Below are 55,340 nucleotides of genomic sequence, written 5' to 3'. Positions count from 1 at the left end.
GCCGACCTGGGCCTGCAGACCGGTGGCGGGGTCGCGCCGCACATGCACGCGCCAGTAGTGGCCGTCCACCCGCACGTTGTAGTGCTCGTCGTCACCCGCGAGTTGTGCGACGAAGGGCGTCGCCGGCGCGTCCTTGCCACGCTGCAGCACGCGGCCGTCGGGCGACACCAGCTGGTAGTAGATGCGCAGGCGCAACCCATCGCTGCGCGCGCCGGCCGCCGCCGTGGCGGGCTCGCGGCCCAGGCGCAGCACGAGCTGGGCGCTTTCCTCCAGCGCCTCGTCGAAGGTCTCGCTCACGCCATGCCAGGCCACCTGGATGACGATGGCCAGACTGACCAGCCAGACCACCACGCTGGCGGCCACGACGGTGGCCAGCAGGCGGCGGCGCAGGGACCAGGGGCGGTCCGCCCTCATGCGGGCGCCAGGCCGTAGCCCTGGTTGCGCACCGTCGTGATGAAGCCGCTGCCCAGCTTGCGCCGCAGGTTGTAGATGTGGACCTCGATGGCGTTGCTTTCCACCTCTTCGCCCCAGCCGTAGAGCGCCTCCTCGATCTGCGCGCGGCTGAGGATGTGGGTGGGTCGGCGCATCAGCGCTTCGAGCACGGCGAACTCGCGCGCCGTCAGCGACACGGGGGCGCCGTCCCGCGTCGCGCGCTTGGCGACCGGGTCGAGCGTGACGCCCCCATGCTGCAGCACTGGCGTGGGCTGCCGGGCTTCGCGCCGCAGCGCCGCGCGCACACGGGCGGAAAGTTCTTCGAGGTCGAAGGGCTTGACCAGGTAGTCGTCGGCGCCCAGGTCCAGGCCTTCGACGCGGTCGGCCAGGGTGTCGCGAGCGGTGATGAGCAGGACGGGCAATGTGGCGCCACGGGCGCGCAGGGCCTGCAGCACGCCGTCGCCATCGAGCCCGGGCAGGCCCCGGTCGAGCAGCACGCACTGGTAGTCGTGCGTGGCCAGCGCCGTCACGGCCTGGTCGCCGCGCAGCAGCCAGTCCACCGCGTGGCCATCCATCTGCAGCCACGACTGCACGGTGGCGCCCAGCGAGGCATCGTCTTCGACCAGCAGGATCCGCATGGAGGCAGCCTAGGGTCCGAGGATGAAGTGAATCTGAGGCCCGTCACGCCCCGTCGACGGCGAAGGCATCGTCCTGCCGCGCCGCCAGCGCCTGCAGCAGCGCGGTGACCGCGGCATCGGCGGGCCGGGCCGCGGGCGGCGACTCCAGCATGCGCGCCAGGGTGCCGGCGTGCGGCAGCATCGGGCCCAGGAAGTGCACGCCCTGCGGCCCCGCCAGCAGCAGCGTGGGAAAGGTCTCGACGTCGAATTCGTCGGCCAGGTCGGCATGGTCCTCCACGTCGACCCAGGCGAAGCGCAGCTGCGGATGCGTGCGCTGGGCCTCGGCGAACAGGGGGCGGTAGTCACGGCAGGTGCCGCACCATTCGGCGCACAGGCACACGGCCCAGGTGGAATCGGCTGCGGGGGCGTCGGTCACGGTGCGGGCGTCAGGGTCTTGGGAAGGGGCTTTGGCCACGGAAAAGGCCGTCGCTATTATGGGCAACGCCCTCCGAGGCGACAGGAGACTGCGATGAATCCCTCCCCCGCCGCCACGCGCACGCCGGCCGGTGCCGCCGTCGATCCGCGCCAGTTCTCGAGCTTTGCCGAGTTCTACCCCTTCTACCTGAGCGAGCATGCAGACCGCACCTGCCGGCGCCTGCATTTCATCGGCTCCACGCTTGCGCTGGCCAGCCTGGCGGTGCTGGTGGTCACGGCCAACCCGTGGTGGCTGCTGGGCGCGCTCTTCGCGGGCTATGGCTTCGCCTGGGTCGGCCACTTCGCCTTCGAGAAGAACAAGCCGGCCTCCTTCAAGCGGCCGCTCTACAGCTTCATGGGCGACTGGGTGATGTACCGGGACATCTGGGCGGGGCGCGTCAAGCTCTGATCGGGACAGCGCAGGGAAGCCGCCCGAACGCGGCCGCGGACACTCAGGTGCCCACACCACCCGCCAGCGGGATGCCTTCGGCAGAGCCCGGCGAGCGCTCCGACGCCAGCGCGTCGGCCAGCGTCAGGCGCGCCAGCGGGGCCCGCTCCCACATCGGCTCCAGCACCGGCTTGCGAGGCAGGAGCAGCGCCTCGACCATCGGCGCCAGCGGCGTGACGGACGGGTCGACCAGCAGCACGTAGCGCGGATCGCCGCTCGCCGGCTCCTCGGCCAGCGGCGCCACCCAGTCGAGCGATACCAGCGCCTCGATGACCGGGGCCAGCTGCAGCACGTCGGCCCGCAGACGCTTGGCCATCTCCTGCACCCCCATCCCGCGCGCGGGCCCCTTGCGGGCCTGGGCCAGCAGGCGAAGCGCCTCGATGCCGAGCTGCATGGGCCAGCCCGGCCGACCACCGCGCCGGGCCACGCCAGACAGCAGGATCGGCAAATAGGCCGCGATCACCGCACCCAGCAGCACGATCACCCAGGCGGTGTAGATCCAGATCAGCAGGATGGGCGCGGTGGCGAAGGCGCCATAGAGCACCGAGTACGTGGGCACGAAGCTCAGATACCAGGCCAGCACCCGCTTGGCCACCTCGATGGCCGCCGCGACGAACAGGCCACCCGCCCAGGCATGGGCCCAGCGCACCTGTGTGTTCGGCACATAGTGGTAGAGCGAGGCCATGCCCAGCGCCAGCAGCAGGAACTCCGCCCCATCGAACAGCCAGCGCAGGTTCAGCCCAGACTCGCCGATCAGCCCGCGCGAGGCACTGAACACGTAGGCCGTGGTCGACAGGCTCACCGCCAGCAGCAGCGGGCCCAGCGTGATCGAGGCCCAGTAGATCAGCACCCGCTGCGCCAGGGGCCGCGGCCGCTGCACCCGCCAGATGCCATTGAGCGTCTTGTCGATGGTCAGGATCAGCGCGATGGCCGTGATCAGCAGCACCCCGAGGCCCACGATGCCCAGCCCGCTGGCCGCACCGGCGAACTGCGTCAGGTAGCCCAGCACCTGGCGCGCGATGTTCTCGGGGATGAGGCTTTGCACCAGCCAGCGCTGCAGCCGGTCCTGCAGCGTGGCGAAGATGGGGAAGACGGTAAACAACGCCAGTGCCACCGTGAAGAAGGGCACCAGGGCGATGGTGGTGGTGAAGGTGAGGCTGCCGGCCGTCAGGGCCAGCCGATCGTCGCGGAACCGCTCGCCCAGCACCGCCGCGGTGCTGCGCCACGGAAAGCGCGTGAGATCCCTCCAGAGCCGATGGCGAATCATGCTGGGTATCATGCCACCGCCTTTCGACACCCCCGCCGCGCCCGTCTGCCGCGGCCTCTTTTCCTCCCCCCGGTTTGAACACGTCCTCCGCCCCTCCCTCGGCCTCCGTCGTCGCCACGCGCGTGCTGGCGGTGGGCTGCCTGCTGGGGCTCATCGGGCTGGGCCTGGCCTGGGAGCTCTGGCTGGCGCCGCTGCGCCCCGGCGGCAGCTGGCTGGCGCTCAAGGTGCTGCCCCTGCTGGTTCCGCTGGCGGGGCTGCTCAAGTGGCGCCTGTACACCTATCGCTGGCTGAGCCTGATGATCTGGCTCTATTTCACCGAAGGCGTGGTGCGCGCCTGGAGCGACACGCTGCCGACGAGCCGCGCCCTCGCGGGCATCGAGATCGCGCTGTGCCTGCTGCTCTTCGTGGCCTGCGCCTGGCATGTGCGCCTGCGGCTGCGGGCCGGCCAGCGGATGCGCGCTGCCGATCCATCGACTTCCTGAAACCATGACAACCCCTGCCCTGATCGAATCGCTGCGCGCCATCGTCGGCGCCGCCCATGTGCTGACCGACGGCGACCTCACCGCCTACGAACAGGACTGGCGCAAGCGGGCCCGCGGCAAGGCGTTGGCCGTCGTGCGCCCCGGCAGCACCGCCGAGGTGGCGGCCGTGGTCAAGGCCTGCGCCGCCGCCGGCACGGCCATCGTGCCCCAAGGCGGCAACACCGGCCTGGCGGTGGGCTCCATCCCCGACGAGAGCGGCAGCCAGGTGGTGCTGAGCCTGGCGCGCATGGCCGGCGTGCGCGAGATCGACGCGGCCAACCTCACCATCACCGTGGAGGCCGGCTGCGTGCTGCAGGTGCTGCAGGAAACGGCGGCCAAGGCCGGCTTCCTGTTCCCGCTGAGCCTGGCCGCCGAAGGCAGCTGCACCATCGGCGGCAACCTGGCGACCAACGCGGGCGGCACCCAGGTGCTGCGCTATGGCAATGCCCGCGAGCTGTGCCTCGGCCTGGAGGTGGTGACGGCCCAGGGCGAGGTGTGGGACGGCAGCAGCGGGCTACGCAAGGACAACACCGGCTACGACCTGCGCGACCTGATGGTCGGCAGCGAAGGCACGCTGGGCATCATCACGGCCGCCACGCTCAAACTCTTTCCGCAGCCGGCGGCGCGGCTCACGGCCTGGGCGGCGGTGGGCTCCTTCGAGGACGCCGTGCAGCTGCTGGGCCAGGCCCAGCGGCACCTGGGCGCAGGCCTGACGGGCTTCGAGGTGATGGGCCGCTTCGCCCTCAGCCTGGTGCGCCGGCACATGCCGCAGCTGCGCGTGCCCTTCGCCGACGAGGCGGGCGACGGCCATCCCTACTTCGTGCTGCTGGAGAACTCCGACAGCGAATCCGAGGAACACGCCCGCGCCCGCTTCGAATCGCTGCTCGAATCGGCCTTCGAATCCGGCTCCGTGGCCGATGCCGTGGTGGCCGAGAACCTGTCGCAGGCGCACGAGCTCTGGCACATCCGCGAGAGCATTCCGCTGGCCCAGGCCGAGGAGGGGCTCAACATCAAGCACGACATCTCATTGCCGGTGTCGCGCATCCCGGCCTTCTGCGCCGAGACCGACGCCCTGCTGGCGCGCGAGATTCCGGGTGTGCGGCTGGTCAACTTCGGCCACCTGGGGGATGGCAACCTGCACTACAACGTCCAGGCGCCCGCCGAAGGCGATGCCAAGGCTTTCCTGCGCGAACAGGAGAAGCGGGTGAACGAAATGGTCTACGCCCAGGTGCAGAAGTTCGGCGGCTCCTTCTCGGCCGAGCACGGCATCGGCAGCCTGAAGGTCCAGACGCTCGAACAGCACAAGTCGCCGGTGGCGCTGGGCATGATGCGTGCCATCAAGTCGGCGCTGGACCCACAGGGCCTGCTCAATCCGGGCCGGGTCCTGGCCGCCTGAACGCCTGCGCGACCCGGAGCCTGGGACACTCCTGCATGCCCCATGCCGTCGCCCGCCTGCGTGCGGACCGTCTCGCGCGCAGCACCAAGCCCTTCATGGCGCGCGGCGGCTTCAAGCGCGAGCGTTGTCCGGCCTGCCGCCTGGTGCCCAGCCACTGCATGTGCGCCCTGCGGCCGGCGCTGGCCGTGCGCGCGGGCGTGTGCCTGCTCATGGCCGACATCGAGCCGCTCAAGCCCACCAACACAGGCTGGCTGGTGGCCGACGTGGTGCCCGACACCTTCGCCTTCGGCTGGACGCGGACGCAGCCCGACCCGGGCCTGCTGGCGCTGCTGCGCGACCCGCAATGGCAGCCGCTGGTGGTGTTTCCCGGCCAGTACGCCGCGCCCGAGCGTGTGGTCGAAGCCGTGCCTCCGGCTGCGGCGGCGAACGGTGAGGACGGTCGGCGCCCGCTCTTCGTGCTGCTGGACGCCACATGGACCGAGGCGCGCAAGATGTTCAGACGCAGCCCGTACCTCGATGCCTTCCCGGTGCTGAGCCTGTCGCCGACCAAGTCGTCCCAGTACCGCCTGCGCCAGACCTGCCACGAGCACCACCTCTGCACCAGCGAGGTCGCAGCGCTGTGCCTCGAACTCGCCGACGAGCCGCTGGCGGCCTGCGTGCTCGACGCCTACCTGGACGTCTTCACCCATCACTACTTGCAGGCGAAGAACCAGCAACCGGTCGACCCGGACGGCAGCGCCCGGCAACGGCTGCGCGCACTGTCATCAGCGCCGACCACTGATCCCGGCGCGGGCGACGCGCGCCCGGAGGGCGCCTTCTAGAATCCGGCCTGCTTTTGCGACCGCCCCATGACCCGCGCCGACACCCACCCCATCCGCTCCCAGTACGAAGACTTCATGCGCCATGTGGACACGCATGGCGTCTTCAAGAGCGACCGCACCGGCACCGGCACCAAGAGCGTGTTCGGCCACCAGATGCGCTTCGACCTGCGCGAAGGCTTCCCGCTGGTGACCACCAAGAAGGTTCACCTCAAGTCCATCATCCACGAGCTGCTGTGGTTCCTGGCCGGTTCGTCCGACAACAACTGGCTGCGCGAGCGCGGCGTGACCATCTGGGACGAATGGGCGCGCGAGGACGGCGACCTCGGCCCGGTGTACGGCGTGCAGTGGCGCAGCTGGCCCACGCCCGATGGCGGTCACATCGACCAGATCGCCCAGGTGGTCGAACAGCTCAAGACCAACCCCGACTCGCGCCGCATCATCGTCAGTGCCTGGAACGTGGCCGAGCTCTCGAAGATGGCGCTGATGCCCTGCCACGCCTTCTTCCAGTTCTATGTGGCCGAGGGGCGCCTGTCGTGCCAGCTCTACCAGCGCAGCGCCGACATCTTCCTTGGCGTGCCCTTCAACATCGCCAGCTATGCGCTGCTGACCCACATGCTGGCGCAGCAGTGCGACCTGGAAGTCGGCGACTTCATCTGGACCGGCGGCGACTGTCACATCTACAGCAACCATGCCGAGCAGGTGGCGCTGCAGCTCTCGCGCGAGCCGCGGCCCTACCCGACGCTGCGCATCAAGCGCCGGCCGGCCAGCATCTTCGACTACCAGTTCGAGGACTTCGAATTCGAGGGCTACGACCCGCACCCGGCCATCAAGGCGCCGGTGGCGGTCTGATCCAGGCGCTGCCATGTCGAAGGGCCGCCTGAACCTGATCTACGCCCGCGCCGCCAACGGCGTCATCGGCCGGAACAACGCCCTGCCCTGGCACCTGCCCGAGGACATGGCGCACTTCCGCACGCAGACCCGCGGCTGCCCGGTCATCATGGGCCGCCGTACCTGGGATTCGCTGCCGCCGCGCTTCCGGCCGCTGCCGGGCCGCACCAACATCGTCGTCACGCGGCAGGCGGCCTGGCAGGCCGAGGGCGCCGTGCGCGCACACAGCCTGGCCGAGGCCATCGCCGCCGCCGGCGATGCGCCGGAACTGTGGGTGATCGGCGGGGCCCAGCTCTACGCCGAGGCCGCGCCCATGGCCCGGCGCGCCGTCGTCACGGAAATCGACCGCGACTACGAGGGCGACGCCTTCGCGCCGGTGCTCGATGCCGGCTGGAGCGAAACGGCGCGTGAATCACACGTCAGCTCCGCGCTCGAGGGGTTGCGCTTTGCCTTCGTGACCTACGAGCGGGGCTGAGCGGCCGCCCGGCGTCCGCTGCGTCCGCCGATGAAACTCAAGCACCTCGAGGTCTTCCACGCCGTCATGCTGACGGGCAGCGTGAGCGCCGCCGCGCGGCTGCTGCATGTGACGCAGCCAGCTGCCACGCAGACGCTGCAGCATGCCGAGCTCCAGCTGGGCTATGCCCTCTTCACGCGGCAACGCAACCGGCTGGTGCCGACGGCCGAGGCGCAGGCACTGTATGCGGAGGTGCAGCCGCTGATGGCACAGCTGGAGCGGGTGCGCCGCGTCGCGCTGGCGCTCGGACGCGACCAAGGTACGCCGCTACGGGTGCTGATCGTGCCCTCGCTCGCGGTGCGGGCGCTGCCCGATGCGCTGGCCGTCTTCAAGCGCCGCCATCCCGAGATGCCGGTCACCATCCGCACCCTGCATTCGCGCGAGATCGCGCAGGCCATGGCGCTGCACGAGGGCGACGTGGGCATCGTCTACGGCAGCGCGCCGCATCCGGCACTGCACGAGGAGGCCATCGCGAGCGGCCGGCTGGTGTGCGTCTCGCGGGTGGACCATGCCGGGGCCGACACCCGCGCCACCGTGGCGCTGGACGAGGTGCTGCGCAGCCCCATCATCCGCATCGACGAGCGCGACCCCATCGGCACCATGCTGGCCGAACAATGGTCGCGGCTGGGCGTGGCGCCCACGGGCGGCATCACGGTGCAGACGCACCACATCGCGCTGGTGCTGGCCGAACAGGGTTTCGGTCCGGCCATCGTCGACTCCTTCACCGCCCAGGCCCGGCGTGACGAGGCCCTGCATGTGCGCACGCTGCTGCCGGAGATCGCGGTGGAGGTGCGGGCGCTGCTGCCGCAAGGCGTGCGCTCGCCGCGGCCGGTGGCCGACTTCCTGAAGGCGCTGCGGGCCGTCACCGCCGAGCCTCGCTGAGCGGTCGGCTGTACCCACGCAGGGCCGGAAGGCCGGCAGGACCGGGCAGCGGCGGGCTCGTCGACGCGGGCGGGATCAGGCCGACGCCTTCTGCCGCACCGGTTCACCTGCGCGTTGTGCCAGCGCCCAGGCCACCGTGGCCCGCGCCAGGGCGGCCGTTGCATCGATGACCGGCAACCCGGCACGAGCGGCATCGAGCACCAGCGGAATCTCGGTGCAGCCCAGCACCAGGATGCGCGCGCCGCGGTCGGCCAGGGCCTGGGCGGCCTGACGCAGGCAGGTTTCGCCCTGTGCCAGATCGCCGGCCTTGATGGCCTGGATGCCTGGCACCACCCACCGTGCCAGTTCGTCCGGCGTCGGCATCTGCCAGTGGACGGAGGCGCCGGCGCGCCGGACGTACAGGCCCGACGCCAGCGTGGCCGGCGTGGCCAGCAGACCGAGCGCGGCCCCGGGCGGGGCCTGCCGCACAGCCTCGTCCAACGCGACATCCACCAGGTGGAGCATCGGCAGGCCGAGCGCGGCCTGCAGCGGCTCGAACCACAGGTGCGCCGTGTTGCACGGCATGACCAGCAGCCGAACGCCCGCATCCGCCAGCCGCCTGGCGCTGTCCACGAGCGCAGGCAGCGGCGACACGCCCTCGCCCAGGAAGGCGGCGGTCCGGTCGGGAATCTGGGGGATGGAGCTGACCAGCAGCGGCAGGTGATCCTGGTCGCAGCGGGCGGGCGTCGCGGCCAGCACCTTGTGCATGAAGTCCAGGGTCGCGAGCGGCCCCATGCCGCCCAGGATGCCGATGGGGGCCAGCGAGGGCGTGTCGCCGCCAGCCTCGGGCGCGGTCATCGTCGGCAAGGAGGCGGCAACAGGCATGGACCGATGCTAGGTGGCCGCCCGAGGCCGCGGCCATCGCGTCTGCGGCGGCAGCCATCAGCACGGCTTATGGTCTTCGTCATCCCCAAACGCACGTCGGACCGCGAAAATGCGCGCGATGAATGCAGACCCCCTGCGCCCGCGTGTCTACCTGGCGGGCCCGGACATCTTCCGGCCCGACCATCCGGCCGTGTTCCGCGAACTCAAGCGGCTGTGCAGCGCCTGCGGCCTGGAAGGCGTGGCGCCTTCCGATGCCCACATCGACCTGGCCGGTGCCGTGGGCGACGACGAGCAGGCCCGCCGCATCTACCAGGGCAACATCGACCTGATCCACAGCTGCAGCGGCGTGATCGCAAACCTGCAGTGCTTCCGCGGGCTGGAGCCCGATTCGGGCACGGTCTTCGAGGTCGGTTTCGCCATCGCGCTGGACAAGCCGGTGGTCGCCTACGGCGTGCCGGCGGGCAGCTATGCCGACCGGGTCCAGGCCGCACGGCCCTGCGGCACCGACAGCCACGGCGTGCTGCGCGAGCAGGCGGACGGCACCGAGGTCGAGGGCCGGGAACAGCGGCTGAACCTGATGCTCACGGGCGCCACGCCCTTGGCCGAGGACGCCGCCAGCGCGATCCGGATGCTCGCCCGTCTGCTGGGGGCCGGCGCCCCATGAGGCCCGGCGCCGCGGCAGGCGCACGCCACTGGCGCAGGCTGTGCCTCGGCGCGCTGCTGTGGCTGGGCCTGGCGGCCTGGGCCGTGGCGCAGGGCATCGTCCCCTCGCCGTCCGAGCGACTGGCGCCCGCGGCCATCGGCCGCCAGGCCGGCGGTCTGCCCCTGGCCTGGCACCTGCAGGTGCTGGACGACACCAGCCGCACGCTCACGCTCGACGAGGTGCGCCGGCCCGAGTGGCAGTCGCGTTTCATGTTGCCGGAGGATCCGCTGCGGGGCCGCGAGGCCGATCGGGTGCTGTGGTTCAAGTTCCAGCTGCGGCTGGCCGATCCGGCCGACGCGCCGCAGGAATGGCTGCTGCTGGTCCCTTCGGTCTCCACGCACGAGATGCGGTTCTACGGCCCCTTCGCGCCCGACGGCCATGCGCTGGCCGAGCCCGTGGTGACGGGCATGCGGCATCCCTGGCGCACGCGCCAGGCCTCGTCCGAACAGATGGCCTGGCGCTTCCACCTGCCCGACGCGCAGCCCTATACGGTCTATGTGCGGGCGGAATCCACCTTCGCCCGCGTCTACGACATGCGCGTCTGGCGCACCGCCGATTACCTGGAATCCACCCAGGACAAGCGCATGTTCGACGGCATCAGCTACGGCATCCTCATCGGCCTGCTGGTGTACGGCCTGGTGCTGCTGCTGGTCTTCGGCGAGGCCATCTACGTCTACTACCTGCTGTCCTGCCTGTGCGCGCTCGGTGCCATCGCCGGCTTCAACGGGCACCTGCTGCGCTACCCCTTCGCCAACTGGCCGGCAGCGGCGGGCGTCTCCTACACGCTCATGCCGGCGTTGTGGGCGATCTGCAAGCTGCAGTTCGGGCGACGGCTGCTCAACCTGCGGCAGTTTGCGCCGTGGCTCGACCGGCTGGTGGTCGCCCTGCTGGCTGCGCTGGGCGTGGCCGCCGTGTACGGCCTCTTCGGGCCGCATCCGCTGCTGACCTTCAACCTGGTGCAGGCGTCGGTGGTGCTCGCCTCGGCCGTCCTGCTCGCCGGCGCGATCGTGGCGGGGCGGCGCCGCTACTGGCCCGCAGTGCTGTACTGCGTGGGCGTGGCCCTGCTGCTGCTGACCGTGGGGGCCATCGTCTTCGCCAGCTGGGGATTGATCGACTGGAAGCCCGGTCACATGAACCTCACGCAAGGTGCGCTGGTGCTCGAACTGGTCGTGTTCGCCGTGGCAGCCGCTTCGCGCCTGCGGCTGGTGCTGCGCTCGGAACAGGCGCTGGCCGCCCACAACCTGGAGCTGGTGGACGCCTTGCGGACCGACTCGCTCACGGGCGTGGCCAGCCGTGCCGGCCTGGAGGTGCAGGCCGATCGGTGGCTGCGCGAGGGGCGCCCCTTCGCCGTGCTGCTGCTGGATCTGGACGGTTTCAAGGCAGTGAATGACCGCCACGGCCATGCGGCCGGCGACGCCGTGCTCGCGGCGCTGGCCGGCCGCCTGCGCGAGTCGGTGCGCGACTCGGACCTGGTGGCCCGCCTAGGCGGCGACGAATTCGCCTTGCTGGTCGCGGGCGATCCCCATCGCGATGCGCTTGCCGCCCTGGCGCAGCGCCTGCTCGGCCAGGCCGCCCTGCCCGTGGACTGGGAAGGCCAGGGCCTGCGCGTCGGCATGAGCATCGGCATTGCCTGCCGCCCGCAGGACGGCGACAGCCTGGACGCACTGCTGCGCGCCGCCGACCGCGCGATGTACCACAGCAAGCAGCAGTCGCACGCGCCCGGATTCAGCTTCGCGGGCGACATGTCCGCGCCCTGAAAGCACAAGGCCCGGACATGCCGGGCCTTGTGGGAGGGTGGCGCCGCCGGCCTTGGGGCCAGCGGCGGCGCCGGGGTTCAGCGCTCGATGGTCAGCGCCACGCCCATGCCGCCGCCGATGCACAGCGAAGCGATGCCCTTCTTGGCATCGCGGCGGGCCATCTCATGCAGCAGCGTCACCAGGATGCGGCAGCCGGAGGCGCCGATCGGGTGGCCCAGCGCGATGGCGCCGCCATTGACGTTGACCTTGCTGGTGTCCCAGCCCATTTCCTTGTGCACGGCGCAGGCCTGGGCGGCGAAGGCTTCGTTGATCTCCAGCAGGTCCAGGTCGGCGGCCTTCCAGCCGGCGCGCTCCAGCGCCTTCTTCGAGGCCGGCACCGGGCCCATGCCCATGATGGCCGGGTCGAGGCCAGAGGTGGCGAAGCTGGCGATGCGGCCCAATGGCGTCAGGCCCAGGGCGGCAGCCTTCTTGGCGCTCATCACCACCACGGCGGCGGCGCCGTCGTTCAGGCCCGAGGCATTGCCCGCCGTGACGCCACCGGCCTTGTCGAAGGCGGGACGCAGGCCGGCCAGGCCGTCGGCGCTGGTCTTGCGGTTGATGAACTCGTCGGCGTTGAAGACCACCGGGTCACCCTTCTTCTGCGGGATGTTGACGGCGGTGATCTCGTCCTTGAACTTGCCCGCGTCCTGGGCGGCCGCCGCCTTCTGCTGGCTGGCCAGGGCCAGTTCGTCCTGGGCAGCGCGGCTGATGTCGTACTGCTTGGCCACGTTCTCGGCCGTGATGCCCATGTGGTACTGGTTGTACACGTCCCACAGGCCGTCCACGATCATGGTGTCGACCAGCTTCCAGTCCCCCATGCGCTGGCCGTTGCGGGAGTTGGGCAGCACGTGCGGCGCCAGGCTCATGCTTTCCTGGCCGCCGGCCACCACGATCTCGCTGTCGCCGGCGTTGATGGCCTGGGCGGCCAGCATCACGGCCTTCAGGCCCGAGCCGCAGACGGCATTGATGGTCAGGGCCGGCGTCTCCTTGGCGCCGCCGCTCTTGAGCCAGGCCTGGCGGGCCGGGTTCTGGCCGGCACCGGCGGCCAGAACCTGGCCCATGATCGCCTCACCCACCTGGCCGGCCTCGACCTTGGCACGGGCCAGGGCTTCCTTGATGACGATGGCGCCCAGCTCGGTGGCCGGGATGCCGGCCAGCGAACCGCCGAACTTGCCGATGGCGGTGCGGGTGGCCGAGACGATGACGATGTCTTCCATGGTGCTCTCTCTTCAGTGAAATCGTTGGGAAGGAAAAGGGATCAGGCCTTGGCCTTGACGTAGCGGCCCGGCGCCGGCTCGATGGCCTTGTAGGCCGCGCCGTTGCCATAGGCCTTGGGTGCGGGGACCTGCTTGCCGGCATGGCGCTTGAGCCAAGCGTCCCAATCGGTCCACCAGCTGCCCGGGTATTCGGTGGCGCCTTCCAGCCACTCGGCATGCGTGGGCGGAAAGCTGTCGTCCTCACGCAGCCAGTGGCTGCGCTTCTTCTTGGCGGGCGGATTGATCACGCCGGCGATGTGTCCCGAGGCGCCCATCACGAAGCGCATCGGCCCCGACAGCAATTGCGTGGTGGCATAGGCGCCGCCGATGGGCACGATGTGGTCCTCGCGCGAGCCGTAGATGTAGGCCGGGATGTCGATGCGGCCCAGGTCCACCTTCTCGCCGCAGACCGTGACCGCGTCCTTGTCGGCAAGCTTGTCTTCGAGGTAGGTGTTGCGCAGGTACCAGGCGTACATGGGGCCCGGGAGGTTGGTGGCGTCGCTGTTCCAGTACAGCAGGTCGAAGGGCGGCGGCGATTCGCCCTTGAGGTAGTTGCCCACCACGTAGTTCCAGACCAGGTCGTTGGGCCGCAGGAAGCTGAAGGTGGCCGCCAGGTCGGCGCCGGGCATCAGGCCACCCTGGCCCATCTGCATCTCGCGGAAGCGCACGAAAGCCTCGTCGATGAAGACGTCAAGGATGCCGGTGTCCTCGAAGCGCAGCAGCGTGGTCAGGAAGGTGACCGAGGCCGCCGGCTTCTGGCCGCGCGCCGCGAGCACGGCCAGCGCCGTGCCCAGGATGGTGCCGCCCACGCAGAAGCCCAGCACGTTGATCTTGCCGCCGCGCTTGTCCTGGCCGCTGATGGCCTGTACGGCGCCGATGGCGGTGATGGCGCCCTTCTCGATGTAGTCGTCCCAGGTGGTGTGGGCCAGCGACTCGTCGGGATTGCGCCAGCTGACGACGAAGGTGCGGTGGCCCTGCTCGACGGCATGGCGCACCAGGGAGTTGTCGGGCTGCAGGTCGAGGATGTAGAACTTGTTGATGCACGGCGGCACCAGCAGCAGCGGACGCTCGTGCACCTTGTCGCCCAGCGGCTTGTATTCGATGAGCTGGAACAGCTCGTTCTCGAACACCACGGCACCTTCGGTGGTGGCCACGTTGCGGCCCACCTCGAAGGCGCTCTCGTCCGTCATGCTGACATGGCCCTGGCGCATGTCGTGCATGAGGTTCTGCATGCCGCGGGCGATGCTCTCACCTTGGGTCTTGAGGGCTTTCTGCTGCGCCTCGGCATTGAAGGCCAGGAAGTTGCTGGGCGCTGAAGCCGCCATCCACTGCTCGACCGCGAAGCGCAGCCGGGCCTGGGTCTTGGCGTCGGCCTCGACCGCCTCGGTCATGGCCAGCAGGGTGCGGGCATTGAGCAGGTAGGCCGCGGCCGAAAAGGCGGCCATGGGATTGGCGGCCCAGCCTTCGCCCGCGAAGCGCTTGTCGCCCGGCGGCGGCACCGACAGGCCCTGGCGCCACAGGGCACCGGCCTCTTCCACATACTGCTGCTGGATGGCCTGCAGGCGACCCGGGTCGAAGGAGAAGCGCGGCAACTCGGGCTGCGCGGCGCCGCCGAAGCTGCCGCCATTGCCGAGCTGGCCGAAGGCGCTCATCGCCTTGCCCCAACCATCGGTCAATGCCTGCTGAAACGGCCCGAACATGGCGTTCATCTGGGCCTTCGCGTCTTGCTGGTTCATGGAGTCTCCGGTGCCTCACCTGACGGATGGTCCGGCGGAGTATCCTGCATTTTCGAGACCCCTCTTCCCCCGGAAAGCCTACCTCTAAAGCCGACCCGTGTTCCTCCATCTCGTCGTGATCGCCTGGCTCTACGTGGCCGTGATGATGGCCGTGGCCGAGGCCACGGCCACCAACGGCAGCCTGCTCGGCGCCATCGTCACCTTCGTGCTGTACGGGCTGCTGCCCATGGGGATCGTGGGCTACATCCTCGCCACGCCGGCGCGGCGTCGGGCCCGGCGCGCGCGGGAGGCCGCGGCAGAGGGGGCGAACGCGCGGCCCGTGCAGCCGGGCGCTTCAATCCCGCCAGATGAGGGCCGCGAAACGGCCACTGACGCGCCCATCGCGCCGGTACGAAAAGAAGACTGAGGGATTGCCGACGGTGCACCAGGCGGCGCTGCCGTCGTTGCCATGCACGTCCCGCACGCCCAACGCGGCCAGGCGGCGTCGCGCCAAGGCCGGCAGGTTCGCCAGCCATTTGCCCTCGGCGGCACCCGGCACGAAGCAGGCGTGAGCGCCTTCGTCGCGCGCCAGGAAGGCCACGCGGACCTCGGGCCCCACCTCAAAGGCGGTCGGACCGATGCAGGGCCCGAGCCAGGCCAGCAATTCGCTGCCAGCTTCGAAAGCAGCGCAGGCACTGTCGAGCACGCCTGCGGCCAGGCCGCGCCAGCCGCAATGGGCGGCGGCCACCCGCCGGCCCATCGCATCGGTCAGCAGCACCGGCAGGCAGTCGGCCACCATGATCGTGCAGGCGATGCCGGGCTCGGCGGTCGTGCAGGCGTCCGCCTCCAGGCCGTCCGGGCTGGCTGCGTCCAGCGGCGCGCAGGCCGTGCCATGCACCTGCTGCAGGTAGACGGGGCGCACGCCGGCGGCCTCAGCCAGCCGGGCGCGGTTCTCGGCCACCGCCGCCGGGTCGTCACCCACATGCGTGCCCAGGTTCAGGCCCGCCCAGCCGCCACCCTGCGCGCTGCCGGACACGCCGCCGTCGCGCGTGGTGCACAGGGCGCGCACGCCAGGCGGCGCCGGCCAGTCGGGGCAGATCAGTTGCATGCCCGCGCTACGGCCGTCGATCCGAGGCTCATTCCGCGTCCGGACACTGCGACGGCTGCGCAGCCTGGAAGGTCGGCAGTTCCATGCAGGCGTCGTACGCCGCCATGGTGCGCGGCAGGCCCGACAGGTCGCTGTCGAAACGGCGGGCATTGAAGATCTGCGGCACCAGGCAGCAATCGGCCAGCGTGGGCGTGTCGCCCCAGCAGAAGCGGCCAGCGGGCGAGGCGGCCAGCTGGCGCTCGAAGGCCACCAGTCCGTCGCGTACCCAATGGCGGTACCAGTCGTTCTTGGTGTCTTCGCTCAGCTTGAGCTCGCGCACCAGGTACTTGAGCACGCGCAGGTTGTTCAGCGGATGGATCTCGCAGGCGATGGACTGGGCCAGCGCACGCACATGGGCGCGGGCGGCCACATCGCGCGGCAGCAGGGCCGGCTCGGGGTGCAGCTCGTCCAGGTACTCGATGATCGCCATGGACTGCGAGAAACGCTGGCCGTCGTCCGTCTCCAGCAGCGGCACCAGCTGGTCGGCCGAGATCTGCGCATACGGCGCGGTCTTGTGGTCGCCACGGGCGATGTGCACCGGCACGTAGTCATACGGCAGGCCCTTGAGCTGCAGGGCGATGCGCACGCGAAAGGAGGCCGAGGAGCGAAAGTAGTTGTGCAGCTTGATCATGGTCGGCGAGCATACGACGGCGCCGCCTCTGGCACACTGCGCCCTTCCCCTCCTCCAACCTCCCAAGAGCAGTCTCCATGGCTTCCCAGGATTTCGTCTTTGCGCCGGCACCGGTGGTGTCGGTTCCCGTGGCGGGCAGCGCCGCGCGCTTCCCGATCCATCGCATCTACTGCGTCGGCCGCAACTACGAGGAGCATGCCAAGGAGATGGGCTTCACCGGCCGCGAGCCACCCTTCTTCTTCATGAAGCCGGCCGATGCGGCCGTGGTGGTCGACGCCGGCACCACCGGCACCGCGGCTTACCCCACCCTGACCAAGAACCTGCACCACGAGATCGAACTCGTGGTGGCCATCGGCACCGGCGGCAAGAACATCGCCGCGGCCGATGCCCACAAGCACATCTTCGGCTACGCCGTGGGTCTGGACATGACCCGCCGCGACCTGCAGAACGACATGAAAAAGCAGGGCCGTCCCTGGGACATCGGCAAGAGCTTCGAGCAGAGCGCGCCCATCGGCCCGATCGTGCCCAAGGCCGAGGCCGGCGATATCGAGAAGGCCGCCATCTCGCTGCAGGTCAATGGCGCCGACCGCCAGCGCAGCAACGTGAGCCAGCTGATCTGGAACATCGCCGAGACCATCGAGCACCTGTCGGCCGCCTGGGAGCTGCAGCCCGGCGACCTGATCTATACCGGCACGCCCGAGGGCGTGGCCGCGGTCGTGCAGGGCGACCTGCTGGAGGGCGAGGTGGCCGGCCTGCCGCGCCTGTCGGTCCGCATCGCCTGATCGGCCACCGAGGAGCCGGCGCCCCATGTTCGAACGCCCCCGTATCCGGCACTGCAAGGCCTGCGGCACCGCGGTGGTCTACCGCGTGCCCGACGACGGCGACACGCGCGAGCGCGCCGTCTGTCCGGCCTGCGGCACCATCCACTACGAGAACCCGCTGAACGTGGTGGGCACGGTGCCGGTGCTGGGCGCGCGCGTGCTGCTGTGCAAGCGCAACATCGAGCCGCGCTGGGGCAAGTGGACACTGCCGGCGGGCTTCATGGAGCTGGGCGAGACCACCGCCGACGGCGCCGCCCGCGAGACGGTCGAAGAGGCCGGGGCGCAGTTCAAGATGGGCGAGCTCTTCGCCCTCATGAACGTGATGCGCGTCGGCCAGGTGCACCTGTTCTACCTGGCCGAGCTGCAGAGCGATCGCTTCGACCCTGGCCACGAGACCATCGAAGCCCGCCTGTTCGAAGAGGACGAAATCCCCTGGGACGAGATCGCCTTTCGCACCGTGCGCGAGGCGCTGCGCTGCTTCTTCGAGGACCGGCGCGCCGGCCGCTTCCAGTTCCACACCCTGGACATCCAGTGATGCGCGCACCGTTGCTCCTGCCCCTGCTGCTGTTGGCCGGTGCCGGCCTGGCCCACGCCCAGAACACCAAGGTCGGCGAAGTCAGCACCGCCTTCAAGCTCATCGGCCCGGACCACAAGGTGGTGGTCGAGGCCTATGACGATCCGAAGGTCACGGGCGTGACCTGCTATGTCTCGCGGGCGAAGACCGGCGGCCTGTCGGGCGCCGTGGGCCTGGCCGAGGACAAGGCCGAGGCCTCGATCGCCTGCCGACAAGTCGGGCCCATCGCCATCGCCAATCCCCTGCCGCAGCAGGAAGAGGTCTACAGCGAGCGGCAGTCGATCCTGTTCAAGCGACTGCGCGTGGTGCGCATGGTCGACGCCAAGCGCAACACGCTGGTCTACCTCACCTATTCCGACAAGCTGATCGACGGCTCGCCCACCAATGCGGTCACCGCCGTGCCGGTGGACCGGGGCACGCCCATCCCGCTGAAGTAAGGCCCCGCGGCGATGGCGACGTCGTCCCCCGCCCGCGCCGTCCGCGAGCTCTACCAGGCGCTATGGCGTCATGCCGCGGGCGTGCGCACGCACCTGGTGGGCGCGACGACACTCATCTCGGCCTCGCAGCTCATCCGCCTGACCCTGCCATGGCTCGCCGGTCGCGCCATCGACACGCTGCAGCGCGGCGACATCGCCGGCTCGGGCCGCTGGATCCTGCTGCTGCTGGCCATCTACCTCGTCTCGTGGATGCTGCACGGCCCCGGCCGCGTGCTGGAGCGCAACGTGGGCCTGCGCGTGCGCGAGCGAGTGGCCGACCAGCTCTATGCCCGCATCGCCGCCGCGCCGCTGGTGTGGCGCGATGGCCACCATTCCGGCGAACTGCAGCACCGCGTGCACCAGGCCAGCCGCGCGCTGTCGGACTTCACCCAGAACCAGTTCGTCTACGTGCAGAACGCCTTCAGCTTCATCGGTCCGCTGGTGGCCCTGGCGCTGCTGGCGCCGGCCAGCGGGCTGATCGCGCTGGCGGGCTTCGTCGCCATCGCGGTCGTCATCGTGCGTTTCGACCGCACGCTGATGCAGCTGGCCCGCGCCGAGAACGATGCCGACCGGCGCTATGCCGCCGCGCTGTTCGATTTCATCGGCAATGCCGGCACGGTGATCGGCCTGCGGCTGCAGGCGGCCTCGCGCCGGCTGCTCGGCCGGCGCATGGGCGCGGTGTCGGCGCCGCTCAAGCGGGCCGTGGTGGTCAACGAGGGCAAGTGGTTCACCGTCGACCTGCTGGGCCTGGGCCTGACCTGGGCGCTGGTCATGGAGTACGTGTGGCAGAACCGCGTGCCCGGCCAGCCGGTGATGCTGGGCACCGTGTTCATGATCTACCAGTACGCGCAGCAGGCCGCGTCCGTCGTGGGCTCCATGGCGGCCAACTTCCAGAGCTTCGCGCGCATGCACACCGACTGGGGCAGTGCGGCCCCCATCTGGGCTGCGCCGGGCGATCCATCGCAACCCGTGCCGCCGGTGGACGGGCAAGCCGCCTGGGCGACGCTTTCGCTGGAGGCGATGCAATGGCGCTATGCCGATGGCAGCCGCGGCCATGGCCTGCAGGGCATCGACCTGCAGTTGCGGCGCGGCAGCCGGGTGGCGCTGGTGGGCCCGAGCGGCGGCGGTAAGAGCACGCTGCTGCGCGTGCTGGCCGGACTGTATGCGCCCCAGGCCGGCACGCTGTTGCGGGACGGCCGCCCGGCCGATTGGGCCAGCCTGCGCCAGATGGCCACCCTGATTCCGCAGGAGGCCGAGGTCTTCGAGGCCAGCGTGCGCGAGAACCTGGACTTCGGCGACGCCCGGCCCGACGCCGAGCTGCAGGCCGCCGCCGCGGCCAGCGCCTTCGATGAAGTGCTGGCTCGCCTGCCGCAGGGCCTGGACAGCCCGCTCACCGAGCGCGGCTTCAACCTTTCCGGCGGCCAGCGTCAGCGCCTCGCCCTGGCGCGCGGCGCGCTGGCTGCGGCCGGCAGCTCCCTGCTGCTGCTGGACGAGCCCACCAGCGCCCTCGACGCCGCCACCGAGGCCCAGGTGCTCGACCGCCTCTCGGCGGCATTCCCGCACGCCTGCGTGGTCGCCTCCATCCACCGGCTGGCCCTGCTCGGCCGCTTCGACACCGTCGTGCTGATGGAGGCCGGGCGGGTGGCCGACGCCGGTCCGCGCGAGGCCGTGCTGGCCCGCCACCCGGCGCTCGCGGCGCAGGTCGCCGGTGCCTCGGCCTGAGAACATCCCGGCATGCGTCACGCACGCTCCCGAACCGCGCGACGCTGAACCCTCGGCCCGCCAATCGCTCCAAGCGCCCCATGTTCAATCCCATTTCATTGCTGCGCCCCCGCCCGCGGCCGCCGCGCCCGCTGTCGGCGGGCTGGGCCGCCCTGCTGGGCGGCAGCCTGATGCTCGCGGCCAGCCTCGCCATGGCCGCCCCGGCCAGTCACACGCCGGCCAAATCCTCGAAACCCGCCGCGTCCAAGCCGGCCGCCTCCAAGTCCAGGCAGGCCGCGCCGGCACGCAGCGCCGGGCGGGCCAAAACCGCGCAGGCCACCCGCGGGACCAGCGCGCGCGGCCGTCCAGCCCCCGGCAAGAAGGGCCGTTCGGTCGCCCGCCGCGCCGCCCCGGCCGCGGCCGGCGCTGCCGCCCTGAGTGCCACGCCCGGCGAGATGCCGCGCTTTGCCGCGCCAGCACCCGGCGCCGTGCTCCAGGCCTTCGATGGCGAGCAGAACAAGGGCGTCGACATCGCCGGCCATGCCGGCGATCCGGTGGCCGTGGCCGCCGACGGCAAGGTGGCGTTCGTAGGCACCGAGCTGGCGGGCTACGGCCGCACGGTGATCGTGGAGCACGGCGGCCAGGTGATCAGCGCCTATGCCCATGTGCGCAACATCCGCGTGCGCGAGCAGCAGATGGTCCGCCAGGGCGAGGTGATCGCCGAGATCGACGACGGCGATGCGGGCGAAGAAAGCCGCCTGCACTTCGAGATCCGACGCCAGGGTGTGGCGGTCGATCCGCAGCTGTACATGTCGCGCTGACACGTCCCTCGGGCGCCCGGCGGTGCAACCGGGCGTCGGCGATGCACCAGCATGGGGCAAGACCGCGGCACGCAATTTGCAAGAAATTGTGTCCAAAGCATCCCTCATGTTGAACTTTCTTTCGCGCCGCCTCGGACGGCTCAGCGTCGGCCGTAAGCTCCTGGTGATCTACCTGCTGGACCTCACGGCGGTGATCTTCATCAGCGGCATCCTGATCAACGAGAAGTTCATCGCCATCGATTTCGGCCGGAAGGAAGCCGCGGGCACGGCCTACATCGACGGCGTGCGGCCCACCCTCATGGCACTGGCCGGCTGGCAGGGCGCGCGGGCGGCGGACGACGCCACGCTGGCGCGCGTCGAGCGGCACTGGGGCGAAGGCATGCAAAGCGCCGAGGCCAGCCGCCACTTCCGCCAGGACGCGCAGGCCTGGAGGCGAGCGCCGCAACCCGAGCGCGATGCCACGGCCCGGCAGGCGCTGGAGAGCGGCCGGGCGCTGGTCACGCGCGTGGGCAACCAGTCCAACCTGATCCTCGATCCGGACCTGGACAGCTACTACACCATGTCGCTGCTGCTGCTGCGCTTTCCGGAGCTGATGGAGCTGGGCGCGGCCATGCGCAGCCAGCTCGTCGCCCATCGCCAGACCCGCACGCCCCTGGAGCGGACGGAATCGAACACGCGCTTCTTCATCCTGGAGGGCCGACTCGACACCGTGGCCGCCGCCATCCGCAGCGACTACGGCGAGGCCTTCGCCGCCGCGCGGGGTCCGCTGGCCGGCGCGCTGGATGCTTCCCGCGGCCGGCTGCTGGCCGCCATCGAGGACTTCCGCCGCGCCGCCCGCGCGGCCCAGGAGCAGGACAGCGCACCGCTGGCCGCCTTCGACCCCGCCCAGCAGGCGCTGTTCGCCCGGCTGGACGAGGCCTGGAGCGCCACCAGCCGCGAGATGAGCACGCTGCTCGCCGTGCGCGAACACGGCTTCTTCACCCGCATGTGGCTGCACCTGGGCACGGCGCTGTTCCTGCTGCTCTTGATCCTGAGCGCGGTGTTCTATGTGGCGCGGCAGATCTCCAGGCCGCTGCGCCGCCTGTCGGATGTGGTGGACACCGTGCGCCGCACCGGCGACCACACGCTGCGCGCCAGCTGGCACAGCAACGACGAGATCGGCCGCCTGGTCCTGGGCTTCAACGACATGCTGGCCCAGCTCGACCGCGAACGGCGCATCCAGCAGGAGCTGGCGGCCTCGGCGCGGGCGGCGGATGCCCAGCGCGAGCTGGTCGAATCGATCCCGATCCCGCTGATGGTCACGGCCATCCCGGGCCACGAGGTGCTCAACGCCAATGCGCCGGCGCAGGCCTGGCTGGGCGGCCGCTCGCAGGATCCGTGGGCCCAGGGGCTGGAGCCGGGCGTGCGCGCCCGCTTCTTCCAGCAGCTGGCCGACCGCCGCGCCGTCGACGAATTCGAGGTGCGCTGGCAGGGCGGCGGCGCACCGGGCTGGGCGGTGCTGTCGGCCCGGCTGATCCACTACCAGGGCCAGGAGGCGATGCTCACCGCCTTCACGCCGATCAACCAGCTCAAGCACATGGAACAGCGGCTCAAGCTGTGGGCCAAGGTGTTCGAGGCCTCCTCCGAAGGCATCCTGATCATCAATGCCGAGCACGACATCATCACCGTGAACAACGCGCTGTGCCGCGGCACCGGGCACGACCTTGCCGACCTGGTCGGCCAGAGCCCAGCCCTGCTGCTGGCCGACGACGGCGCCCACCTGCGCACGCTGTGGCCGGCGCTGGACAAGCGCGGCGCCTGGCAGGGCGAGGTGCTGATGCGCCGCAGGGACGGCCATGCCTACCCGGCCTGGATCGTGGCCAGCGTGGTGCGCGACGGGCCGGACCGCATCTCGCACTACATCTTCACCTCCATCGACATCAGCGACCGCAAGCGCAGCGAGGAACGCATCCGCTACCTGGCACTGCACGACGTGCTCACCGGCCTGCCCAACCGCTCCCTGTGCGCCGAGCGGCTGCGCGAGGCCATCGACCGGGCGCAGTCCGCCGGCCGCCGCGTCGGCGTGCTCTTCATCGACCTGGACCGCTTCAAGAACATCAACGACTCGCTGGGCCACCATGTGGGCGATGCGCTGCTGCGCTCGGTGGCGCAGCGCTTCGCCGACTCGGTGCGGCCCGTGGACACCGTCAGCCGCCTGGGCGGCGACGAGTTCATGGTCATCCTGGACGGCGTGCGCGGCAGCGACGACCTGGCTGCGGTGGTGGAGCAGCGCATCCTGCCCGCCGTGCGCGAGCCGCACGAGGTGCACGGCTCGCGCCTGTACGTCTCGTGCAGCGTGGGCATGGCCATGTACCCGGAAGACGGTGCCGACATCGACACGCTGATGCGGCATGCCGACATGGCGATGTACGACAGCAAGTCCAGCGGCCGCGACACCGCCCGCTTCTTCACGCCGGCCATGAACGCCCGTGCGCAACAGCGCCAGCAGGTCGAGTCCTGCCTGCGCCACGCCATCGAGCGAGGCGAGCTGTGGCTGGCCTACCAGCCGCGCATCGAGGCCGGCTCGGGCCGCACCATCGGTGTGGAGGCGTTGCTGCGCTGGCACAGCCCCGAGCTGGGCGCCGTGCCGCCGGCCGAGTTCATTCCCATCGCGGAGGAAAGCGGCCAGATCGTGGCGCTCGGCGACTGGGTGATCCAGCAGGCCTGCGCCCAGCACGATGCCTGGCGCCGCTCGGGGCTGGGCGAGCTGACCGTCTCGCTCAACATGTCGGCGGTACAGCTGCGCACCAGCGGCGTGCCCGAGGTGCTGCGCACGGCACTGGCCCGCCACCAGGTCAACCCCGCCCACCTGGAGGTGGAACTGACCGAGTCCACGCTGATGGAGACGGCCGAGGAGACCATGGCCCAGCTGCACGCCCTCAAGGCGCTGGGGCTGACGCTGTCCATCGACGACTTCGGCACCGGCTACTCGAACCTCAACTACCTCAACCGCTTCCCCATCGACAAGCTCAAGATCGACCGCTCCTTCGTCCAGCAGATGCTGGAGGACCCGGCACAACTGGCCATCGCGCGGGCCATCATCGGCCTGGGCCACACGCTGGGCCTGCGGGTGGTGGCCGAAGGCGTGGAGCGACTTGAGCATGCGCAGATGCTGCATGCCGCGCGCTGCGACGAGCTGCAGGGCTTCCACTTCGGCCGGCCGATGCCGCCGGCCGAACTGGAGCGCTGGCTGCGCAGCCAGCGGCCGGCGGAGCTGGCGGCGGCCTGATCGCCTGGCGCGCCGCGGGGTGTGATCGGCGCGCTCAGGCGCCGGACGCGGCGCACTCGGGTGCCACGCGGTCCAGCGCCTTCGCCAGCTGCGCCGTCAGCCGCTCGGCATAGCGCGGCCCCGGGTGCACGCCGTCGGCCATGTCGGCCGGATCGAAGCGCACCGCGCCCCAGTCGGCGAACACGCTGCCGGTCTCGGCAGCGATGCGGCGGGCGATGGCGTCGTTCTCGTCGCGGCCCGCCATTGCGCCGATCACCTGCGACAGCCCGGTGATGAGCGGCGTGCGCCCCTGGGCCTTCACATGCGCCACCATCGCCCGGAATGAGGGCTCGTAGGGATAGTGGTGGCCGGCGTCGTTGATGCCGTACTGCAGCACCACGATGCGGGCCCGCAGCGTGAGCCGTTCGAACTGCGGCTGGCGCGCGTAGGCGCTGTCGCCGGGCACCGAGTTGTCCTCCACGGCATAGAGCGGCCGCAGCCGCCGCAGGATGGAGGCCGGCGGCTCGGCCAGCCGATGGGCGCCGTTGTGGGCGCCATGCAGGATGGAATCTCCCCACAAGGCGACGCTGCAGTCGGGCTGCTGCTGCAGCTTCTGCTGGCGGCGCCATTGCTCCTCGTCCTGCGGCGATGCATTGCGCCACGCGATGCGACTGGGTGCGCAGCCTGCAAGGGTGAGCGCCAGCATCAGCCACGGCAACACCCTCGCCGTCGCGCCGGCATTTCGTTCATTCATTGCCCTACTCCCTGATGAATCTCGCCGCCGCGGGGCTGCAGCAGCGGGCCCGGTCAAATGCCGGGCGGCAGGAATGTTAGGCCGATTCTCGAAAGCAACCTTGAGGTGAACTGGGAGAACTCAGGCCACGCAGCGGTGCAGCGCGCAACCGTCTGCTCATGGCGAGCCTCAGTTCCGGCTCAACGCGTGGCCCCAGGGAGTGCGGACGGCGCGGCTACCGGCGTGCGCAACCAGTCGGCCTCCCACCCACCCCCGAGCGCCTGGATGAGCGCCACCGCCGAGGCCTGCCGCGACAGCTGGGCATTGAGCAGGCTGCGCCGCGCGCTCAGGGCCGAGGCCTGGGCCGTCACCACGTCGGTGTAGTTCACCTGGCCAGCGCGGTAGCGGTTGAGGATCTGCTGCTCCGTCAGGTCCGCGGCTTCAGAGGCCTGGCGCAGCAGCACGGCCTGCTCGGCCTGCGCAGCGGCATTGCTCAACTGGTCCTCCACCGCCTGGAAGGCAGTCAGTACGGTCTGCCGGTAGCTGGCCACCGCGCCCTGGTAGGTGGCGCCGGCCGCATCCACCTGGGCCGCGATGGCGCCGCCATCGAACACCGTCTGCGCGGCCGAGAGGCCCAGCGCCCACAGCAGGTTCGAGGCATTGAAGAGGTCGCCCACCCGGCTCGCGCTGCCGGTGACCGAGGCCGTGAGATTGAGGCTGGGAAAGTAGGCGCTGCGGGCGATGCCGATCTGCGCATTGGCCCGCGCCATCGCGCGTTCGGCCGCCGCGATGTCGGGCCGGCGCTGCAGCAGTTCGGCCGGCAGGCTGAGCGGCACCGCGGGCACCACCGGCAGCCAGTCGGCCTGCGGTGCGATGCGGAAGTCGGCCGGCGCCACGCCCACCAGCACGGCGATCGCATGCTCCAGCACGGCCCGGTCGCGCACCAGGCCCGCACGGTCCGAACGCGCGCTGACCAGTTGGGTCTGCGCCTGCAGCACGTCGGTCTGCGCCGCGATGCCCGCCTGGTAGCGGTTGCGTGTGATGGTCAGCGAGCGCTCGTAGCCTTCGAGCGTGCGATCCAGCAGCGCGATCTCGGCATCCGTCGCGCGCAGCTGCAGGTAGTTGGTGGCCAGCGCGCCCGTGGCCGACAGCCGGGCCGCCGCCAGGTCGGCCTGACTGGCCTGCGCGCTGGCACTGGCGCTTTCCACCGACAGGCGCAGGCGGCCCCAGAGGTCGGCGTCCCAGCTCGCCGTGAGCCCGGCCGAGAAGCTGCTGGACGGCGACGTGCCGCTGTTGCTCCGGACAGGCCCGCTGCGGCGGCCGCTGCCGCTGGCCGTGAGCGACGGCAGCAGCGAGGCGCGCTGCTCGCGCACCAGCGCCTGGGCCTGGCTGTAGGCGGCCACGGCAACGGCGATGTTCTGGTTGTTCAACTGCACGCGCTCGGCCAGCGCATCGAGCTGGGCATCGTCGAAGCGCTTCCACCACGGCCCCTTGTCCAGCGTGTCGCCCGGCGTGGCGGGCAACCAGCCGGCCACGGCCGGCGCCTCCTTGAAGGCCATGGGGGCGGCATCGGCCGGCGGCACATAGCGCGGCCCCACGGCGCAGCCGGCCAGCAGGACGGCTGCCGGCGCCGCCAGCAGCAGCTGCCGGCGCGCGGGGAAGGCGGAAGGAGCGAGGCGGGTCTTCATCGGGTGGGAGCGTGTTCGTGGATGGCGATGGGCGGCACGCGGCCGCCGCCGGGACGCAGGCGGTCCATCAGCACATAGATGACGGGCACGGTGAGCAGCGTGAGCAACTGGCTCGCGACGAGGCCGCCGATGATGGTCACGCCCAGGGGCTGGCGCAGCTCCGAGCCCACGCCGAAGCCGATGGCCAGCGGCAGCGCGCCCAGCATGGCGGCCAGCGTGGTCATGAGGATGGGCCGCAGCCGCAGCAGGCTGGCCTCGCGCACCGCCTCGGTGGCCGTGAGGCCCCGCCGGCGCTGCGCCTCCAGCGCGAAGTCGATGATCATGATGGCGTTCTTCTTGACGATGCCGATCAGCAGGAAGAGCCCGATCAGCGCCATGATCGACAGGTCCATGCGCAGCATCAGCAGCGCCAGCACCGCACCCACGCCCGCCGAGGGCAGCGTGGTGAGCACCGTCACCGGATGGATCAGGCTCTCGTACAGGATGCCCAGGACGATGTAGATGACCACGATGGCCCCGACGATCAGCAGCGCCTGCTGGTTGCCGCTCTGCTGCGCCGCGCGCGCCGTGCCGCCGAAGCTGCCGCGCACGTTGATGGGCAGGGCCACGTCGTTCTCGGCCTGTTTGATGGCCGCCTGTGCCTCCTGCAGCGTCACGCCGTCGGGCAGGTTGAAGGAGATGGTGCTCGACAGCTCGGTGTCCTCGTGGCTGATGGCGCTGGGCACCGCCCGCTCCTTGAGCGTGGCGAAGGCCGACAGCGGGACCAGGGTGGTCGTGCTGGTGGCCAGCGCCTGGCCGGTGGAAGCGCCGCGCTGCCCCGGGTTGGCCGAGGTGGTGGTCGAGGTGCCGGTGCTGGTGTCGGTGTTCGCCTGCAGCGAGGTGCTGCCCGTGCTGCCGTCCGCGTTGGTCGTGCTGCTGAGCGTGGAGGGCACGTACAGGTCCTTCAGCGCCAGCGGCGAGGTCTGGAAGCGCGGCGCCCACTCCATGATGACCGAGTACTGGTTGAGGTCGTTGTAGATGGTCGCCACCGAGCGCTGCCCGTAGGCGTTGTAGAGCGCACTGTTGAGTGCGGTGGTGTTGACGCCCAGCCGCGCGGCCGCGTCGCGATCCACCGACAGGAAGGTCTCGACGCCGTTGTCGTTGGAGCTCTCGCCGTCGACGTCGGCCAGCTGCGGCAGCTCTGCCATGCGCGCGGCCAGCTTGGCCGAGGCGGCCCGCAGGTCGGTGATGTTGTCGGCGCGCAGCGTGTACTGGTAGGTGGAATTGCTGGAGCGCCCGCCCATGCGCAGCTCCTGCACCGGCCCCAGGAAGACCCGCAGGCCCGTGAGCTGGTTGAGCTGCGGCCGCAGCCGGTCGATCACCACCTGCGTCTTCACGCCCCGTTCGGCCAGCGGCTTCAGGTTGACGAACATGAAGCCGCCGCCCGCGCGCGTGCCGCCGGTGAAGCCCACCACCGTGTCCACCGCCGGGTCGGCCTTGATGATGTCCACCGCCTGCTTGAGCTTGGCCGACAGCGCGACGGACGAGATGCTCTGGTCGGCCCGCAGGCCGGCGTTGATCTGCCCGTTGTCCTGCTGCGGGAAGTAGCCCTTGGGCACATGGACGAACAGGTAGACGTTCAGGCCGATCACCGCCAGCAGCGAGATCACCACGATGGTCTTGCTGGCCAGCGCCCAGTCCAGGCTGCGGGCATAGCCACGAAGGATGCCGCCCCACAGACGGTCGCCCTGGCGGCCCAGCCAGGCGCTGACCGGGGCCCAGCGGCGGCCCAGCGGCCCGGGCGGGCGGCGCTGGTACCAGCCCTCCGCCCGCAGCAGGGCCGCGCACATCATGGGCGTGGTGGTGAGCGAGATCACCAGCGAGATCAGCACCGCCACCGACAGCGTCACCGCGAACTCATGGAACAGACGGCCCACCTGACCGCCCATGAACAGCAGCGGAATGAACACCGCCACCAGCGACAGGCTGATGGACAGCACGGTGAAGCCGACCTCGCGCGCACCCTGCAGCGCCGCCTGCAGCCGGCCCATGCCGTTCTCGATGTGCCGCTGCGTGTTCTCCAGCACCACGATGGCGTCGTCCACCACGAAGCCGGTGGCCACCGTCAGGGCCATCAGGCTCAGGTTGTTGAGCGAGAAGCCCAGCAGGTACATCACGCCGAAGGTGCCCAGTAGCGATACCACCGTGGCCACGGTCGGGATGATGGTCGCCCGTGCACGCCGCAGGAACAGCCCCACCACCAGCACCACCAGCGCGACCGAGATCATCAGCGTGAACTCGACCTCGTGCAGGGCCGAGCGGATGGAGGCCGTCCGGTCCGAGGCTACCTGCACGTCGATGTCCTGCGGCAGCTGCGCCTTGAGTTCGGGGATCAGCGCGCGCACCGCGTCCACCGTCTCGATCACGTTGGCGTCGGCCTGGGCGCGCAGCAGCACCACGATGGCCGGCTGGCCGTTGAACAGGCCCAGGGTGCGCGTGTTCTCGACGCTGTCGATGACCTCGGCCACGTCCTTCAGGCGCACCGCCGCGTTGTTGCGCCAGGCGATCACCAGATCGCGGTAGTCGGCCGCGCGCAGGCCCGGGGACGGCGTGTAGATCTGCAGCCGCCGGTCCTCGCTCTCGATCACGCCCTTGGGCCGGTTGGCGTTGTTGGCCTGGATGGCCGCGCGCACGTCCTCGGTGCTGATGCCCAGGCGGTTGAGGCTGAAGGGCTCCAGTTCCACCCGCACGGCGGGCAGCGAGCCGCCGCCGATCTCCACGTCGCCCACGCCTTCGACCTGCGAAAGGCGCTGGCTCACGATGTTGGAGACCGTGTCGTAGATCTGCCCGGGCGTGCGCGTCTTGGACGTGAGCGCGATGATCATCACCGGCGCCGCGGCCGGGTTGGCCTTGCGGTAGGTCGGGTTGCTGCGCAGCGTGGCGGGCAGGTCGACGCGGGCCGCATTGATGGCGGCCTGCACCTCGCGCGCGGCCGAATCGATGTCGCGGTCCAGGTCGAACTGCAGCGTGATGCGGGTGGAGCCCACCGAGCTGGTGGAGGTCAGCTCATTCACCCCCGGAATCACGCCCAGCCGCCGCTCCAGCGGCGTGGCCACGCTGCTGGCCATGGTGTCGGGACTGGCGCCGGCGATGCTGGCACTGACGCTGATGACCGGGAAGTCCACCTTGGGCAGTGGCGACACCGGCAGCTTGAAGAAGGCCAGGATGCCCGCCAGCGCAATGCCCAGCGTCAGCAGCACCGTGGCCACCGGCCGCAACACGAAGGGGCGCGACAGGTTCACGCGCGGGCCTCCGGCGCAGGGACCGTGGCGCCACCGTCGCCGTCATCCTCGTCACGGCGTCGGCGCGAGAAGCGCCGGCCCAGCCGGTCGAAGGCGAGGTAGATCACCGGCGTGGTGAACAGCGTGAGCAGTTGCGACAGCACCAGCCCGCCGAAGATCGACAGGCCCAGCGGCCGGCGCAGTTCCGCGCCCTCGCCCAGGCCCAGCATCAGCGGCACCGCGGCGAACAGCGCCGCCAGCGTCGTCATCAGGATGGGCCGGAAGCGCAGCAGCGCGGCCTGGCGGATGGCGTCTTCCGGCGGCTTGCCCTCGTTGCGTTCCGCGTCGATGGCGAAGTCGATCATCATGATCGCGTTCTTCTTGACGATGCCGATCAGCAGGATGATGCCGATGATGCCGATCACGCCCAGGTCGTTGCCGCTGAGCATCAGCGCCAGCAGCGCGCCCACGCCGGCCGAGGGCAGCGTCGAGAGGATGGTCATCGGGTGCACATAGCTCTCGTACAGCACGCCGAGCACGATGTACACGCACACCACCGCCGCCAGGATCAGCCACAGCTGGCTGGTGAGCGAGTTCTCGTAGGCCCCGGCCGCCCCCAGGAAGCGCAGGTTGATGCCGACAGGCAGGCCGATCTCATTGGCTGCGGCGCGGATGGCCGACACCGACTTGCCCAGCGCCACACCCGGCGCGGTGTCGAAGCCGACCGTGGCCGCGGGGTACTGCGCCACCCGTGTGATCTGCAGCGGCGCGGGCTGCTCGCGCACGGTGGCGAAGGCCGACAGCGGCGTGGCCGTGCCGCCGCCGGTGCGCAGTTGCAGACTGCCCAGGCCCTGGGGCGAATCGAGCCCCTCACGCTGCGCCTCCAGGATCACGCGGTACTGGTTGGTCTCAGTGAAGATGGTGGAGACGATGCGCTGGCCGAAGGCGCTGTAGAGGGCATCGTCCACCGAGCTGGCCGTGACCGACAGACGCGAGGCCGTGTTGCGATCGATGTCCACATAGGCAGCCAGGCCCTGCGCGCCGGCGTCGGTGGTGGCATTGCGCACCAGCGGCTCATTGCCCAGACGCGCGACGAGCTTCTTCGCCCAGTCGTTGACGGTGGCGGTGTCCGAACCTTCCAGCGCCACGCGGAATTCGGTGGGGCCGGATTCGGCATCGATGGTCAGGTCCTGCGTGGGCTGCAGGTAGAGCTTGACGCCCGCCACCTGCGCCCGCACCGCCTGCGTCAGCCGGTTCATCACCACGTCCTGCGCATCGCGGCTGCGGCGCAGGTTGATGAGCATGCTGCCGGTGTTCAGGGCCATGTTGCTGGCGCCGTCCACGCCGACCACCGAGCTCACGCTCTGCACATCGGCATCGGCCAGCACGACGGCGGCCGCGCGCTCCTGCAGCTGGGCCATGCGCTCGTACGACACATCCTGCGAGGCCTCGATGCGGGCCTTGAGCTGGCCGGTGTCCTGCGTGGGGAACAGGCCCTTGGGAATGACCACGTACATCAGGGCCGTGAGTGCCAGCGTGGCCACGGCCACCACCAGCGTCAGGCCCTGGTGGCGCAGCACCCATCCCAGGCCCACGTCGTAGCGGGCGATCACGCGGTCGAAGAAGCGCTGCACTGTGCGGCCGAGCCGGCCGCCGCTCTTCGATTCGGGCTCCAGCCAGCGCGCGGCCATCATGGGCACGAGCGTGAGCGAGACCACGGCCGAGATCAGGATGGTGATGGCCAGCGTGACCGCGAATTCGCGGAACAGCCGGCCCACCACGTCCTGCATGAACAGCAGCGGGATCAGCACCGCGATCAGCGACACCGTCAGCGAGATGATGGTGAAGCCGATCTGCGAGGCGCCGTCGAGCGCGGCCTTGAAGGGCGGCTCGCCCTCCTCCAGCTTGCGGGCGATGTTCTCGATCATCACGATGGCATCGTCCACCACGAAGCCGGTGGCGATGGTCATGGCCATCAGGCTCAGGTTGTTGAGCGAGTAGCCCAGCAGGTACATCACGCCGGCCGTGCCGATGAGCGAGATGGGCACCGCGATGCTGGCGATGATCGTGGCACGCAGGCTGTGCAGGAACAGGAAGATGACCAGCACCACCAGCACCACGGCCAGCACCAGTTCCATCTGCACATGCCCGACCGAGGCGCGGATGCCGGAGGTGCGGTCCGACAGAACCTCCACCCGCACATTGGCCGGCATGGCGGCCTGCAGCTCGGGCAGGCGGGCGCGGATGGCATCCACGGTGGAGATCACGTTGGCGCCCGGCTGGCGCTGCACGTTGACGATGATCGACTGGCGCAGCGAGCCGTCGCCGGCCCCGTTGGCCTGGGGCTGGTCGTCCTTGAGGCCGGCCCAGGCGCCCAGCTGCGCGTTCTCGGCGCCGTCGACCACGCGGGCCACGTCCGCCAGGCGCACCGGGGCGTTGTTCTTCCAGGCGACGATCAGCTTTTTGTAGTCGGCCGCGGTGAGCAGCGCGTCATTGGCGTTGATGGTGTAGGCCCGCTGCGGCCCGTCGAAGCTGCCCTTGGCGCCGTTGGCATTGGCCGCGGCGATGGCGTTGCGCAGCGTGTCCAGCCCGATGCCGGCCGAAGCCAGGGCCTGCGTGTTGGCCTGGATGCGCACGGCCGGCCGCTGGCCGCCCGCGAGCGTGACCAGGCCCACGCCGCTGACCTGGCTGATCTTCTGCGCCAGCCGGGTGTTGACGATGTTCTGCACCTCGGTCAGCGGCAGGGTGTCGGCCGTGACCGCCAGCGTCATGATGGGCGCATCGGCCGGGTTGACCTTGGCATAGACCGGCGGCGCCGGCAGGTCGGTGGGCAGGAAGGAACCGCCCGCGTTGATCGCGGCCTGCACCTGCTGCTCGGCGACGTCCAGCGTCTGGTCCAGGTCGAACTGCAGCGTGACGATGGACACGCCCGCCGCGCTGGTCGAGCTCATGCGGTTGAGGCCGGCCATCTGGCCGAATTGGCGCTCCAGCGGCGCACTGACGGTGCGGCTCATGACCTCGGGACTGGCGCCGGGATACAGCGTCTGCACCTGGATGGTCGGGTAGTCCACCTGCGGCAACGCCGCCAGCGGCAGGAAGCGCAGGCCCACCAGGCCGGCCAGCACGATGGCCAGCATCAGCAGCCCGGTGGCGACCGGCCGCTCGATGAAGGGACGCGAGGGATTCATCGGCCTTCACCGCTGCCGCCACCACCGCCGCCTTCGCGCCGACGCTGTTGCAGGCGCTGCCAGCGCTCGATGGCCTCGGGATCGCCCTTGTCCAGGCCGTCGAGCATCGCCTGGATGCGGGCCAGCCGTTCGGGGTTGTCGCGGGCACTGTCGAGCATGCGCTGGCGCTGCTCGGGCGTGGGCAGTGCGGGCGCAGGCGAGGCGGCAGCGGACGCAGGCGCGCCGGCAGCGGGCGCCGAGACCCCGGCTTGCGGCGCCGACGCACCGGCGGCGGGCGCGCCCGTACCCTCGGCCCCGCGGCGGCGCTGCCCGCCCTGGCGTGGGCCGGTGGCCGGGCGCTCACCCTGCAGTTGAACGCGTGAGCCGTCGTTGAGCCGGTCGCCGCCTTCGGTCACCACCTTCTCGCCGGCTTGCAGGCCCGAGGTGATGGCGATCACCTCCGGCGTGGACTCGCCGCGCTTGACGGGCCGCACCTCCACCGTACGGTCGTCGCGGATCACATAGACATAGGGGCCGGTGGGCCCGGTGCGCACCGCGGTCCCCGGCACCACCAGCGCATCGACCGTGCGCAGCGTGAGCCGCAGGTTCACGAACTGGCTGGGAAAGAGCTTGGCCTGCGTGTTGTCGAAGCGGGCCTTGGCCTTGACGGTGCCGGTGCCCACGTCGACCACGTTGTCGAGCGTGGAGAACACGCCCTGATCGAGCACGTCGCTGCGGGTTCGATCCAGCGCCGTGGCCTGCAGCCTGGATCCGGTGGCCTGCTGCGCCTGGATGTCCGGCACACGGTCCTGCGGCACCGAGAACTGCACGTCGATCGGGTTCATCTGCGTGATGACGGCGACGCCCGTGGTCGCATTGGCCGCCACGTAGTTGCCTGGGTCCACGGCACGCAGGCCGATGCGGCCTGCCACCGGGGCGGTGATGCGGGTGAAGTCGAGGTTGAGCTGCGCACTGGCCTCGGCGGCCTTGTCGCTGACCACCGTGCCTTCGAGCTGGCGCACCAGCGCGGCCTGCGTGTCCACGTCCTGGCGGGCGATGGAGTCCTGCGAGAGCAGCGTGCGGTAGCGCTCCAGCGTGACGCGGGCAGCGGCGAGCTGTGCCTCGTCGCGCAGCCGCGTCCCGCGCGCCTGGTCCAGCGCCTGCTGGTAGGGGCGTGGGTCGATGCGGGCCAGCAGCTGGCCCTTGCGCACCGTCTGGCCCTCGGTGAACAGCACCTCGGTCAGCACGCCGCCGACCTGCGGCTTGAGCGTGACGGTCGCCAGCGGCGTGACCGTGCCGAGTGCGTCGAGCGTGATCGGCAACTGCATGCTGCGCACCACGGCATTGCCCACGGTGACGCTGCCGAAGCCGCCGCCCGCGCCACCTGGCCCTCCCGGACCGCCGGGCCCCCCGGGGCCTCCAGGCCCGCCGCGGCCCGGTGGCCCGCCGACGCCGGCGCTGCCTTCGGCCGCCGGACGGTGGACCAGGTACCAGCCCAGTCCCACCAGGCCGGCCACCAGCACGAGCACCGCCGAGCCCCCCAGCCAGCGGCTGCGCCGCCCCGGAGGCCGCGCGGGCGGCACCACCGGCTCTGCGGCGTTCGAAGTCTCGGAAGGGGGAGTGTGGCGAGGGTCCATGGATGCGTGGCAAGCGAGCGGCTGGGCGTGCCGCGAGTAGAGCGGGAAATCGTAGCTGCGATGTGGGAGCGACCGTAAAGCGGTGGTAAAGCCTCGCGGCTGTCGGTCGGCGCCCCGTCGGGCGACTTCAGGAGGGTCGGTGTGCGGCGCAGCCGGCTGCCGTTGGCGCCGCCATCCGGCCGTTCGCGCCGCGCTGGCGCCGTTCATCGCAGGCTGGTGGCGGCGGGCCCGGGCAGCCGGCACAGTCCCATCCCATCGCAGCCTGCCTGCCGGCGGCCCTCATCCACCTGACCTCACTCAAGGAGTTTCCATGCTCACCGATTCCATGCTCTTCCAGATCGTCGCCCACACCCCCACCTGGGTGTTCGCCGTCTTCGCGCTGCTGGCCTGGCGCGGCGCGCGCCAGTTGGTGACGCGCGAGGTCAGCCTGGCCGGCGTCACCGTGCTGCCGCTGGCGCTGGTCGGCTTCGCGCTCTATGGCGTGGCCTCGGCCTTCGGCCATTCGCAGGCTGGCCTGCTGGCCCTGGTGGCCTGGGTGGTCGCTGCCGCCGCCAGCGGCTTCTGGATGCAGGCGCGGCCGCTGTCGCCGCGCACCCAGTACGACCCCGAACTGCGCGAGTTCCTGCTGCCCGGCAGCCCCTGGCCGCTGGTGCGGATGATGGGCATCTTCCTGACCAAGTACGTCGTCGGCGTGACGCTGGTCTTCCATCCCGGCCTGGCGCAGGACAGCGGCTTCGCCCTGGGCATCAGCGCCCTGTACGGCCTGTTCAGCGGCATCTTCGCAGGCGGCGCCCTGCGCCTGTGGCGCCTGGCGATCAGCGCCGACCGCACGGCATCGCTGGCCTGATCGCCGTCCACACGATTGAAGCGGATCCATCATGCGCCCCGAACCGTCTTCCGCCTCCCTGGATGCCCTGGCGCATCGCCGTGCCCGGGCCAAGCTCGGCTGGTTCGCCCACGCCGCCGTCTATGCGCTCGTCAACCTCGGACTGATCGTGCTGTCGCTGGCGCAGGGCCGGCACTGGGCGGTCTTTCCGCTGCTGGGCTGGGGCCTGGGCCTGTTCTTCCACGGCCTGGGCGTGTGGGTCTTCGCGCCCGGCAACCCGGTGATGGCACACATGGTGCAACGCGAGCGGGAGCGGCTGGCCCGCACCGGCCGCTGACGCCCCATCCCCGCATGCTTTCTGAGGCAACATCGCGCCCCATGATCACCGTTCACCACCTCGAAAATTCCCGCTCCCAACGTGTGCTGTGGCTGCTGGAAGAGCTCCAGCTTCCCTACGAGATCGTGCAGTACAAGCGCGACCCGGCCACCATGCTGGCGCCGCCCGAGCTCAAGCGGGTGCATCCCCTGGGCAAGGCGCCGGTCGTCACGCTCGACGACGGCAGCGTGCTCGCCGAATCCGGCGCCATCCTGGAGACGCTGGCCGAGCGCTACCCCGCGGGCGCCCTGCTGCCCGAGGCCGGCAGCCCCGAGGCCCTGCGCTGCCGCTACTGGCTGCACTACGGCGAGGGTTCGGCCATGCCGCCGCTGCTGCTCACGCTGGTGTTCAACCGCATCAAGGGCGCGAAGATGCCCTTCTTCGTCAAGCCCATCGCCCGCGGCATCGCCGACAAGGCCATGGCCAGCTTCGTGCAGCCGCAACTGCGCCAGCATCTGGACTTCATGGAGTCGGAACTGGCCCAGCGCGACTGGTTCGCCGGCCCGTACTTCAGCGTGGCCGACATCCAGATGAGCTTCCCGGTCGAAGCTGCCCGCGCCCGGGCCGGCCTGGACGGCAGCCGGCCGAAGCTGATGGCGTGGCTCGAACGCATCCACGCACGGCCGGCCTATCAGCGCGCGCTGCAGCGTGGCGGCCCCTACGCCCTGATGGATTGAGCGCAGCGCCGGCGGCCTTTCCCCAACACCTCGTCCGGAGCGCGCCACCATGCCCGTTCTTCTGCTCATCCTGAAGTTCGCCGTCGTGACGGTGCTGGTCGCTTCGCTGCTGGAGGCCGCGGTACTGTCGTGGCGCCACACCCGCGGGCTGGGGCCGGCCTACGACTGGAAGTCCGCCGGGCTGTCGGTGGTCGACTTCCTGGTGCGCGAGTACCCGCTGCGCTGGCTGCTGCCGCTGGCCTTCTGGGTGGGCTGGATGGACTGGCTCTATGCGCACCGGCTGTTCACCCTGCCGCTGGATCACTGGACGGGCTGGGTCGCCGCCTTCCTGCTGCAGGAGTTCTGCTACTACTGGTACCACCGCGCGGCGCACCGGGTGCGCTGGTTCTGGTGCACGCATTCCATCCACCATTCGCCCAACGACCTGAACCTATCGGCGGCCTACCGCTTCGGCTGGACGGGCAAGCTCACCGGCGTCCTGGCTTTCTTCCTGCTCGCCCCGCTGCTGGGCGCGCCGCCGCGGCTGATCCTGCTGATGTTCACGCTCAACCTGCTCTACCAGTTCTGGATCCATGCCACCTGGATCCCGCGCCTGGGCCCGCTGGAATGGGTGCTGAACACACCCTCGGCGCACCGCGTGCACCATGCGTCGAACCTCGAATACCTGGACGGCAACTACGGCGGCGTGCTGATCGTGTTCGACCGCCTGTTCGGCACCTACATCGCCGAACGCCAGGACGTGAAGCCGCGCTACGGCCTGGTGAAGCCGCAGACCTCGTACAACCTGCTGGCCATCGAACTCGACGGCTGGCGCGCACTGTGGCGTGACCTGCGCGGGGCGAAGTCGGTGGGCGAGGCGCTGGGCTACCTGTGGCGCCCGCCGGGATGGCGGCCCGGGGGCGGCGAGACGACGGAAGAGCTGCGTCGCAATGCAAGGCTGGCCACACCGGCCATGCCCGCGGCCCCCCCGCCGAGCGGCCCCGCGACTGACGTCGCGATCGTGCCACCACCGCCGGCGCCATGACCGAGCCCGCGGATGCAGCACCTGGAGGCCGGCCGCCGGGCCACGGCGCCTCGCCGATGACCGTCCTGCTGCGCAGCCTCCTGCGCCATTACCTGCATGTGCTGGCCCTGTGCTGCGTGGTGACGGTGTTCACCACGCTGATGTGGCCCACGCGCAGCTATCTGATCCAGCTCGTCTATTCGGTGTGCATCGGCACGATCTGCTGGGCCACGATGGAAGCCGGCCGTTATCTGGTCGATCCGCGCCACTGCCATGGCAACCCCGAGGGCGGCCGTGGCTGGCCCAAGGGCTGGCGCGGCATGGTCCTCACCGTGAGCGGCATCCTGGTGGGCTTCTACGTGGGCGACGAGGTGGCCTACTGGCTGATCGGCCCCGGCGACAGCGACGCCGGGCCTGCCAACAAGAACATCATCGGCCTGTACATCACGGTGGCGGCCGGCGCCATCGGCTCCTTCTACTTCCACGCCAAAGGCAAGTCGGCGGCCATGGCCGCCGAGATTGCCGCGGCGGCCCGCGATGCCAGCGAGGCGCGGCTCAAGCTGCTGGAGACCCAGCTGGAGCCGCACATGCTCTTCAACACCCTGGCCAACCTGCGCGTGCTGATCGCCACCGACCCCGAGCGCGCCGTCGCCATGCTGGACCGCCTGAACGATTATTTGCGCGCCACGCTGGGCGGCTCGCGCAGCACGCTGCATCCGCTGTCGCAGGAGTTCGACCGCCTGGCCGACTACCTGGCGCTGATGGCCGTGCGGATGGGGCCGCGCCTGCGCTGCACCCTCGACCTGCCGCCCGAGCTGCGCGAGGTGCCAGTGCCCCCGCTTCTGCTGCAGCCGCTGGTCGAGAACGCCATCCGGCACGGGCTGGAGCCGCAGGTCGAAGGCGGCGAGATCCGGGTGCTGGCCCGGCGCGAAGGGGACGACCTGGTCATCGACGTCATCGACACGGGTGCCGGCCTGGCCGCGACACCAGACGGCGGGCTCGCCGAGGGCGCAGGCTCGCCGCCCTCCGACACTGGCGCGACCTCCAAGGGCGGCTTTGGTCTCACCCAGGTGCGCGAGCGCCTGCGCACCCTGCATGGCGAGCGCGGCACGCTCACGCTGGCCGCGCCGCCCGGTGGCGGCACCCGCGCCACCGTCACCCTGCCCCTTCCTGCTTCCGCCTGACCACGCCCTGCCGATGCCCACAGCCCTGATCGCCGAAGACGAACCGCTGCTCGCCCAGTCCCTGCAGGTCGAACTGGCCCGCGCCTGGCCCGCCCTGCAGGTGACGGCCGTTGTCGGCGATGGCCTGAGCGCCGCCCGCGAGGCGCTGCGGCTGCGCCCCGACGTGCTGTTCATGGACATCCGCATGCCCGGTCAGGACGGACTGGCCGCCGTCGAGGAGGTCGCCGAACGCTGGCCTTCGGACGAGGCGCCGATGCCGCAACTGGTCTTCGTCACCGCCTACGACGAATACGCCGCGCGCGCCTTCGAGGCGCAGGCGCTGGACTACCTGATGAAGCCGGTGCAGCCGCAGCGGCTCGCCCGCACCGTCGCCAGGCTGCAGGAGCGCCTGGCCGCGCCCGCGGCCCTGCCGCAGCAGGCACTGGCGCAGTGGCGCGACCTGCTGGGCGCCGCCTCCCCGCCGCGCGGCGAATCGGCGCCGCTCAAATTCATCGCGGCCAGCAATGCCGGCGGGTCGACCGTGCGCATGGTGCCGGTGGACGAGGTCCTGTATTTCGAGGCGGCCGACAAATACGTGCGCGTGTTGACGGCCGATGCCGAGCACCTGATCCGCACGCCGCTCAAGCAATTGCTGCCGCAGCTCGATCCGCAGCGCTTCTGGCAGATCCACCGCGCGGTGGTCGTGCGTGCCGACGCCGTCGACGCCGTTCATCGCGACGAGGCGGGGCGAATGCAGCTGACGCTGCGCGGCCGGCCGAATGAGCCGCTGCCGGTGAGCCGGCTCTATGCGCCGCTGTTCCGGGCAATGTAGCGAACAGGCCCGAAGGGTACGCAGCGCCCACGAAAAAGCCGCCTTCCGGCAGGCGGAAGGCGGCTCGATTCGCGGCATGGACCGGCCGTGAAGCCGATCCACTGCCCTCAGCGCCAGTGGTGATGGTGGCGGTAGTAGTAAGGCCCCGGGCCGTAGTAGACCGGCGCCGGCTCGTACACCACCGCCGGCGGGGGCGGACGGTAGTACACCGGCGGCGGCGGCCGGTAATACACCGGTGCGGGCGGGGCCACGTAATAGGCCGGCGGCGGGCCGTAGTACGCGGGCGGCGGCGCCGCCACTCCCACGGCCACGCCCGGCACCGACACGCCCAGCGACCAGCTCACCTGCGCGCTGGCCGACGATGCGGCAAACAGGGCACCCGCTGCAACGGCGGCAGCCGCCGCCCACTTGAAGAAGCCCGTGCGAGAGACATTCATCTCGATCTCCTGGAAAAACTGGGGAAGGAGGGCATTCGCAAAACTGCCGTCCACCTGACCCATAGAACGGCCGATGCCCCGGAAAGGTTCACCCGTGAACGTGACGTTGGTTGCCAGACGTAACCCCTCCGGCATCGTGGAGGCCACTTGCGCTGCAGCGCGGCGAAACCATCGACGCCGGGCCACCCATAAAATTCCCCGATGACTTCTCCCACTGCCCCGCACGGCGACAACAAGAACAACGGCGGCAAGCAGGCTGCCGCGTCCGCGGCCCCGGCCGCCCCGAGCAACTTCCTGCGCCACGTCATCGAAGCCGACCTGGAACAGGGCACCTATGACTCGCGCCGCTGGGGCGGTGGCCCGGGCGACGGGCCCTACCACCAGGCCGGCATGCCCGATCCGGCGAAGATCCGCACCCGCTTCCCCCCCGAACCCAACGGCTACCTGCACATCGGCCATGCCAAGAGCATCTGGCTGAACTTCGAGCTGGCCAAGGAATACGGCGGCGTGTGCCACCTGCGCTTCGACGACACCAACCCCGAGAAGGAAGAGCAGGAGTACGTCGACTCCATCCGCGAGGCGATCCGGTGGATGGGCTACTCCACCGCCCTGGCCGACATGCCCGCGCAGCCCGGCACCGCGCAGGACCACATCTACTACGCCAGCAACTACTTCGACTTCATGTACGGCGCGGCCGAGCACCTGGTGACGGCCGGCCACGCCTACGTGGACGAGCAGACGCCCGAGCAGATGCGCGCCAACCGCGGCGACTTCGGAACGCCCGGCACCGACAGCCCCTTCCGCAGCCGCACCCCGGAAGAGAACCTCGCCCGCCTGCGCCAGATGAAGAACGGCGAGCTGCCCGACGGCGCCGCCGTGCTGCGCGCCAAGATCGACATGGCGAGCCCCAACATCAACCTGCGCGACCCCACGCTCTACCGCATCCGCCGCGCCACGCACCACAACACGGGCGACCAGTGGTGCATCTACCCGATGTACACCTTCGCGCACCCCATCGAGGACGCGCTGGAGCAGATCACCCACAGCATCTGCACGCTGGAGTTCGAGGACCAGCGCCCCTTCTACGACTGGCTGATGGCCCGCCTGATCGAAGGCGGCCTGCTCACCGCCCCGCCGCCGCGGCAGTACGAATTCGCGCGGCTCAACGTCACCCACGTCATCACCAGCAAGCGCAAGCTGCGCCAGCTGGTCGAGGAAGGCCATGTGGACGGATGGGACGACCCGCGCATGCCCACGCTGGCCGGCCTGCGCCGCCGCGGCTACACGCCCGAGGCGCTCAAGCTCTTCTGCGAGCGCAGCGGCACCACCAAGTCCGGTGGCGCCTGGACCGAGTACGCCGCGCTCGAAGCCGCGCTGCGCGATGCGCTCGACCCTGTGGCGCCGCGCGCCATGGCCGTGCTCGATCCCCTCAAGCTCGTGATCACCAACTGGGACAGCGCCATGGGCGCCGGCCATCTGGAGCCCTGCACCGCCCCGGTCAATCCGCATGACGAGGCTGCGGGCCACCGGCATTTCCGCTTCGGCCGCGAGCTGTGGATCGAGCGCGAGGACTTCATGGCCGTGCCCGAGAAGGGCTACCGCCGCCTCTTCCCGCCGCACACCAACGCCGCCGGCCAGCCGGTCGAAGGCAACAAGGTGCGCCTGAAGTACGGCTACGTGGTGCAGTGCACTGGCTTCGAGCAAGACGCCGACGGCCGCGTGACCCAGGTGCTGGCCGAGGTCCTGCCCGACACCAAGAGCGGCACGCCCGGTGCCGACAGCGTGAAGGTCAAGGGCGTGATCGGCTGGGTGGGTGCCCATGACGCCGTGCCGGCCCAGATCCGCCTCTACGAGCGCCTCTTCAAGACCGAGCAGCCCGGCAGCGCCGACAACATCGCCGACGAACTGAACGACGCCAGCCTGAGCACCGTGCAGGGTTACGTCGAAGCCGGTCTGGCCGGCGCCGCGCCGGAGACGAACTACCAGTTCGAGCGCCTGGGCTATTTCGTGGTCGACGCCAAGGCCTCGGCCGAGGGGCGGCTGGTGTTCAACCGCACGAGCGGGTTGAAAGACAGCTGGGGGAAATGAGCGAAGAGCCGGTCCCTGGCAAGTCGGTGGCACATGCAGCCTCTGCGCAAGGCTTGGACCGTGCGCCGCCGACGCGGGAGTCGCTGCTTGAATTCATGCAGCGCTCACCGTTTGCTGGTGAAGACGGTTTGCCGGCAGCGCGGGACACGAGTGCCACGCGCGACGTGTCGTCATTCCTGGCCGACGACGCGGCACTATGCGCGATGCCGCATCCCTCGCCCGCTGATTCTTGATCCGTGACGATGACGGACGCGACGCTATCGCCGGCCCAACACGCCAGCTTCCGGCAGTTGGCTGAAGACTTACCGGGTATCGACCGCGAGGCCTACGAATCGGCCGGCCGGGACTGGCGCGATCCGGTCATCGGCCTGGGGCCGCGGGATGCGGCGCTGTGCATCTTCGGCCGCGACCCGGGGCGCACCGAGGCGCAGCACGGGCAGCCCTTCCTCGGCAAGGGCGGGCAACTGGTGCGCGCGGCGCTCCATCGGCAGCGGCACGGAGCCAACGCGCCGGCGCCGGACTTCGATGCGTCCATCCGCGCCGGCTCAGGCGTGTTCTGGCTCAACACGGCGCCCTACAAGCCCGTGGGCAACAAGGCCTGGTCGATGGCGGTCAAGCGGCGCTTCCAGCCGCTGATGGCGGAGCTGCTCATCGACCTGTGGCAAGGCCGCGATGGCCGGCGCACCGTGATCGCCCTGGGTCGCGAGGCCTTCTTCTGGTTCGGCATCGGGCAGCCTGCAGCGGTGGATACGGCCCTCGACGACTTCTGGGCGCTGGGCGACGCGCGCTACACCCGCACGCTGGAGGTCGGCTACGCGCACGGCGGCGTCACGCATCCCGTCACGCTCGCGCCGCTGCCACATCCGTCGCCAGCCAATGCGGTGTGGTTCTCGCGCTTCTCGGCGCTGATGGATGCACGCCTGCGGGACTTGAGCTGACGCCCCGGCGCCTCAAGGCGCTTCGCCGCGAGGATGGCTGCGGACGATTGCGCCATGGCGACGACCGGACTTGAAGGCGGGGCTATGCTCGCCGCCGTCCATGACTGCGCCGTCCCCCCGCCTCATCCGCTTCCACAAACCCTACGGCGTGCTCAGCCAGTTCACGCCAGAGGGACGCTGGCGCGGACTCAAGGAGTTCATCGACCTGCCCGGCGTGCATGCGGCCGGCCGGCTCGACGCCGACAGCGAGGGGCTGCTCCTGTTGACGAGCGATGGCCCGCTGCAGGCGCGCATCGCCGATCCGCGGCACAAGATGGAGAAGACCTACTGGGTGCAGGTGGAGGGAATCTGCACCGACGAGGCGCTGGCGCAGCTGCGAAGCGGTGTGGTCCTCAACGACGGGCCAACGCTGCCGGCGCGCGCGCGCCGGCTCGACCCGCCGCCGGAGCTGCCGCCACGCGAGCCCCCCATCCGCGAGCGCAAGAACATTCCCACCGACTGGATCGAGCTGGCCATCCGCGAGGGCCGCAACCGGCAGGTGCGGCGCATGACGGCGGCGGTGGGCCTGCCGACGCTGCGGCTGATCCGCGTCGCCATCGGCCCCTTCGTGCTCGACGGACTGGCGGCCGGCACCTGGGAGGCGTTGGAGGTGCCGCCGCTGCTCGATGCGCCGGTGCCCCGACCGCCCCGGACTTCTGCACCCGCGCGCCGCAACCCGGTACCCCGCCGCCGCCCATGACCCTGCGCACCAAGATCATCGCCCTGGCCGTGCTGCCGCTGCTCGCGGCCCTGGGCCTGGTCGCCTTCGGCCTGCAGCACCAGTCGCGCGACCTGCACCGCCGCGAGCGCCTGCTGATCGAGCAGAGCCACATGGCCCAGCGCCGCGGCGAGCTGCGCAGCTACGTGGACCTGGGCCTGAGCGTGATCCGCCCGCTCTACGAGCGCGGCGACGACGCAGCCACACAGCATGAGGCGCTGCGCCTGCTGGGCACGCTGGACTATGGCAACGACGGCTACTTCTTCGTCTACGACCTGCAGGGCCACGTGCTGATGCATTCGCGCCAGCCCGAGCTGGTGGGCCAGTCGCTGTGGGACCTGCGCGATTCGCAGGGCCGCTACACCATCCGCGACCTGATCGGCCGCGCGCGGGCCGGCGGCGGCTACGTCGAATACGAATGGCGCAAGCCCTCGGCAGGCGGTCTGGCGCCCAAGCTGGGCTATGTGCAGGCGCTGGACCGATGGCAATGGATGGTGGGCACGGGCCTGTACCTGGACGACATCCAGGCCACGCTCGACGCGCTGGACCAGCAGACCAGCGGCAACGTCAGCGGCACCCTGCTGTGGATCGCCGCCATCGCCATGCTCTCGCTCGCGGCCGTGAGTGCCGGGGGGCTGCTGCTTAACCTCAGCGAGCACCGCGTGGCCGAGGCCAAGCTGCGCCAGCTGGCGCGGCGCGTGGTGCAGTCGCAGGAGGAAGAGCGCGCCCACCTCGCCCGCGAGCTGCACGACGGCACCAGCCAGACGCTGGTGTCGGCCAAGCTGCTGGTCGAATCGGCGGTGGATGGTCTGCAGCGCGAGGGCCGACCCGTCCCGCCGCTGCTAACGCGAGCGCTGCAGCGCCTGGGCGAAGCGCTGTTGGAAGTGCGCCACATCTCGCACCGCCTGCGGCCCGCGCTGCTCGACACCCTGGGCCTTCCCGCCGCGCTGGAGCGCCTGGTGGACGAAGCCGGCGGCGCAGGTCCCACGGTCGCGCTGCAGGTCACCGGCGAAGCCGGCGAGCTGCCGGCGGAGGCCAAGACCGCCCTCTTTCGCATCGCGCAGGAGGCGCTGACCAACGTCCAGAAGCACGCTGGCGCGGCCCACGCCGACCTGCGCCTGCACTTCAGCCCCGACCGCGTGTGCCTGACGGTCGAGGACGACGGCCTGGGCTTCGACGTCGAGGCCGCGCAGGCCGACCCGCACCGCGGCCTGGGCCTGCGCCACATGCGCGAGCGCATGGAAGCCGTCGGCGGACGGCTGCGCCTGCAGTCCGCCCCCGGGCACACCACCGTCACGGCCGAGCTGCCGCGCACCTTCAAGGAAATCTCCGCATGAACCCCGAGACGCCCGTGCGCCTGTTCCTGGTCGACGACCATCCGCTGGTGCGCGATGGCCTGCGCGCCCGGCTGGAGGCGCTGCCCGGCCTGCGCATCGTCGGCGAAGCCGGCAGCGCGGCCGAGGCCCTGGCCCAGGTCGATGCCGCGCGGCCGGACCTGATGCTGGTCGACGTCGGCATGAAGGACCTGAACGGCATCGAGCTGGCCGTCCTGCTGCTCGCCCGGCCCACGCCGCCGCACGTCGTCATGCTCAGCATGTACGACAACCCCGAGTACGTGCAGCGCGCGCTGCAGGCCGGCGCGCAGGGCTACGTGCTCAAGGATGCGCCGGCCTCGGAAATCGTCGCCGCCATCGAGGCCGTGGCGGCCGGCGGCACCTTCCTGAGCCCGGCGGTGTCGAAAAAGCTGTTCCGCAACCAGGCGCCACGGCCGCTGCTCACCCCGCGCGAGAGCGAGATCCTCTCGGCCATCGGCCGCGGCGAATCCAGCAAGCAGATCGCCCGCGAGCTGGGCCTGTCGGTGCGCACGGTGGACGCGCACCGACAGAGCATCAAGCGCCGACTGGGGATCGAGGGGCAGGCGGAGCTGATCCGCTATGCGGTGGAGCACACGCGGCAGTTCGGCCCGGACGGCCGCTGAAGGCCTCGCACAGCGCACCAGGGTTGTCCCTTAGGCAATCCCTCGCGGACTTCCCACGCACTGCAACGGATGCGCCGCCCGGCGCCGCTTCCGACACTCGATGGGTTTTCACCCTCGAGAGACAACGCACATGCAAAGCCTCCGCCGCCACCTCGTGTGGCTCGTGGTGGCGGTCGTCGGCGCCTTCGCGCTGGCCACCGTCGCCCTCACGCGCGGCGAAAGCGTCAACGCCCTGTGGGTCGTGACCGCCGCCGTCTGCACTTACCTGATCGCCTACCGCTACTACAGCCTCTTCATCGCCGACAAGGTGCTGGGGCTAGACGGCTCGCGCAAGACGCCTGCGCACCGGCACAACGACGGGCTCGACTACGTGCCCACCGACAAGAACGTGCTGTTCGGCCACCACTTCGCGGCCATCGCGGGCGCCGGCCCGCTGGTGGGCCCGGTGCTGGCGGCGCAGATGGGCTACCTGCCCGGGCTGCTGTGGGTGCTGGCGGGCGTGGTGTTCGCCGGCGCGGTGCAGGACTTCATCGTGCTGTTCATCTCAACCCGCCGCGACGGCCGCTCGCTGGGCGACCTGGTCAAGCAGGAGATGGGCGCGGTGCCCGGCATGATCGCCCTCTTCGGCACCTTCATGATCATGATCATCATCCTGGCGGTGCTGGCCCTGATCGTGGTGAAGGCGCTGGCCGAATCGCCCTGGGGCACCTTCACGGTCGCGGCCACGGTGCCGGTGGCGGTGTTCATGGGCCTGTACCTGCGCTACATCCGCCCGGGCCGCATCGGCGAGGTGTCGGTCATCGGCTTCGTGCTGCTGATGGCCGCCATCTTTGGCGGCCAGGCGGTGAGCGAGAACGCGGCCTGGGCCGCGATGTTCACCTTCGACGGCAAGGCGCTGACGTGGATGCTGATCGGCTACGGCTTCGTGGCCGCCAGCCTGCCGGTGTGGCTGCTGCTGGCGCCGCGCGACTACCTGTCGACCTTCCTCAAGATCGGCACCATCGTGGCGCTGGCCATCGGCATCGTGATCGTGATGCCGCAGCTGCAGATGCCGGCACTCACGCAGTTCGCCAATGGCAACGGCCCGGTGTGGTCGGGCTCCATGTTCCCCTTCCTGTTCATCACCATCGCCTGCGGCGCGGTGTCGGGCTTCCATGCGCTGATCTCCTCGGGCACCACGCCCAAGATGCTGGACAACGAGCGCCATGCGCGCTTCATCGGCTACGGCGGCATGCTGGCCGAGTCCTTCGTCGCGGTGATGGCGCTGGTGGCGGCCTCGTGCATCGAGCCGGGCATCTACTTCGCCATGAACAGCCCCGCCGCACTGGTGGGCAGCACCGCCCAGCAAGCGGCGGCCACCATCTCCGGCTGGGGCTTCATGGTCACGCCCGACATGCTGGCGCAGACCGCCCGGGACGTGGGCGAGCACACCATCCTGGGCCGTGCCGGCGGCGCGCCCACGCTGGCCGTGGGCATGGCGCACATCCTGCACCAGGTGATCGGCGGCCAGGCCATGATGGCCTTCTGGTACCACTTCGCGATCCTCTTCGAGGCGCTGTTCATCCTGACGGCGGTGGACGCCGGCACGCGCGCCGGCCGCTTCATGCTGCAGGACCTGCTGGGCAGCTTCGTGCCCGCGCTCAAGCGCACCGACTCGCTGCCGGCCAACCTGCTGGCGACGGCGCTGACGGTGGCGGCCTGGGGCTACTTCCTGTACCAGGGCGTGGTCGATCCGCTGGGCGGCATCAACACCCTGTGGCCGCTGTTCGGCATCTCCAACCAGATGCTTGCCGCCGTGGCGCTGATGCTGGGCGTGGTCGTGCTGTTCCGCATGAAGCGCGAGCGCTATGCCTGGGTGGCGGCGGCGCCGGCCGTGTGGCTGCTGGCCTGCACACTGACGGCGGGCTGGCAGAAGATCTTCTCGTCCGACCCCAAGGTCGGCTTCCTGGCCCATGCCGCGAAGTACACCGAGGGCATCGCCAACGGCGTGCTGGTGGCGCCGGCCAAGACGCCCGAGGCCATGGCGCGCATCGTGTTCAACGACCGGCTCGATGCCGGGCTGTGCGCGCTCTTCATGTTCGTGGTGCTGAGCGTGCTGGTCTACACCGTGCGCGCCTGCCTGTCGGCCCGGGCCGCCAACCGGCCCACGGTGCACGAGACGCCCTACGAGCCGATGGCCGCGGGCGCGCGTGCGGCCGGCGCCCATTGACCGGCACGTGCGCGCCATGGTGAGCCTCGCCACCCTGCCCGAGACCGGGCGCTATATCGCCCGCTCGGTGCGCCAGTCGCTGCGGCTGATGGTGGGCCTGCCCGACTACGACACCTACCTGTCGCACATGGCGCAGACCCATCCGGACCGCGCGCCGATGAGCTACGAGGAGTTCTTCCGCGAACGGCTGGAGGCGCGCTACGGCGGGGGCAAGGGGCGCTGCTGCTGATCGGCGGCGCCCTGGCCAGCGCTCACCGGCAGGCGAAGCTGGCCGCCTTGTCCACATCGCCGCCCAGGTACTGCGCGACTTGCGGAAAGGCGCACACCGGCCGGCTGCGCTCGCTGCCGTCGGTTCGGCGCTGGGTGGCCAGCAGCGCGGCCGGCGCGCGGCCCGTCTCGGTCCAGTCGATCACGGCAGTGACGGCATCGAGCACGTTCGGGGCGTCACCGCCGCCGCAGTGCTGCATGCCGGGCACCATGAACACGCGGTAGCTGTCGTCCAGCTTGGGGGTGGCGCGCGCAGCCTCCTCGTGGTAGCCCACGCTCATCATCGGATTGAGGGCCGGATCGGCCCAGCCGTGGTAAGTGATCATCTTGCCGCCGCGGGCCGCAAAGGCGCTCAGGTCAGGGTTGCGCGCATCGACCAGCGTGCTGATGAACCCGGTGGACCGGAAGCCCTGGTCCAGGTCGAAGCTGCGCCAGTCGGCATCGGGCCGGCTCGCGGGCTGGTCGGCAAAGTAGCGCAGGAAGGTCTGGGCATAGGCGCTCTGGCGGGTCTCGCCAGGCGGCAGGGCCTGCGCGCCCGAGGTCGCGGCCGGGGCCTGCGGCATGGAGACGAACCATTCCGCCCAGCCGCTGGTGCCTCTGGCGTCGGGCGCCTCCGAGCCCCAGGGCCAAGCCGGGAACACGTTCTGGCCCTTGTGCTGCATGTCCCGGTGCACCGCCTCCAGCGCGGCGACCTGCGCCTCGCTCAGGCCCGGGAAGTCCGCCCTCGGGTCGATGACGCAGCGGCGCGGATCGGTGATCACGCCATCCTTCAGGCCGTCCACCGCATCGCACTTGGCCACGATGGCGCGGCCGATCTGCGACAGCTGCGCGCCGGTGAAGCCGGCCTTGGCGATCAGCGGCGCGTACGACACGTAGTCGTACATCGTGCCGGTGAAGTTGAGCACCGGCGCACCCGCGGCGATGCCGTCGAAGTCGGCCGGATAGCGCTGCGCCGACATCAGGCCCTGCCGCCCGCCGGTGGAGCAGCCGTCGAAGTACGACTTGGCGGGCTTGCGTCCGTAGAAGGCGGCGGCCAGGTCCTTGGACGCCTGCGCCGTCAGGTGCACGGCGCGAAAGCTGTAGTCGACCAGCTTGGCCAGGTCGTTCTGCGCGAAGCTGCCCAGCGGCTGCGCGATGGCATCGTGGCCGGTGTTGGTCTGCGCGGCGACGAAGCCGCGCTTGAGCGCCTCGTCGCGCAGGGCCACGCGGCTGGGTGCATCGATGCGCTCGCCGGCATAGCCGCCGTTGCCGCGCATGTAGAGCCGCCCGTTCCAGCGCAGGGGCAGCGCCACCTCGACCAGCACCTCAGGGTCGAGCATGGCGACGATGCGGCAGAAGTCCGGCACGCCCTGCGCGGCCGGCGTGACGGTGGCGCTGAGCACGGTCAGCCGCGTGCCCTCGACCGAGGTCACCTGCTGGCCGAGCCGCGCACAGTCGCCGGTGGCGGCGAGGCTGGCCTCGGCGTAGCGCGAAGCCGACTGGGCGGAATCGCGGAAGCTGCCGGCGTTCTGCGCCTGGGCGGCGCCACCCAGCGCCGCGAGGCAAAGGGCAGACATTCGAAGGGAGGAAGGGAGGGTCATACGTGTCTCCTGGTTGTTGGCGTTCCGCCGCCGGAAGGCCGTGCCCGGCGAGCGGCGGGCTTTCATGCCGAAGCCCGCGCCCAGTGTGCCCGCCCGGCGGACGAGCCGTCGTCGCCTGCGCTACGCGGCGCAGCCGGTGCGCCTGCCGCGAACCGGATCAGCTGCCCAGCACCAGCCGGCTGATGACCGCCCCGCCCACCACCAGCCAGAGGGCCAGCACGGCGGCGAGCAGCAGCGGCCGGGGGCCAGCCTGGCGGATGGCGCCGAGGCGCGTGGTGAAGCCCAGGGCGCCCATCGCCATCGCAAGCAGCAGGTTGTCCAGCGCGTTGGCCGCCTGCACGGCCCCGGCAGGCAGCCAGTGCAGCGAGTTGAAGAGCACCACCGCCACGAAGCCGAAGGCGAACCAGGGCACGGCCAGGCGTGCGGCGGGGGCCGTGCAGTCGCCGGGCTTCGCGCCGTGTCCCGCATGGCGGGTTTCGCGCCGCCGGCCCAGCCAGGCGGCCAGCATCAGCAGGAAGGGCGCCAGCATCATCACGCGCACCATCTTCGCGATGACCGCCGTGTCGGCCGCCTCGGGGCCGATGCCGCGCGCGGCGGCCACCACCTGCGCCACCTCGTGGATGGTGGCGCCGGCATAGAGCCCGAAGCCGTGCTGGCCCCCGGGCACCAGTGCCCAGTGCTGGTTGAGCGCATACAGCGCCGGGTACGTGAAGATGGCCAGCGTGCCGAAGACCACCACCGTGGCCACGGCCACCGTCACCTGCGCCGGGCGGCCGCGCACCACCGGCTCCGTCGCCATCACGGCGGCAGCGCCGCAGATCGCGCTGCCGGCGCCGATCAGCATCACCGTCTCGCGCTCCATGCGCAGCCAGCGCAGGCCCACCCAGCAGGCGATGCCGAAGGTGGAAGCCAGCATCAGCGCGTCGACCAGCACGCCCGCCAGGCCGACGTGGCCGATGTCCTGCACCGTCAGGCGCAGGCCGTAGAGCACCACGCCCAGCCGCAGCAACTGCTGCTTGGCCATGCCGATGCCCGGCCCGGGCCGGGCATGCCAGTGCGCCGGCACCCCGTTGCCGGCGACCATGCCCAGCACGATGGCCAGCGTGAGCGCGCTCAGACCGCTGTGCGCCAGCGCCGGGATCTGCCCCAGCACCATGCCCCCGGCGGCCAGCAGTCCGGCCAGGGCCAGACCGGGCAGATGGCGCGCGCCCCAGGACACCGGCGCTGCGGCCGGCAAGGCGTATGCAGGATGGGGATGGACCTCGGTGTTCATGGCAAGCCGCTGTGTCAGTGGGAATGGCATCGACTCTAGGCACCGGCCTTCGACCCGTCCAACGGGTAATCTGGCTAGGATCGAGCGACTGGATCGCTCGATGGAGATCCCCGCCCATGGACATGCCCCACCTCACCCTGCGTCAGATGCGCGTCTTTGCCGCCGTTGCCCAGGCGGGCAGCACCGCAGCGGCGGCCCAGGCCATCGCGCTGTCGCAGTCGGCCACCAGCTCGGCCCTGAACGAGCTGGAACGCCTGCTGGGGCTGCGCCTGTTCGACCGCAACGGCAAGCGCCTGGTGCTCAACGACGATGGCCGCCGCGTGCTGCCGCGCGCCCTGGCGCTGCTGGACGCCGCGGCCGACATCGAGCGCCTGGCCCACGACGGCGGCGACGCCGACGCGCTGGCGCTGCGCATCGGCGCCAGCACCACGCTGGGCAACCATGTTCTGCCGGCGCTGCTGCGCGACTTTCTGGGGGCGCAGCTGCAGGCCGCGCCGGCCGGCTGGCAGGCGCGCGTGCGCATCGGCAACACCGAGGCCATCTGCGAAGCGGTGGCCGCCTTCGAGCTGGACGTGGGCCTGATCGAAGGTCCCAACCGCCTGCCCGCCCTGGCCAGCACGCCCTGGCTTCAGGACGAGATGGTGCTGGTCGCCGCGCCCGGCATCTTCGGCACCGCGAACAATGCAGCGCGCGTGCCCATGCGCCGCCTGCGCGAGTCGCTGTGGCTGCTGCGCGAGCCCGGCTCCGGCACCCGCGAGGTGACCGACCAGCTACTGCTGCCGCACCTGGGCGCCCATGCCCGCAGCCTGGAGCTGGGCAGCTCCGAGGCGATCCAGCAGGCGGCGGTGGAAGGGCTGGGCGTGGCCTGCCTCTCGCGCTGGGTGGTGCAGGAGGCGCTGGCCGCCGGCCGGCTCGTGGCGCTGCAGACCGCGCTGCCGCCGCTGCGGCGGCAATGTCACCTGGTGCTGCACCGGCACAAGCAGCCGACGCGGGCGCTGTCGCGCTTCTGGGCCATGGCCCTGGCGCGGGCCGCGGCGGACCGCGACGGGGCGCGCTGAGCGCGGCCAGGGACCGGGAGCGGCGACGCACCACCGCAGGCACAGCGGTCCATCCAACGCCGCGCAACGGTCCGGCCGGCTCAATGCAGAGTGCCGCCGCCCTGCACGATGTCCGTGTCGACGTGCAGTGCGGTGCGCAGCATCAGGCGCACGCCCTCGACCTGCTCACCCAGCGCCAGGGCCGGCTCGCCGGCGTGCTCGGCCAGTTGCGCAGGCAACCAGGGCAGATGCACGAAACCACCACGCACGCCCGCCAACGCCAGGCGCGTGGCGAGCCGGTGCATCAAAGCAAAGAACAGGTGGTTGCAGACGAAGGTGCCCGCGGTGTTCGACACCGCGGCGGGAAGGCCCGCGGCCTGCAGCGCCCGCACCATGGCCTTGATCGGCAGGGTCGAGAAGTGGGCGGCCGGGGCGCCAGGCACCACGGGCCAGTCCACCGGCTGGCGTCCCGCGTTGTCGGCAATGCGGGCGTCGTCGATGTTGATGGCGACGCGCTCCAGCGTGATGCCCGCCCGCCCGCCGGCCAGGCCCAGCGCGACGACCAACAGCGGCGGGGCGCCTGCGGCCAGGTGCTCGTCCAGGCGGGCAACTGCGTCGTCGAAGACGCAGGGCAGGCAGACGGATTCGACCACCACGCCGGGCGCCAGCACCTCGCGGTCGAGCGCGCGGGCCACTTCCCACGAAGGATTGAGGGCATCGCCCCCGAAGGGCTCGAAGCCCGTCAGCAGAACCCGGCGAAGTGGCGTGGACATGGACACAGGAAGGAACGCAGGCGCCCGCAAGGGTATCGCAGACAGGTAGGCTCCATGCCTGCCAGGCCGCCAGGCCGCTCGCCTGTCCATCCCGCCCATGACCCAAGACTTTCGATTCCCGAACCGCCGCCGCACGCTGCTGGGCCTGTGTGCCCTGCCTCTGTTCACTCCCTTTGCGACGCACGCCGCGCGGCCTGTATCGGCCGGTCCTGAGCCGGGAGTGTGGCCGCATGCATCGCAGGTGCGGGGCGGGGTGGCGCGCCTGCCTCTAGGCCCTGCCAACCAGCGCCCCCGCGTGACGACGGAAGCGGGCCTGCCGGTGCTGGTGGTGGGCGACGCCATCGCCTGGACCGCCATCGTCGGCATTCCGCTGGCCGCGCAGCCCGGCGAGGCCCACGTGCGGGTCGGCGAGGCGGGCGGCAGCCGCCGCATCCCCTATGCCATCGCGCCCAAGCGCTATGCCGAGCAGCGCCTCACCGTGGCGCCGAAGACCGTCGACCTCTCCGCCGCGGACCAGGCCCGCTACGAGCGCGAGCGCGACCACCAGGCCGGCGTCATGGCCACCTTCAGCGAACCGATGCCCGCCGAGCTGGCCATGGCGGTGCCGGTGCCCGGCCGCCGTTCCAGCTCCTTCGGCCTGCGCCGCGTCTTCAACGGCCAGGCCCGCAATCCGCACAGCGGCATGGACATCGCCGCCGGCACCGGCACGCCGGTGCGCGCACCGCTGCCCGGCCGGGTGATCGACACGGGCGACTACTTCTTCAACGGCGGCACCGTCTGGCTGGACCATGGCGGCGGACTGCTGAGCATGTACTGCCACCTCAGCCGCATCGACGCCAAGGTGGGCGACCGCCTGGCCACGGGCGACGCCTTCTGCGCCGTCGGCGCCACCGGCCGCGTGACGGGGCCGCACCTGCACTGGGGCGTGATGCTCAACCGGACGATGGTCGATCCGGCGCTGTTCATCGAGGCCTGATCCGGCGGCCGCTGCACGCGTCGGCGGCCTGAAACACATCAACGAATTCGCCTCTGCCGCGCTGCAGCATGCGCCACCGTCCGACACGGCCGCCCGCCCCGGCCCTGATGCAATCCGCGGCGAGACGGGTCGCAGTGGAAGGCCCGCCCGAACCATCGTCCGAGGAGAAACGAATGCCCCAATTTGCCACCATCCATGGCCATGTCACCTTCACGCCCGGCGACGGCGCGCCCATCGAGATCCCGGAAGGCCGGGTCGAGATCCTGGAAGCCGACGACAGCGTCACTCTGTCGTGGGAAGCCGAGCCCGGCACCGTCGGCACCACCGCCATGCCGCGCCTGCAGTACGACCAGTACGTGGAGGCCGGAAAGATCCGCCCCGAGGCAGGCGATCAGGCCGCCGCCTGACGCGATGCAGGACGCCTACCCCAGCACGCCCACCGGCATGAGGTAGGCGTCCTGCCCCAGCAGGTCGATCCCACACTGCAGGGATTCGGCCCAGTCCAGGAAGGCGCCAATGGCCGGCCCGGCAAGCGGCGCCCCGTGCTGCGGCACCAGCAGCGCGATGTCCAGTTGGCGCGCCATGCGCACCCACAGCCGCATCACCTTGTTGGACACCATGTAGCGGCGGTGGAAGGCCTCCATGTGCGGGCGGATACGGGCAAAGTCGGTGACCGGCGCCTGCGCTTCGGCACCGCCCACCATCGAGGCGCCCAGATCACCGGAGAACAGGATGCGGCTGACCGGGTCGTAGAACTGGAAGTTGCCCTCGGAATGGAGAAAGTGCGCGGGCAGCAGCCACAGTTCGCTGCCGCCGAGCTTCAGCCGGCCGCCCTCGTCGGGCACGGGCAGGACCCTGTCCGCCGTCTTCCCACTCTTGGCGAAATGCGGCGCGAAGCGTGCCCAGATTCGCGAGATGACCAACTGCGCCGAGGTGGTCGTCAGCCAGCGGTCGAGCGAGGCGATGATGTCGGGATCGGCATGCGAGGCGATCAGGTAGCTCAGTCGGCTCGGCTGGAAGTGCCGCGTCATGCCCAGGAAGAGCTCATTGAAGGCGATGTTGCCGCCCGGGTCGATGATCGCGCCCACGCCCTGGTCGATCAGCAGGAACTGGTTGCACTGCACCGCCTCGCCGCCGTCGCGGACCAGGTCGGTGAACATCAGGCAGGCATGCTGCGCGTCGCGGTAGAGCTCGATGGGCACGGGGCCGGCGCCGGGGCGCGGAAGACGAGGAACGGCGGATTCTTGACCTGAGTCCACCGCATGTCGATGCGGCGCCCGCTGCTTTCGCCGCCTGTTTGAGTTGGATCAACCGGAGGCCGAGTCGCCAGCCTTCGCGGCGCGCGCCGGCGCTTCGCACCAAGCCGTACGCAGGTGCGACAGGAAGCGCTGCGCCAGCGGCGACGGCGTGGCACCCGCCAGCGTCAGCACCCCCATGCGCCGGGTCAAGGGCACGTCCGCCAGGTGCAGTCCCTTGAGCCTGGGATCGCGCACGGGCAGGGCCAGCTCGGGCACCAGGCCCACGCCAAGGCCGGCCTCCACCATTGCAAGCAGCGCGCTCACATGGCCAACTTCCAGCCAGGCCGGCGGAGGACGCTGGTCGGCACCCAGGCCGGCATCGAGCAGGCGCCGGTTACCGCTGGTGCGCGCCACC

At 70.8% G+C, this 55,340-nt stretch carries 52 protein-coding genes (2 of these 52 cut by a window edge); 32 read left to right on the top strand and 20 right to left on the bottom strand.

Features of this window, described 5'->3' with window-relative positions:
* The 3 genes in view from KBC94_RS06155 to KBC94_RS06145 are tightly spaced (at most 43 nt apart) and all read right to left on the bottom strand, a layout consistent with a single transcriptional unit that may run on beyond the window.
* Window positions 1-414, bottom strand: the start of a protein-coding gene (locus tag KBC94_RS06155) for a sensor histidine kinase (protein WP_294367474.1). It extends 942 nt beyond the left edge of the window; the window shows 414 of its 1,356 coding nt (coding positions 1-414); the start codon lies at window positions 412-414; its stop codon lies off the left edge, out of view.
* A complete protein-coding gene (locus KBC94_RS06150; RefSeq protein WP_294367472.1) occupies window positions 411-1,070 on the bottom strand; it encodes a response regulator transcription factor in 660 nt (219 codons plus the stop codon). Before KBC94_RS06150 ends, KBC94_RS06155 begins: the two co-directional genes overlap by 4 nt.
* A gap of 43 nt (window positions 1,071-1,113) precedes the next feature.
* Window positions 1,114-1,485 (bottom strand): thioredoxin family protein, encoded by a 372-nt coding sequence (locus tag KBC94_RS06145; RefSeq protein WP_294367470.1) that lies wholly within the window; start codon window positions 1,483-1,485, stop codon window positions 1,114-1,116.
* A gap of 93 nt (window positions 1,486-1,578) precedes the next feature.
* Between KBC94_RS06145 and KBC94_RS06140 the strand changes: the two genes are divergently transcribed.
* Window positions 1,579-1,932: a DUF962 domain-containing protein gene (locus KBC94_RS06140; RefSeq protein ID WP_076510521.1), complete on the top strand. Its 354-nt coding sequence runs from the start codon at window positions 1,579-1,581 to the stop codon at window positions 1,930-1,932.
* Between the two features lie 43 nt (window positions 1,933-1,975).
* Here the strand turns inward: KBC94_RS06140 and KBC94_RS06135 are convergent, their stop codons facing one another.
* On the bottom strand, window positions 1,976-3,250 hold the full coding sequence (locus KBC94_RS06135) for a YihY family inner membrane protein (protein WP_294367466.1): 1,275 nt from the start codon (window positions 3,248-3,250) through the stop codon (window positions 1,976-1,978).
* Between the two features lie 62 nt (window positions 3,251-3,312).
* On the opposite strand from KBC94_RS06135, the gene KBC94_RS06130 reads away from it, so the two are divergent.
* Genes KBC94_RS06130 through KBC94_RS06105 form a run of 6 tightly spaced genes read left to right on the top strand, consistent with a single transcriptional unit; the run spans window position 3,313 to window position 8,260 of the window.
* Window positions 3,313-3,720, top strand: a complete 408-nt coding sequence (locus KBC94_RS06130) for a DUF2069 domain-containing protein (protein ID WP_294367464.1) — start codon at window positions 3,313-3,315, stop codon at window positions 3,718-3,720.
* 4 nt (window positions 3,721-3,724) lie between these two features.
* Window positions 3,725-5,155: an FAD-binding oxidoreductase gene (locus KBC94_RS06125; RefSeq protein WP_294367463.1), complete on the top strand. Its 1,431-nt coding sequence runs from the start codon at window positions 3,725-3,727 to the stop codon at window positions 5,153-5,155.
* A gap of 35 nt (window positions 5,156-5,190) precedes the next feature.
* Window positions 5,191-5,976, top strand: coding sequence for a tRNA-uridine aminocarboxypropyltransferase (locus tag KBC94_RS06120; RefSeq protein WP_294367461.1), 786 nt, complete (start codon window positions 5,191-5,193; stop codon window positions 5,974-5,976).
* A 27-nt stretch (window positions 5,977-6,003) separates the two neighbouring features.
* Window positions 6,004-6,825 carry a thymidylate synthase gene (locus tag KBC94_RS06115; protein WP_234196576.1) on the top strand — a complete coding sequence of 274 codons (822 nt, stop codon included), beginning with the start codon at window positions 6,004-6,006 and terminating at the stop codon, window positions 6,823-6,825.
* A 13-nt stretch (window positions 6,826-6,838) separates the two neighbouring features.
* Window positions 6,839-7,339 carry a dihydrofolate reductase gene (locus tag KBC94_RS06110; protein ID WP_294367458.1) on the top strand — a complete coding sequence of 167 codons (501 nt, stop codon included), beginning with the start codon at window positions 6,839-6,841 and terminating at the stop codon, window positions 7,337-7,339.
* Between the two features lie 30 nt (window positions 7,340-7,369).
* Window positions 7,370-8,260 (top strand): LysR substrate-binding domain-containing protein, encoded by an 891-nt coding sequence (locus KBC94_RS06105; RefSeq protein WP_294367456.1) that lies wholly within the window; start codon window positions 7,370-7,372, stop codon window positions 8,258-8,260.
* 75 nt (window positions 8,261-8,335) lie between these two features.
* On the opposite strand, the gene KBC94_RS06100 is transcribed toward KBC94_RS06105, so the two are convergent.
* On the bottom strand, window positions 8,336-9,124 hold the full coding sequence (locus KBC94_RS06100) for an amino acid racemase (protein ID WP_294367454.1): 789 nt from the start codon (window positions 9,122-9,124) through the stop codon (window positions 8,336-8,338).
* 118 nt (window positions 9,125-9,242) lie between these two features.
* On the opposite strand from KBC94_RS06100, the gene KBC94_RS06095 reads away from it, so the two are divergent.
* Window positions 9,243-9,788, top strand: a complete 546-nt coding sequence (locus tag KBC94_RS06095) for a nucleoside 2-deoxyribosyltransferase (protein WP_294367452.1) — start codon at window positions 9,243-9,245, stop codon at window positions 9,786-9,788.
* Window positions 9,785-11,584: a diguanylate cyclase gene (locus KBC94_RS06090; RefSeq protein WP_294367450.1), complete on the top strand. Its 1,800-nt coding sequence runs from the start codon at window positions 9,785-9,787 to the stop codon at window positions 11,582-11,584. The genes KBC94_RS06095 and KBC94_RS06090 overlap by 4 nt, the downstream gene beginning before the upstream one ends.
* A 77-nt stretch (window positions 11,585-11,661) precedes the next feature.
* On the opposite strand, the gene KBC94_RS06085 is transcribed toward KBC94_RS06090, so the two are convergent.
* Window positions 11,662-12,840, bottom strand: a complete 1,179-nt coding sequence (locus tag KBC94_RS06085) for an acetyl-CoA C-acetyltransferase (RefSeq protein ID WP_294367449.1) — start codon at window positions 12,838-12,840, stop codon at window positions 11,662-11,664.
* Between the two features lie 41 nt (window positions 12,841-12,881).
* Complete coding sequence (gene phaC, locus KBC94_RS06080; RefSeq protein ID WP_294367448.1) at window positions 12,882-14,615, bottom strand: class I poly(R)-hydroxyalkanoic acid synthase; 1,734 nt, start codon at window positions 14,613-14,615, stop codon at window positions 12,882-12,884.
* Between the two features lie 142 nt (window positions 14,616-14,757).
* On the opposite strand from phaC, the gene KBC94_RS06075 reads away from it, so the two are divergent.
* Entirely contained in the window at window positions 14,758-15,021 is a 264-nt protein-coding gene (locus KBC94_RS06075; RefSeq protein WP_294367633.1) for a hypothetical protein, read from the top strand.
* Here the strand turns inward: KBC94_RS06075 and pgeF are convergent.
* Window positions 14,950-15,702: a peptidoglycan editing factor PgeF gene (pgeF, locus tag KBC94_RS06070; RefSeq protein ID WP_294367446.1), complete on the bottom strand. Its 753-nt coding sequence runs from the start codon at window positions 15,700-15,702 to the stop codon at window positions 14,950-14,952. The genes KBC94_RS06075 and pgeF overlap by 72 nt on opposite strands.
* A 28-nt stretch (window positions 15,703-15,730) precedes the next feature.
* Window positions 15,731-16,369, bottom strand: coding sequence for a maleylacetoacetate isomerase (gene maiA / locus KBC94_RS06065; protein ID WP_294367631.1), 639 nt, complete (start codon window positions 16,367-16,369; stop codon window positions 15,731-15,733).
* An 80-nt stretch (window positions 16,370-16,449) separates the two neighbouring features.
* Here maiA and KBC94_RS06060 point away from each other — a divergent pair, with 80 nt between their 5' ends.
* The 6 genes from KBC94_RS06060 to KBC94_RS06035 all read left to right on the top strand — a co-directional run bounded on the left by KBC94_RS06060 (window position 16,450) and on the right by KBC94_RS06035 (window position 24,033).
* On the top strand, window positions 16,450-17,154 hold the full coding sequence (locus tag KBC94_RS06060) for a fumarylacetoacetate hydrolase family protein (protein ID WP_294367445.1): 705 nt from the start codon (window positions 16,450-16,452) through the stop codon (window positions 17,152-17,154).
* A gap of 25 nt (window positions 17,155-17,179) precedes the next feature.
* Complete coding sequence (locus KBC94_RS06055; RefSeq protein WP_294367444.1) at window positions 17,180-17,728, top strand: NUDIX hydrolase; 549 nt, start codon at window positions 17,180-17,182, stop codon at window positions 17,726-17,728.
* The gene (locus tag KBC94_RS06050) at window positions 17,728-18,204 is read left to right on the top strand and encodes a CreA family protein (RefSeq protein ID WP_294367443.1); all 477 of its coding nucleotides are present in this window, start codon (window positions 17,728-17,730) and stop codon (window positions 18,202-18,204) included. The genes KBC94_RS06055 and KBC94_RS06050 overlap by 1 nt, the downstream gene beginning before the upstream one ends.
* A 12-nt stretch (window positions 18,205-18,216) precedes the next feature.
* Window positions 18,217-19,965: an ABC transporter ATP-binding protein gene (locus tag KBC94_RS06045; protein ID WP_294367442.1), complete on the top strand. Its 1,749-nt coding sequence runs from the start codon at window positions 18,217-18,219 to the stop codon at window positions 19,963-19,965.
* 80 nt (window positions 19,966-20,045) lie between these two features.
* Window positions 20,046-20,765 (top strand): M23 family metallopeptidase, encoded by a 720-nt coding sequence (locus KBC94_RS06040; RefSeq protein ID WP_294367441.1) that lies wholly within the window; start codon window positions 20,046-20,048, stop codon window positions 20,763-20,765.
* 106 nt (window positions 20,766-20,871) lie between these two features.
* Window positions 20,872-24,033 carry an EAL domain-containing protein gene (locus tag KBC94_RS06035; protein ID WP_294367439.1) on the top strand — a complete coding sequence of 1,054 codons (3,162 nt, stop codon included), beginning with the start codon at window positions 20,872-20,874 and terminating at the stop codon, window positions 24,031-24,033.
* A 34-nt stretch (window positions 24,034-24,067) separates the two neighbouring features.
* On the opposite strand, the gene KBC94_RS06030 is transcribed toward KBC94_RS06035, so the two are convergent.
* The 5 genes from KBC94_RS06030 to KBC94_RS06010 form a co-directional block, all read right to left on the bottom strand.
* Entirely contained in the window at window positions 24,068-24,766 is a 699-nt protein-coding gene (locus KBC94_RS06030; RefSeq protein WP_294367438.1) for an SGNH/GDSL hydrolase family protein, read from the bottom strand.
* A 179-nt stretch (window positions 24,767-24,945) separates the two neighbouring features.
* Window positions 24,946-26,433 (bottom strand): efflux transporter outer membrane subunit, encoded by a 1,488-nt coding sequence (locus KBC94_RS06025; RefSeq protein ID WP_294367436.1) that lies wholly within the window; start codon window positions 26,431-26,433, stop codon window positions 24,946-24,948.
* Window positions 26,430-29,714 (bottom strand): efflux RND transporter permease subunit, encoded by a 3,285-nt coding sequence (locus KBC94_RS06020; RefSeq protein ID WP_294367435.1) that lies wholly within the window; start codon window positions 29,712-29,714, stop codon window positions 26,430-26,432. Before KBC94_RS06020 ends, KBC94_RS06025 begins: the two co-directional genes overlap by 4 nt.
* Entirely contained in the window at window positions 29,711-32,881 is a 3,171-nt protein-coding gene (locus KBC94_RS06015; protein ID WP_294367433.1) for an efflux RND transporter permease subunit, read from the bottom strand. The genes KBC94_RS06020 and KBC94_RS06015 overlap by 4 nt, the downstream gene beginning before the upstream one ends.
* Window positions 32,878-34,497: an efflux RND transporter periplasmic adaptor subunit gene (locus KBC94_RS06010; protein WP_294367431.1), complete on the bottom strand. Its 1,620-nt coding sequence runs from the start codon at window positions 34,495-34,497 to the stop codon at window positions 32,878-32,880. The genes KBC94_RS06015 and KBC94_RS06010 overlap by 4 nt, the downstream gene beginning before the upstream one ends.
* A gap of 310 nt (window positions 34,498-34,807) precedes the next feature.
* On the opposite strand from KBC94_RS06010, the gene KBC94_RS06005 reads away from it, so the two are divergent.
* From KBC94_RS06005 to KBC94_RS05980, 6 genes are read left to right on the top strand one after another with little or no spacing between them, the layout of a single operon-like run.
* A complete protein-coding gene (locus KBC94_RS06005; RefSeq protein WP_294367429.1) occupies window positions 34,808-35,344 on the top strand; it encodes a DUF6622 family protein in 537 nt (178 codons plus the stop codon).
* A gap of 31 nt (window positions 35,345-35,375) precedes the next feature.
* Window positions 35,376-35,660, top strand: coding sequence for a 2TM domain-containing protein (locus KBC94_RS06000; protein WP_294367427.1), 285 nt, complete (start codon window positions 35,376-35,378; stop codon window positions 35,658-35,660).
* 41 nt (window positions 35,661-35,701) lie between these two features.
* Entirely contained in the window at window positions 35,702-36,376 is a 675-nt protein-coding gene (locus tag KBC94_RS05995) for a glutathione S-transferase (protein ID WP_294367424.1), read from the top strand.
* A gap of 49 nt (window positions 36,377-36,425) precedes the next feature.
* Entirely contained in the window at window positions 36,426-37,400 is a 975-nt protein-coding gene (locus KBC94_RS05990) for a sterol desaturase family protein (protein ID WP_294367422.1), read from the top strand.
* Window positions 37,397-38,563: a histidine kinase gene (locus KBC94_RS05985; protein ID WP_294367420.1), complete on the top strand. Its 1,167-nt coding sequence runs from the start codon at window positions 37,397-37,399 to the stop codon at window positions 38,561-38,563. Before KBC94_RS05990 ends, KBC94_RS05985 begins: the two co-directional genes overlap by 4 nt.
* Window positions 38,564-38,576: 13 nt before the next feature.
* Window positions 38,577-39,374: a LytTR family DNA-binding domain-containing protein gene (locus KBC94_RS05980; RefSeq protein WP_294367418.1), complete on the top strand. Its 798-nt coding sequence runs from the start codon at window positions 38,577-38,579 to the stop codon at window positions 39,372-39,374.
* 107 nt (window positions 39,375-39,481) lie between these two features.
* Here the strand turns inward: KBC94_RS05980 and KBC94_RS05975 are convergent, their stop codons facing one another.
* A complete protein-coding gene (locus tag KBC94_RS05975; protein WP_294367414.1) occupies window positions 39,482-39,811 on the bottom strand; it encodes a hypothetical protein in 330 nt (109 codons plus the stop codon).
* 201 nt (window positions 39,812-40,012) lie between these two features.
* On the opposite strand from KBC94_RS05975, the gene KBC94_RS05970 reads away from it, so the two are divergent.
* The 7 genes from KBC94_RS05970 (at window position 40,013) to KBC94_RS05940 (ending at window position 48,010) form a co-directional block, all read left to right on the top strand.
* Window positions 40,013-41,899 carry a glutamine--tRNA ligase/YqeY domain fusion protein gene (locus tag KBC94_RS05970; protein ID WP_294367412.1) on the top strand — a complete coding sequence of 629 codons (1,887 nt, stop codon included), beginning with the start codon at window positions 40,013-40,015 and terminating at the stop codon, window positions 41,897-41,899.
* Window positions 41,900-42,189: 290 nt separating this feature from the next.
* The gene (locus tag KBC94_RS05965; RefSeq protein WP_294367411.1) at window positions 42,190-42,837 is read left to right on the top strand and encodes a uracil-DNA glycosylase family protein; all 648 of its coding nucleotides are present in this window, start codon (window positions 42,190-42,192) and stop codon (window positions 42,835-42,837) included.
* 100 nt (window positions 42,838-42,937) lie between these two features.
* Window positions 42,938-43,576, top strand: a complete 639-nt coding sequence (locus tag KBC94_RS05960) for a pseudouridine synthase (RefSeq protein WP_294367409.1) — start codon at window positions 42,938-42,940, stop codon at window positions 43,574-43,576.
* Complete coding sequence (locus KBC94_RS05955) at window positions 43,573-44,931, top strand: cache domain-containing protein (RefSeq protein ID WP_294367407.1); 1,359 nt, start codon at window positions 43,573-43,575, stop codon at window positions 44,929-44,931. The genes KBC94_RS05960 and KBC94_RS05955 overlap by 4 nt, the downstream gene beginning before the upstream one ends.
* A complete protein-coding gene (locus KBC94_RS05950; RefSeq protein WP_294367405.1) occupies window positions 44,928-45,572 on the top strand; it encodes a response regulator transcription factor in 645 nt (214 codons plus the stop codon). Before KBC94_RS05955 ends, KBC94_RS05950 begins: the two co-directional genes overlap by 4 nt.
* Before the next feature lie 130 nt (window positions 45,573-45,702).
* A complete protein-coding gene (locus KBC94_RS05945) occupies window positions 45,703-47,781 on the top strand; it encodes a carbon starvation CstA family protein (protein WP_294367402.1) in 2,079 nt (692 codons plus the stop codon).
* Window positions 47,782-47,815: 34 nt separating this feature from the next.
* Window positions 47,816-48,010, top strand: a complete 195-nt coding sequence (locus tag KBC94_RS05940) for a YbdD/YjiX family protein (protein WP_294367630.1) — start codon at window positions 47,816-47,818, stop codon at window positions 48,008-48,010.
* A 22-nt stretch (window positions 48,011-48,032) separates the two neighbouring features.
* On the opposite strand, the gene KBC94_RS05935 is transcribed toward KBC94_RS05940, so the two are convergent.
* Window positions 48,033-49,604, bottom strand: a complete 1,572-nt coding sequence (locus tag KBC94_RS05935; protein WP_294367399.1) for a tannase/feruloyl esterase family alpha/beta hydrolase — start codon at window positions 49,602-49,604, stop codon at window positions 48,033-48,035.
* Between the two features lie 181 nt (window positions 49,605-49,785).
* The gene (locus tag KBC94_RS05930; RefSeq protein ID WP_294367397.1) at window positions 49,786-50,901 is read right to left on the bottom strand and encodes a YeiH family protein; all 1,116 of its coding nucleotides are present in this window, start codon (window positions 50,899-50,901) and stop codon (window positions 49,786-49,788) included.
* Window positions 50,902-51,017: 116 nt separating this feature from the next.
* On the opposite strand from KBC94_RS05930, the gene KBC94_RS05925 reads away from it, so the two are divergent.
* Window positions 51,018-51,959: a LysR family transcriptional regulator gene (locus KBC94_RS05925; protein ID WP_294367395.1), complete on the top strand. Its 942-nt coding sequence runs from the start codon at window positions 51,018-51,020 to the stop codon at window positions 51,957-51,959.
* Window positions 51,960-52,039: 80 nt separating this feature from the next.
* Here the strand turns inward: KBC94_RS05925 and pcp are convergent, their stop codons facing one another.
* Window positions 52,040-52,711: a pyroglutamyl-peptidase I gene (gene pcp, locus KBC94_RS05920; protein ID WP_294367391.1), complete on the bottom strand. Its 672-nt coding sequence runs from the start codon at window positions 52,709-52,711 to the stop codon at window positions 52,040-52,042.
* A 97-nt stretch (window positions 52,712-52,808) separates the two neighbouring features.
* On the opposite strand from pcp, the gene KBC94_RS05915 reads away from it, so the two are divergent.
* Together KBC94_RS05915 and KBC94_RS05910 are read left to right on the top strand one after the other, a co-directional pair.
* Window positions 52,809-53,687, top strand: coding sequence for a peptidoglycan DD-metalloendopeptidase family protein (locus KBC94_RS05915; RefSeq protein WP_294367390.1), 879 nt, complete (start codon window positions 52,809-52,811; stop codon window positions 53,685-53,687).
* 173 nt (window positions 53,688-53,860) lie between these two features.
* Window positions 53,861-54,094: a hypothetical protein gene (locus KBC94_RS05910; protein ID WP_294367388.1), complete on the top strand. Its 234-nt coding sequence runs from the start codon at window positions 53,861-53,863 to the stop codon at window positions 54,092-54,094.
* 15 nt (window positions 54,095-54,109) lie between these two features.
* On the opposite strand, the gene KBC94_RS05905 is transcribed toward KBC94_RS05910, so the two are convergent.
* Together KBC94_RS05905 and KBC94_RS05900 are read right to left on the bottom strand one after the other, a co-directional pair.
* Complete coding sequence (locus tag KBC94_RS05905) at window positions 54,110-54,889, bottom strand: MBL fold metallo-hydrolase (protein ID WP_294367386.1); 780 nt, start codon at window positions 54,887-54,889, stop codon at window positions 54,110-54,112.
* A 105-nt stretch (window positions 54,890-54,994) separates the two neighbouring features.
* Window positions 54,995-55,340 carry the 3' end of a LysR family transcriptional regulator gene (locus KBC94_RS05900; protein ID WP_294367384.1) on the bottom strand. It continues 593 nt past the right edge of the window, so the window shows 346 of its 939 coding nt (coding positions 594-939); the start codon falls outside the window, past its right edge; its stop codon occupies window positions 54,995-54,997.

It is taken from the genome of Pseudacidovorax sp., from assembly GCF_017991995.1.
Lineage (GTDB): Bacteria > Pseudomonadota > Gammaproteobacteria > Burkholderiales > Burkholderiaceae_C > Xenophilus.
The sequence above is the reverse complement of the archived record's forward strand: the minus strand, read 5'-3'. Positions and strand labels throughout refer to the sequence as shown.

What these genes read in the sequence shown, in the direction of transcription:
- KBC94_RS06150 (WP_294367472.1), bottom strand. Translation starts at nt 1,070, where the DNA reads ATGCGGATCCTGCTGGTCGAAGACGATGCCTCGCTGGGCGCCACCGTG.
- KBC94_RS06140 (WP_076510521.1), top strand. Translation starts at nt 1,579, where the DNA reads ATGAATCCCTCCCCCGCCGCCACGCGCACGCCGGCCGGTGCCGCCGTC.
- KBC94_RS06135 (WP_294367466.1), bottom strand. Translation starts at nt 3,250, where the DNA reads ATGATACCCAGCATGATTCGCCATCGGCTCTGGAGGGATCTCACGCGC.
- KBC94_RS06125 (WP_294367463.1), top strand. Translation starts at nt 3,725, where the DNA reads ATGACAACCCCTGCCCTGATCGAATCGCTGCGCGCCATCGTCGGCGCC.
- KBC94_RS06120 (WP_294367461.1), top strand. Translation starts at nt 5,191, where the DNA reads ATGCCCCATGCCGTCGCCCGCCTGCGTGCGGACCGTCTCGCGCGCAGC.
- KBC94_RS06115 (WP_234196576.1), top strand. Translation starts at nt 6,004, where the DNA reads ATGACCCGCGCCGACACCCACCCCATCCGCTCCCAGTACGAAGACTTC.
- KBC94_RS06110 (WP_294367458.1), top strand. Translation starts at nt 6,839, where the DNA reads ATGTCGAAGGGCCGCCTGAACCTGATCTACGCCCGCGCCGCCAACGGC.
- KBC94_RS06105 (WP_294367456.1), top strand. Translation starts at nt 7,370, where the DNA reads ATGAAACTCAAGCACCTCGAGGTCTTCCACGCCGTCATGCTGACGGGC.
- KBC94_RS06100 (WP_294367454.1), bottom strand. Translation starts at nt 9,124, where the DNA reads ATGCCTGTTGCCGCCTCCTTGCCGACGATGACCGCGCCCGAGGCTGGC.
- KBC94_RS06095 (WP_294367452.1), top strand. Translation starts at nt 9,243, where the DNA reads ATGAATGCAGACCCCCTGCGCCCGCGTGTCTACCTGGCGGGCCCGGAC.
- KBC94_RS06090 (WP_294367450.1), top strand. Translation starts at nt 9,785, where the DNA reads ATGAGGCCCGGCGCCGCGGCAGGCGCACGCCACTGGCGCAGGCTGTGC.
- KBC94_RS06085 (WP_294367449.1), bottom strand. Translation starts at nt 12,840, where the DNA reads ATGGAAGACATCGTCATCGTCTCGGCCACCCGCACCGCCATCGGCAAG.
- phaC (WP_294367448.1), bottom strand. Translation starts at nt 14,615, where the DNA reads ATGAACCAGCAAGACGCGAAGGCCCAGATGAACGCCATGTTCGGGCCG.
- KBC94_RS06075 (WP_294367633.1), top strand. Translation starts at nt 14,758, where the DNA reads ATGATGGCCGTGGCCGAGGCCACGGCCACCAACGGCAGCCTGCTCGGC.
- pgeF (WP_294367446.1), bottom strand. Translation starts at nt 15,702, where the DNA reads ATGCAACTGATCTGCCCCGACTGGCCGGCGCCGCCTGGCGTGCGCGCC.
- KBC94_RS06060 (WP_294367445.1), top strand. Translation starts at nt 16,450, where the DNA reads ATGGCTTCCCAGGATTTCGTCTTTGCGCCGGCACCGGTGGTGTCGGTT.
- KBC94_RS06055 (WP_294367444.1), top strand. Translation starts at nt 17,180, where the DNA reads ATGTTCGAACGCCCCCGTATCCGGCACTGCAAGGCCTGCGGCACCGCG.
- KBC94_RS06050 (WP_294367443.1), top strand. Translation starts at nt 17,728, where the DNA reads ATGCGCGCACCGTTGCTCCTGCCCCTGCTGCTGTTGGCCGGTGCCGGC.
- KBC94_RS06045 (WP_294367442.1), top strand. Translation starts at nt 18,217, where the DNA reads ATGGCGACGTCGTCCCCCGCCCGCGCCGTCCGCGAGCTCTACCAGGCG.
- KBC94_RS06040 (WP_294367441.1), top strand. Translation starts at nt 20,046, where the DNA reads ATGTTCAATCCCATTTCATTGCTGCGCCCCCGCCCGCGGCCGCCGCGC.
- KBC94_RS06035 (WP_294367439.1), top strand. Translation starts at nt 20,872, where the DNA reads ATGTTGAACTTTCTTTCGCGCCGCCTCGGACGGCTCAGCGTCGGCCGT.
- KBC94_RS06030 (WP_294367438.1), bottom strand. Translation starts at nt 24,766, where the DNA reads ATGAATGAACGAAATGCCGGCGCGACGGCGAGGGTGTTGCCGTGGCTG.
- KBC94_RS06025 (WP_294367436.1), bottom strand. Translation starts at nt 26,433, where the DNA reads ATGAAGACCCGCCTCGCTCCTTCCGCCTTCCCCGCGCGCCGGCAGCTG.
- KBC94_RS06015 (WP_294367433.1), bottom strand. Translation starts at nt 32,881, where the DNA reads ATGAATCCCTCGCGTCCCTTCATCGAGCGGCCGGTCGCCACCGGGCTG.
- KBC94_RS06010 (WP_294367431.1), bottom strand. Translation starts at nt 34,497, where the DNA reads ATGGACCCTCGCCACACTCCCCCTTCCGAGACTTCGAACGCCGCAGAG.
- KBC94_RS06005 (WP_294367429.1), top strand. Translation starts at nt 34,808, where the DNA reads ATGCTCACCGATTCCATGCTCTTCCAGATCGTCGCCCACACCCCCACC.
- KBC94_RS06000 (WP_294367427.1), top strand. Translation starts at nt 35,376, where the DNA reads ATGCGCCCCGAACCGTCTTCCGCCTCCCTGGATGCCCTGGCGCATCGC.
- KBC94_RS05995 (WP_294367424.1), top strand. Translation starts at nt 35,702, where the DNA reads ATGATCACCGTTCACCACCTCGAAAATTCCCGCTCCCAACGTGTGCTG.
- KBC94_RS05990 (WP_294367422.1), top strand. Translation starts at nt 36,426, where the DNA reads ATGCCCGTTCTTCTGCTCATCCTGAAGTTCGCCGTCGTGACGGTGCTG.
- KBC94_RS05985 (WP_294367420.1), top strand. Translation starts at nt 37,397, where the DNA reads ATGACCGAGCCCGCGGATGCAGCACCTGGAGGCCGGCCGCCGGGCCAC.
- KBC94_RS05980 (WP_294367418.1), top strand. Translation starts at nt 38,577, where the DNA reads ATGCCCACAGCCCTGATCGCCGAAGACGAACCGCTGCTCGCCCAGTCC.
- KBC94_RS05975 (WP_294367414.1), bottom strand. Translation starts at nt 39,811, where the DNA reads ATGAATGTCTCTCGCACGGGCTTCTTCAAGTGGGCGGCGGCTGCCGCC.
- KBC94_RS05970 (WP_294367412.1), top strand. Translation starts at nt 40,013, where the DNA reads ATGACTTCTCCCACTGCCCCGCACGGCGACAACAAGAACAACGGCGGC.
- KBC94_RS05960 (WP_294367409.1), top strand. Translation starts at nt 42,938, where the DNA reads ATGACTGCGCCGTCCCCCCGCCTCATCCGCTTCCACAAACCCTACGGC.
- KBC94_RS05955 (WP_294367407.1), top strand. Translation starts at nt 43,573, where the DNA reads ATGACCCTGCGCACCAAGATCATCGCCCTGGCCGTGCTGCCGCTGCTC.
- KBC94_RS05950 (WP_294367405.1), top strand. Translation starts at nt 44,928, where the DNA reads ATGAACCCCGAGACGCCCGTGCGCCTGTTCCTGGTCGACGACCATCCG.
- KBC94_RS05945 (WP_294367402.1), top strand. Translation starts at nt 45,703, where the DNA reads ATGCAAAGCCTCCGCCGCCACCTCGTGTGGCTCGTGGTGGCGGTCGTC.
- KBC94_RS05935 (WP_294367399.1), bottom strand. Translation starts at nt 49,604, where the DNA reads ATGTCTGCCCTTTGCCTCGCGGCGCTGGGTGGCGCCGCCCAGGCGCAG.
- KBC94_RS05930 (WP_294367397.1), bottom strand. Translation starts at nt 50,901, where the DNA reads ATGAACACCGAGGTCCATCCCCATCCTGCATACGCCTTGCCGGCCGCA.
- KBC94_RS05925 (WP_294367395.1), top strand. Translation starts at nt 51,018, where the DNA reads ATGGACATGCCCCACCTCACCCTGCGTCAGATGCGCGTCTTTGCCGCC.
- pcp (WP_294367391.1), bottom strand. Translation starts at nt 52,711, where the DNA reads ATGTCCACGCCACTTCGCCGGGTTCTGCTGACGGGCTTCGAGCCCTTC.
- KBC94_RS05915 (WP_294367390.1), top strand. Translation starts at nt 52,809, where the DNA reads ATGACCCAAGACTTTCGATTCCCGAACCGCCGCCGCACGCTGCTGGGC.
- KBC94_RS05910 (WP_294367388.1), top strand. Translation starts at nt 53,861, where the DNA reads ATGCCCCAATTTGCCACCATCCATGGCCATGTCACCTTCACGCCCGGC.